Genomic DNA, 57,671 nt, shown 5'->3' on the forward strand with positions numbered 1-57,671 from the left:
GGCTTTGCGCACTTTGTCTTCGGTCTTTTTGCTGACGGATGCACCGGGCGTAAACACCCGGCTGACCGCCGATTGGCTGACACCGGCCAGTTGCGCAACCTGTAGGGATGTGACCTTTTCAGCCATCAGTCCGCCGTCCACCCGCCGTCAATCAGCATCGAGGTGCCGGTCACCAGCGCCGAGGCGTCTGAGGCCAGATAGGTGACCGCCCCCATGATGTCTTCGACTTCGCCCACGCGATCGAGCTTGATCTTCTCCATGATCCAAGCGGCACGTTCGGGGTTATCAAACGTGGATTGTGTCAGTGGCGTGCGAATGAAAGTCGGGCAGACGGTGTTGATGCGGATGCGCTGTTTGCCCCATTCGATAGCCATCGCTTTGACCATGCCCTCAAGCCCGTGTTTGGTGGCGCAATAAAGCGCCCGGTCCACGCCGCCCACATGGCCCATCTGGCTTGAGATATGAATGATCGACCCCGGCCTGTCTGCCGCCAGCAGCGCCTTGGCCGCATAGGACGACAGAAAATAGGCCGAGCGCAGATTGACGCTGGTAACTGCGTCGAAATCTTCAGGCGTGGTCTCCACAGCCGGGCTGTGGCGGGCGGTTCCGGCGGAGTTGACGACCACGTCAAAAGTACGGCCTTCGAACAGCTGTTTCAGCGCCTGCAAGTCACCCTGGTCCACCACCGCAGCCTCGGCCGACCAGCCCTGCGCCTGCAGTGCGGCGACTGTCTCAGCCAGGCGATCCGCCCCGCGCGCAGCACAGACCACATGCGCCCCGGCCTCGGCAAGCGCCACGGCGCAGCCCTGACCGATGCCCGAGGAGGCACCGGTAACCAGCGCGGTTTTACCGTTTAGCGAAAACGAGGGGGTGCGGGGCAGGTCAGTCATCAGCTCATTCCATCCGGTATTTCAATTCGGTCCATATTCCGGGCCTTGTTGAATTCCCGCAGACGGGCGAACACGTCAACTCCCAGTTGGCGATAAGCGTCCAGAAGATCGACCAGAACCCAGTTTTCGCGGATCAGGCCATTCTCGAGCCGCCAGAAATCCAGGCTGCGCATGGTGATCCGCTGGCCCGACGGCGCAATCCCCATCCAACCGTCATGGGTCACCGTCTGGATCATGTTCGGCCAGCCGGTGACGGCGGCGTATTCGCCATCGCCAAAGAAGTGATAGGTGATGTCATCCACATACTGCCCGCGATCCGGCATTCCGTTCAGGAACGGAATCTGGTGCCAGTTGCGAAACCCAGCATAGCCGCGCCCGGTTCCGATCCCGGCGGGGCCGTACCAGTTCATGCGGGGATGCCAGAACTTTTCCATTTCCATCACCTCTGGCCCACCTTCTGATGGGTGTTTCTTGAGGTGATCCAGCATGTCGATGATGTGCTGGCACGTCTGCTGGCCTTTATCGGCATCATATGGCCCCGGCACCAGACCATCCTGCGTCGCGGGGCCCGGAACATGCCATTCATGCCCAAGACTGGGGGCCATGGGCCAGGCGTTGGCCTGCATCATCACTTCGGGGATGTCCCACAGCGCCTGCATCTCGACGATCTTGCCGTCGCGGAAGCGATAGAATTCATGGAACCGCATTGTCACCTGATGGCCGGTCGGCGGGATATCCAGCCAAGGCCCGGTGAAGGTGCCGGTATAATAGCCGCCGCAACCGACCCAATCCGCGCCGTGTTCATCCGGCCCGGCCATGACGATGTAGTCGCGCCGCTCCAAATCAAGCCATGCGTCCAGCAGACCCTTAAAGGCGGTGTCATAGAAGGCATCGCTGCCGGTGCTGTCGCCAAACGGATGGCACAACCGAAACAGGGCGTCCGGGGCGCTGACCCTGGCCAGCGCCTGCCGTACACCCGTTTCGGTAAAGTCATACATAGCCGCCCTGACCGGCGCGATCAGGGCTTTATGCTGCGCATGAATATCACTCATTCGGCGGCGTCCCGATAGGGGGCCGCCTCGCCATAGGGCACGTTGATCCCGCCATAGCGGCGGACGCGGACGTTGCATTGCTCGGCATGACCCACGAAGCCTTCCAGCATACACAGGCGCGAGCCATATTCGCCGATCAGCGTCGCCGCCTCATCAGTCAGAACCTTCTGATAACTGTGTGTTTTCAGGTATTTACCCACCCAAAGTCCGCCAGTATAGCGCCCTGCCTTTTTGGTGGGTAGCGTGTGGTTGGTGCCAATCACCTTGTCACCGTTCGACACATTGGTGCGCGGCCCAAGGAACAGCGCGCCGTAGCAGGTCATGTTCTCAAGGAACCAGTCATCGCGGTCGGTCATCACCTGAACATGCTCAGAGGCGATATCATCGGCGACCTGCAGCATCTCGTCATAGGAGTCACAGACGATCACCTCGCCATATTCTTCCCACGACACTTTCGCGGTGTCTGCGGTGGGCAGGATACCCAGCAGGCGGTAGACTTCGGCCAAAGTATCCTCGGCCAGCTTGCGCGAATTGGTCAGCAACACGCAGGGGCTGTTATAGCCATGCTCGGCCTGACCCAGCAGGTCGGTGGCGCAAAGCTCTGCATCCGCTGCAGTCTCATCGGCGATCACCATGGTCTCGGTCGGGCCGGCGAACAGGTCAATCCCCACGCGGCCAAAGAGCTGGCGCTTGGCTTCGGCCACAAAGGCATTGCCGGGGCCGACCAGCATGTGCACGGGATCAATGGTTTCGGTTCCCAGCGCCATGGCGCCAATGGCCTGAATGCCGCCCATGACGTAAATCTCATGCGCGCCGCCCAGATGCATGGCTGCGATCACTGCCGGGTTCGGTTTACCCTGAAACGGAGGTGTGCAGGCGATGATCCTTGGCACACCCGCCACGCTGGCCGTCGCCACCGACATATGGGCCGAGGCCACCATCGGGAACTTACCGCCGGGCACATAGCAGCCCACGGACTGCACCGGGATGTTCTTGTGGCCCAGAATGACGCCGGGCAGGGTTTCAACCTCGATATCTAGCATCGAGTCGCGCTGCGCCTGCGCAAAGTTGCGCACCTGTTCCTGCGCGAATTTGATATCGTTCAGCTCGCGCTCGGTCAGTTGGCCGATCAGCTCGTCGATCTGATCTGGCGACAGGCGAAACGAGGCGGGGGAATAGTTGTCGAACTTCTCGCTCAACTCGCGCACGGCGGCATCACCCCGGGTTTCGATGTCCTTCAGCGTGGCCTCGACCACGGCGCGGGTCTTGGCGTCATCCTCGGCCCGGTCAGCGTCGGACTTACCGCGTTTGAGATACTCGATAGCCATAATCCTGATCCTTACTTGTCGGGGCGAGGGGCGGTTTTCTCACCTCGGTCATAGGCTTCCCAGCCCTCGCCGTTGAACAGATCCACACCCAGCTGCGCGGCCACATGGGCGAAATCCACGTTCACCCAGTTGTCGACGATCTTGCCATCGACCACTTTCCAGAAATCCATGTAACGGATTTCAACCCGTTTGCCGGTGGGGGCGATTCCGAGGAATTCGCCGGAATGGGTGGCCTCTTGCCGGCCAAAGGCGGCGGCCCATTCGCCCATGTAAAGACGCGCTTCGTCAATGCAGGTCTTGTCGGAAAACGCCGCCTGGAAGGGGCGCTGCCAGTTGTCCTGAAACTCTTTCAGGCCAGTTTTGGTGCCACAGCCCTGATTACCCAACCAGCGGAATCCTTGCGAGAAGAACTCGCCGATATCATCAATGCGGTGGTCATTCAGACCATCGACCATCGTCTCGATCACACGTCGCGTTTCATCCGTTTTGGACATGTCCGTATCACGGGTCAGAACGGCTTGTTCCGGGCGGGAACCCTTCATTTCTTTATCCTTTTACTGCGCCAGCGGTCAGGCCACTGACGATTTGGCGTTGGAAGATCATCACAAGGAAGAACAGCGGAGCGATGATCGACACAGCAGCTGCCACGGCAACCACCTGATCGGTCGTCGTTGTCTCGCGGTTGAACATGCCCGCAATGGCAGGGACCATCGTCTGGTTCTGCGCATCAAGCAGCAGCGAGGTCACCAGAAAGTCGTTATAGGCCAGCAGGAAGCTGAACAGCCCGGTAGTAATCACCCCCGGCCACATCACCGGCATGATCACCCGGCGGAAGGCCTGAAAGTGGTTGCAGCCATCGACCCGCGCGGCCTCGTCCAATTCGGCAGGGATGTTCTGAAAGAACGAGCGCAGCATCCAGATCGTGAACGGCTGGTTGATCGCCACCAGCACCGCGATCACGGCGAAAGGTTTGCCATAAAGCGTCGGTGCATTCTCACCCAGAATAGGCGCCAGCCATTCGGCTGAATTGATGAAGACTGGCAGATAGCCTGCCACCAGAACCGAATGTGGCAGCGCGCGAAAGATCAGCGCGATCAGCAAAATCCAGAAAGCCAGCGTCGAGCCCGACCGCGCCAGCCCATAGCCCGCCAGCGTGCCTACGGTAAGCGACACGGTCACCACTCCGGCGGTAACGATCAGCGAGTTCTTGAAGTTGTTGGAAAAGCCCCGGTCGACCCAAACGGTTTTATAGTGCTCGGTCGTCATGCCCAGCACGTCACGACCCAAGGGGCCAAACAGCGGGTTCAGCACATTCAGAACCGACGGCAGAACCACAAAGAATACCAGCAGGAAGGCGATCAGGGCGACAAGCACTCCGACCACCCAACCGAACCATTCCTGGCCCGGTGACGTGTATTCCTTGATCTTCGCGGGCAGCACTTTGGTCACGACCATGGCCGCGCCCCAGATCACTGCGATGCCAAGGATGATATCCAGAACCGACAACCCGTTGCCTGTAGCCAGCGTCGCGGGGCCAAAGATCACGTTCAGCGCGTTGCTGTCATAGGCATCCACAGGGGATTTGACGCTCATGATCGCGATCCAGACAATCGGGAAGGCGGCGACAAGACACCAGAACGCGAGGAAGATGTTCGAGGTCAGCCGCAGGCTGAGAGGTTGGCGAAGCGCGCGCGAGGACATATCAGTGGCCTCCTTTATGGTCGCGCCAGGTGCGGCGCAGCGGCAGGATCAGAAGAAGGACGATCCCGATCATTGTCAGCATCGCGCTGGCCGAGGCCCGGCTGATCGACCGGTTGCCCGCCTGATCCGGCACGAGGAAGTCGAAGGTCAGCCATTGCAGCGAGATGACATAAGCTTGGCTCGAGAAACCGACGATCTCTTCGAACACCCGGTAGGCGTCCATCAGGTGGATCATCGACACGAAGATGATCAGCGGCATCAGATGCGGGATGACGATGTATTTCATGCGTTGCCAACGAGTCGCCCCATCGATCACGGCGCTTTCGAGACTGTCCTGGTTGACGGTCTGCAACCCGGCATAGAACACAACGGCCGCAAACGGGGCCACGTGCCAGACGCGGTAGAACATCATCAGGATTTCAATGGTCCACGCCTGCGCAAACAAGGCAATATCGCGGTTCAGCCACCACTCCAGCAGCGCGGTCAGGATGCCGTCCCCACGGAACAACCAGTTGATAGACAGTGCGCCGATCACCGGCGTGATGATGAAGGGCAATAGCGAAATAAAGATCACCGGTCCGCGGATTGACCCCGCGGCGTTGTTGATCAGAACCGCAATACCCAGCCCGAACCCGATGACCAGTGGCAGCGTGATCAGCGTGAATGTCAGTGTGAAACGCAACGCCTTCCAGAAATTGATGGTGGACAGGACCGACCAATTGCCCTCAGTGATCGCGCGCCAGGCCCGCTCGGGCTCCAGCACGTTGCGATAGCTTTGCAGGCCAACATATTCCGTCCGGGTGATCACCTCACCATGTTCATCCAGCTTGGGCTGCGATTTCAGCTCGGTCACGCAGGTCTGGGTCAGGAAGCCGGGTGTGCAGGTTTCGACCTCGACCGTCTCATAGACGGGTTGGGTGATATAAAAGCTCTGCTTGAACACGCTAACCAGCGGGAACGCGATAAAGAGAAGCATCATAAAGACAGAGGGGCCAACAAAGGCGGCAAATGTCCGGAAATTCATGGCTCTGCCTTTCTCATGGTTCTCGGGTGGGAAAAGAGGGAGGGCACGGGGCCCTCCCCAGAGAGGATCAGTTGCTGATCAGACCGGCCTCTTTCGCGGCGGTGATGTAATCCGCCTCGATATCGGCCAGCGCGGTTTGCGCATCTTTGGCACCGGTCAGGTAATCGGCCAGACCATTGCCCAGCGACGTGTGCATGATGCCCATGGGACCAGATGCAGGATATGGTTTGGCACCACCTTCTGCCGAGGCCGCAGCGCCCGCAGCCAGCTCACCCGGTGTGTACGCCGTGCTCAGCCAGACAGCGGTGTCATTGTTTGCGCCAACCATCTCGGCATCGATACCTTCCATCACCAGACGGAAGGCCGCGTCTGCTTCTTCATCGCTCATGTTCGAGGCCAGGACGATGCCGTCCCACCAAACGGTCGTGGCCGGAACCGAGGACCCCATCGGCGCTGAGGCCATCGTGACCTTGCCGACAACTTGGCTTTCAGCCTCATCATTCATGGCAGCGGCCCGGCTGGCCCACAGGTTGGCCATGGCAATTTTGCCCTGTTGGAATTGCTGCTGGACATAGGTGGAGTCCGAGACGAGGTATTCCGGGTCCATATAGTCCGTCATCGCTTTCAGCGTTTCCAGCGCAGCTACGCCTTGCGCATTGTTGATTGCGGGCATGTTGCCGTCACCAAAGAATGCGCCACCTTCGCCCAGATACATGTTGACGAATTCCTGGCCAAGGTTCCAACCGGTCTTAAAAGTGCCCCCGATCGGATAATCCATTACACCGGCTTCTTTGATCTTGGCCGCTGCGTCTATTATCTCGCCATATGTCTTTGGTTCTTCGATGCCCAGATCAGCCAAAACATCATTGCGATACATCAGGTGCTGCGCATTGACCATGAAAGCAATTGCCATTGTCTTGCCATCGACTTTGATCAGCTGGTTCGGCAGCAGGTTCTGGCCGTATTTTTCGACCAGATCATCCAGAGGCCGGATTGTGCCTGCGTTCAGCAAGGGCACAAGGGTCGCGTTGGAAACGCCGCCGATTTGATAGAGCGACGGGTTGGCAGCAAAGGCTTCGGGCTGCTTCTCGCGGAATTCCTGATCCAGCGATGCGCTGAAATTGCCGCACTCGGCCATCGCATCCGTCACCGCTTTCCAGGCTTCGAACCCCGCTGACAGCGATTTCAGCGGCACTTCGTTTTCATAGGAACAGGCTGCCGATGCACCGCTTGCCGCGATGGCCATGGCTCCTGCCATTAGGATCGTCTTGAGTTTCATGCGTTTCTCCCTGTCAGGATGGGTCCGTCGTCGACGCCCGGACCGCTGTTATGCCCCGAAGGGCTGTTGGCGGGGTTACTCCCCGATCCGCGCACCGCTTCCAGCTTCGAAGAGGTGACAGATTTCTGTAGGCACAGAGAATGAGACATCATCCCCGATCTCGGCGCGGAAAGATTTATCGGCCTTGACCGACACCAAAGCTCCACCGACCCGGACCGAGATCATGGTCGCGTCGCCCAGCAGCTCCAGCGTGTAGATCGGAGCGGTGATCTGGCCTGCGCCTTCAGCAAGGCTGGCATCCTCGGCCCGGAACCCCAGAGTCATAGGGCCATCAGGCGCGCTGACCGGAATTTCAACATGTTCAGCTCGGAATACGCCGCCTGTGACCTCTCCTTCCATCAGGTTCATGGCCGGCGAGCCGATGAAGCTGGCCACGAAAGTATTCGCGGGACGGTCATAGATTTCGGTCGGACTGCCGACCTGTTGCACCACGCCCTGTTTCATCACCACAACACGGTCGGCCAGAGTCATCGCCTCGATCTGGTCGTGGGTCACATAGATCGTCGTCACCGCCAACTCATGACTGAGGTTCTTGATCTGCGCCCGGGTCGAGACCCGCAGCTTGGCATCGAGGTTCGACAGAGGCTCGTCCATCAGGAAGACATTCGGTTCCCGCACGATGGCGCGGGCCAGCGCCACACGCTGCCGCTGACCGCCCGACAGTTCGGCCGGTTTGCGATGCAGAAAATCGTCAAGCTCGACCATAGCGCTGGCGCGGCGCACCTTGTCGTCATGGGTCGCTGGATCGATGCCACGCACTTTCAGCGGAAAGCGGATGTTTTCATAGACGTTCATGTTCGGGTACAAGGCATAGCTTTGGAACACCATCGCCACGTCACGGTCCTTGGGTTCCAGATCATTAACGACCTTGCCGTCAATCAGAATCTCGCCCTCGGTCACGTCCTCAAGCCCGGCGATCATCCGCATCGTGGTGGTCTTACCACAGCCCGACGGGCCCAGCAGCACCAGAAACTCGCGATCTGCAATGGTCAGGTCGAAATTGTGAACCCCAATGAACGAGCCCCATCGCTTACCCACGTTGCGTAACTGAATTTCCGCCATGGTGCCCCCACAAAGATTCGCTTGCATACGTTTGCAAAACTGTAATTCGCATATATCAAATCAGGCAAGACATTTTTGCATACGTATGCAAGAATATTGGAAAAAACGCCCGATCAAAAGATTCGCGCGCCTCGCAACACTCTGACAGTAATGGGAAAAATCGTGAGCTTTCAGACCCAGAAAAAACTTGTCTATGCGTTTCAAACGGCCATGGATACCGCAACAGAGCATGACATCCCAAAGGTGATGAGCCAATTCAGTACGACGGATTTGAAGTGGCGTGGTTTTCATCCCTTCAACGAAATCACCGGTGCTGACCAGGTTGCCCGGCAGTTCTGGCAACCTTTGAGGTCCAGCCTCGCCCACATGCAGAACCGTGTCGATATCCTGTTCGCGGGGCACAACTCACTACATGACCCAGACGACGTATGGGTCGTTTCCATGGGGCATTTGATGGGGTTGTTCGACAAACCGTGGCTGGGTATCCGCGCGACCGGCAAGATGGCGTTCCTGCGGTATTGCGCATTCTACAAAGTCTCAGGCGACCGGATTGTCGAAACAGCGATGTATTTCGACATTCCGCATTTGATGGTGCAGGCCGGGCAAAATCCGTTTCCGCCGCAAACAGCAGCGCATTTGGTCCAACCCGGGCCGTTGACCCATGACGGCCTGCTGTGGAACGAGCAACCCATTGAAGAAGGCAATAAGACACTGGCGCTCATCAATGCTATGATCTCGGATCTCGGGCAGTGGAACAGCGGAATGACATTGCAAGAGGAATTGGCCCGAACCTGGCACCAGGACATGATCTGGTGGGGGCCCGAGGGTATTGGCGCGACCTACACAATAGACCGTTATGCCAAACAACATTCCGGGCCCTTTCGTGCAGGTTTCACAGAACGCTCAAAGACAGAACATGTCTGTCGGCTGGCCGAAGGAAACTACGGCGGCTTCTTTGGCTGGCCAAACTTCACTGCAATACCGTCAGGAGGGTTCATGGGCATGCCATCCACTGGCAAGCCGGGCGAGTTTAGGGTGATCGACATTTATCGGCGCGCCGATGATAAACTGGCCGAAAACTGGGTGTTCATTGATTTGCTGCATTTTTGGAAACAGCAAGGGGTGGACGTTCTTACTCGGACAACGGGGATCAAACAAACCGGAGGATGAATGTGGACTTGCGCCATCTCAACCCCATAGAAACGGTGTAGAAAACAAGCATTTCCGGAAGTCGCGCACAAAGCGTGTATGGGTTTACCAACAAAACATCGGTCTGCTATGCCGGCTGGATGCATTCGATATTGCTTTGAAGCTGCGGGCGAGGTCGCCAGCCAAGTGAGTGATCCGCACTAGACTTTTCAATCCCCTATCGTACTGTTGCCGCATTGTTTGGTCGGGGTATCCGTGTGTCGGTCAGGGTCGTATCACTCGTCTTACTGGCGTGGAGTTGGCTGTTTTGCGCGATCTCAGCTGCTTCTGGGGAAACTCTGTCTCATTGGGTGCAACTTGGACCGGATCGCGAAATAGTTGTCCGTGTTATCTCGGCGTCGCCAAAATGTCCTTTGCTACAAGTCGAAGGCCGTTCTGTCGCCATGCAGAAAAGGGCAACACCATCGGCCCAGTTCCCGGGCCACGTTTGCGAGCATCGGGCTCAGGAAACCCTTGGTCGGATATCTGTGGACACAAAGGTGCTTCCAACGCTCAGCCCAACCGTAGAACGTATCGCTGTCATTGGTGATACCGGCTGCCGCATTCGCGGAAACAGGGCCCAGGCCTGCAATGATCCGAGTGCCTGGCCCCTGACGAAAATTGCAGAGGAAGTCGCGTCCAGATCGCCGGATTTGATCATTCATGTCGGCGATTATCTGTACCGGTCTTCGGAATGCCCGGACGCGGAAAAATGCGGCGGCTCACCCTTCGGAGACACGTTTCAGGCCTGGTCTGCCGACTGGCTAACCCCGGCGGAACAGCTGTTCCAGGCCGCGCCGTTTCTTTTCCTCAGGGGAAATCACGAAAATTGCGGACGTGGAGACAAAGGGTGGTTTCGGTATTTCGCAGACGGCCCGGTGCCGTCAGATTGCCCAGCAGTTTCCCAGCCATGGATCACATCTTTCGATGGGTTGGATCTGATCGTATTTGATTCCTCCGCCGGTCCCGCGCCCCATAGCAGCCCCGACTTGCTACCGGAATATTCGCAAATGGCGCGCGATCTCATCGCAAGAACCAATGGCGAAGGCTGGCTTCTGACACATCGCCCGCTTTGGGCGAACATGCGCGCATTTGGGGAGCTGATTAACGGGGATGACACCCAGCGCGCAGCCTTTGGCGGTACCATGCCCCAGGCCGTCACCCTCATCCTGTCGGGTCATATTCATGCGTTTCAAGCCATCGACCTGTCGGACGGTCCGGTTCAAAGCATCGTCGGCAACAGTGGCACGCAGCTTGATCCAATGCCCACAGGCGTTGCAAGGGATATCGAAATCGCCGGACACTTGGCAGACCTTGTGGTCAACAATGGCGAATTCGGTTTCTTGATGTTGACCAAGGGCACTGACAATACATGGCTGATGGAGGCCATTGGGGACACCGGGCAGGTTCAAATTCGGTGCCAGTTGGCCGAAAGCAGGCTCACCTGCATTTAACAGGCAGTCACTCTATGGCCTTGTTGGAAACCCACAGGAGTTACTGAATCAGCCCACGAAAACGTGCCAGCAGGATAGGCGTCAGATACATCGGGATTTGGTAACACCCCACAAAAATCAACAATGGGGCCGCTGCCTCTTCCGGCAAAACGATCAGGAACAGGGCAATATTGCGATTGCCCGCGTAGATCGCCGTTGGAATGGACATGTCCAACCGTGCCCAGTTTGAAACCAACAATGCCCCGCTGACGAGGACGAAATTGATGGCAAGCGCTGCCATGAGCCAAAGAAGCAGAGCCAGAGGTTCGGTTTGCAAAAGCGGGCCTATCGCGCTCATCAACCCGACCACGACGACGCCCAGCAACAGGGCGGAACACCCGTCCAAGGCACCCTGTTCCCTTGGCTGCCCCATAACGGGCAACAGATGACGAATGGCAAATCCGATCCCGACCGAAACAAGGATCGCTGCAAGAAGGCCAAGGGACAAGCTGATTCCACTCAAAACCCCTCCACCAGCAGGGTCGAGGATAAGGAACACCGGAAGGGCCGTGATCGGAAACAACGCCGTTCCGATGACCAAAATCCGCATTCCCGGTGCCGGGTCCTGACCCATCATGATCGCGAAATTCGGAGCACCCGTCAGTGAAGGCGCAGCCAGCATCAAGGAAACCGCCATGGCCAAGGGGAAGTGCAATAGGTCCAGCGCCGCCAAGGTTACAATCACGATCAGCGGCAACACCGCTTGCAGAGCCACGATGCGCAGCACTGTCGCAGTCAAATCACTTTGGACACCCAACGCCTGTTTGGCGCCTACACGAATGCCGGTGACCAGCAGCAGCAAAACCACTAGAACCCCGATCCACGGACGCAGAAACTCGGCAAGGCCTGGGGCCAGCAATCCTGCAATTAGCCCGGCAATCAGGCAGTAGCGGCCTTGCTGCCCCAGCCAACCAAGCGCTGAAACCACCTGTCAGGGCGCCTGTCGCATGGTTTCAGGCAACCACATGGCAACATCCGGGAACCAGATCAGAACAAAGCACATCAGCACCATGATCATGAACATCGGAAACGCGGCACGGGTGATATAGCCCATCTCATGCTCTGTCATACCCTGCAAAACAAACAGGTTGAAGCCGATCGGCGGCGTGATCTGCGCCATCTCGACCACGACGACGACGAAGATACCAAACCAGATCAGGTCGATCCCCGCCTCGCGCACCATTGGCTCGACCACGGCCATCGTCAGAACAACCGAAGATATTCCGTCCAGAAACATGCCCAGCACGATGTAGAACACCATCAGGATCATCAGCAACTCGAAGCGCGATAGCTCCATCGCGGCGATGCCGTCCGCCAAGGCGCGCGGCAGGCCGGTAAAACCCATTGCCAGCTTCAAAAACGCAGCGCCCGCAAGGATCAGCGCAATCATGGCCGAGGTCCGCGTCGCCCCCATCAAACTTTCCGTAAAGGTGTTCCAATTCAGCGACTTCTGACTGGCCGCAAGAACCAAGGACCCTATGACCCCGATGGCTGCAGCTTCGGTCGCGGTGGCGTAGCCCGCATACATCGACCCGATCACCACAAAGATCAGACACATGACCGGGATCAGAAAACGAGAGTTCTTCAGCTTTTCACCAAAGCTCATGAACGTTTCCTGTTTCGGGTTCCAGGCACCCGAGAACCACGAATACAGCGCCACATATCCCATGAACATCAGCGCCAGACACAGACCCGGAAACACCCCGGCAAAGAACAGTTGCGTGATGCTCTCATTCACGGTGACGCCATAGACGATCAAAGCCAGCGAAGGAGGGATCATCAGACCCAGCGTCGCAGCACCCGCCAATGTCCCAATTACGATCCGCTCGGGGTAGTTGCGCGCCCGCAGTTCCGGGATGGACATCTTACCAACCGTGGTCAGCGTCGCGGCAGAGGACCCTGACACAGCCGCAAAGACCGTACACCCCACAATATTGGTATGCACCAATCCTCCGGGCAGCCGCGCCATCCAGGGCGACAAACCGCGGAACATGTCTTCGGACAGTCGCGTTCGGAACAGGATCTCTCCCATCCAGATAAACAGCGGCAGCGCTGTCAGGGTCCAACTTGAGGATGATGCCCAGATTGTGGTGATCATCGTGTCGCCTACCGGGCGGGTCGTGAACAGCTCCATCCCGACCCAGGCCACACCCATCAGCGCCAGGCCAACCCAGACGCCTGTGCCCAGAAGAAGAAACAGGACGAACAGGAATAGAGAGATTGCATAGATTTCTTCCATCGCCCTACTCTCCGAAACTCTGATCGACGAGATCACGCTGAATCCGGTGATCGCCCCGGAAAATGACGTGTACGAGGTGATCGGTCAGCGAGATGGCGAGAATGCCGCCCCCGACGACCATGACAGATTGCGGAATCCATAATGGCGTCGCATCCTGTGCCTGGCTGACTTCGTTGAATTTCCAAGACCAGTACGTGAACCAATAGGCGTAATACACAAAGTACCACATCACCGCTGCCGCAATGGTGAAGCACCAGATTTCCAGCACCCGACGAAACGCCTGCGGGACAGCGTTCAACAGGATCGAAACCCGGATATGCGCGCCCCGGTTCAACGCATTGGCAAAGGCAAAAAAGCTGGCCGCTGCCATCGCATAGCCCGCGTAGTTCGCCGCGCCGGGAAAGATTTCACCCGTCCAGCGCGCCACCATCTGCGCAACGATCAGCAACAGGATCGCAATCAGGCATAGCGCAGCCAGCACACCGGCCGCAAAATAGAGAAAATCGAGAAAGCGGCGCAGGCCGCGCAAGGCACCCGTCATAGGTCGGTCTCCGGGGCAGAAAAGGCCCGGACCAGTGCAGAGGTCCGGGCGAAGGTACTTATTGCGCTGCGTTATAAGCGTCCAGAATGGCCGCACCGGTATCTCCCGCCGCTTCCAGCCATTCGGCGGCCATGGTTTCACCCACGCCCCGCAGATCGGACATCAACTGGTCACCCGCCGGAGCAACCGTCATGCCGCCTTCGGCCAGACCTGCCAGGGTGAAGCCGGTATATTCCTTGGCGCGCCATGTCCCCGCGTATTCGGCCAACTCGGCACAGGCCTTGATCACGTTCTTGTTCTGATCAGAAACGCCGTTCCAAACGTCGTTATTGATCAGCATGTAGTTGCGCGGCAACCACGCGTCGACGGAATAGAAATGGCTGAGGCTTTCCCAAACCTTCCGGTCATAACCCGTAGCCCCAGACGACACCATCGACTCGGCCACGCCTGTCGCGAAGGCTTGACTGATCTCAGCCGCTTCGATGGACACGGGCAGCATCTTGGTCAACTCGGCCATGCGGGCTGTTGCATTGTTGTACGAACGGAACTTCAACCCTTCCATATCCGCGATGGAATTCACTTCCTTGTTAAAATATAGCCCCTGCGGCGGCCACGGTACAGAATAGAGCATCGTCATGTTCTGCTCGGCTAGCAAATCCTGCACGTGCGGCAGCGCCACTTCGTACAGCTTCTCATGCTCGTCAAACGAGGACACGAGGAAAGGAACCGAATCCCAACCGAAGATGGCACTTTCATTCTGATGTCCGGACAGCAGACGCTCACCAATCGGCACCTGGCCAGTTTGAACCGCGCGTTTGATATCGGCCCCTGCATAAAGCGACCCGGAAGGGTGCGTGGTAATCTCGATCTCACCGCCGGTTCCGGTGGTCACACATTTGGCAAATTCCGCACCGGTTACTGAATGAAAGTTCGAGCCCGAATACGCCATGGGCAGATCCCACTTTTCCTGTGCAGCAGCGGGAAGCCCCAACACGGTCGCCGTGGCAATGGTTGCACAAGTTGTCGTAATTTTTGTCATTTTAGTCTCCCTGATAGTCAAAACTTCGCGGCTTCATGCAAAACGCATGGGATCAAATGCACCGATGTCGGTGTTGACTGGTTGGCCCGCGACAAGACCTGCGACGATCCTTCCCGTTTTCGGGGCACCGGTCAATCCAATGTGGTGATGGCCAAAAGCGGTAAACACCCCGGTTTCTCGCACCTCTCCAATCAGAGGCAAGCTGTCCGAGGGGGCCGGACGATGTCCAAGCCAGGGCACCTCTGCCTTGTATGTCAGGTTTGGAAAGGCCGCCTTGGCCTTACGACGCAGCAGGTTCAGGGCTGCGTCATTGGGGCCTGCGTCCAATCCGCCGAACTCGACCACTCCGGCGCAGCGCAAGCCCGCAGCCATTGGCGTTGCCACAAATTTCCCGCTGGCAACCATGATGGGATGGGACGGGCCACTTTCGGCGTCTTCGAATATGATGTGATAGCCACGCTCGGTCTCAAGTGGAATGTCCAAGCCCAGTTTCTGCATCAATGGCTTCGACCAAACACCTGTCGCTATTATTAGCTGATCGCAAGGATGCGGTCCTGCCGATGTCAAAACAGCGGACACCTTATCGTCCGTCGTCTCGACATCCTTGATCTCGGCCTGCTGAATTGTACCGCCCGCAGATTGGAACACGTCTGCCAGAGCTTTTACATATCCACCGGGGTCCCGGACATAGCCATGATCGGCCATCGTTGCCAACAAACCGACCGAGGGCGCAAGGTTTGGCTCAAAATCTCGCAGCGCACTTCCTTCGCGAATGATCGGTTCAAATCCCGCATCCCGGCGCAGACCCCAAGTGTAGCTGTCCGCCTCGAAGGCCGCCCGGTCGGCATAGGCAAAGGAATAATCACTCTCCTGCACCCAATCCGAGGCGGTTGTACCCGCGACCAGAGACTTGTGTTGCTCGACACTGTCGGCGACGATTGTGGTCAACCCGCTGGATATGCGGCGGGTGTCGCTGTCATTTGCGGTGCCCAGATACTTGATCAGCCATGGCAGCAATTTCGGAAAGTATCCCCAGCGCATAAACAGCGGAAAGTCCGGGTTCATCAGCATCTTAGGCGCTTTTCGCACCAATCCCGGTGCCGTCACCGGCGCAACCGAACAGGCGGCGATCACGCCTGCATTGCCATGAGACGTGCCCTCGCCCGGCGGAAGCCGATCTATGATCGTCACGTCTGCATCAGAAAAGCGGCGTAGCCAGATACCTGTCGATACGCCGACAATTCCCGCACCTGCTATGATGATCCGTTTTGGAATGGTCTCGCCCTCTTTCTGTATACAGATCAATGCACAGTATTGCCTTCAAAGCAAGCCTTGCGTATTTTAGCTGCAAATCTCAGGGAAAACGGTTGTGACACTCGCAGTTTCCAATACCGAAGACACAGTCAGCACAGTTTATGCGCAGCTGCGATCCATGGCCGCCTCTTTTGCGTTCAAACCGGGCGAGCGGATCAACGAATCCGCACTGTCCCGCGACCTTGGAGCCAGCCGCACCCCCTTGCGCGAGGCTTTGAACAGGCTGGTGGCCGAAGGGTTCGTCGATTTTCATGCCGGGCGTGGATTTTTCTGCCGGGCCCTGACCGATGAGCGGATTACCCATCTGTACCAGGCGCGCATGGCCATAGAGTGTGAAACAGCACGCCAAGCAGCACTACGCGCCGAGTCCGACGCCCTAGACGACATCAACGCCTCGCTGGACAGTACAGCAGACGAATATGCCACGTGCTCGGATCCCTTGCGGTTGTTGGAGCTGGACGAGGCGTTTCATATGAGCCTTGCGCGATTGGCGGATAATCCCGAACTGACGCGGCTGCTGACAACGATTTATGACAAGATCCGATTTGTGCGCGCGGCAGACCTGCGCAGCTTGCAGGCCGCTGGGCGGACCACAACCGAAAGGCATCGCATCATACTGGATCTGGTCCGGAATGGGGACGCAGAGGGCGCAGCGAAAGCGATGCGCCAACATATCGAAAACCGTGCGCAGCATGCGTCAGCCGCCGTGCGCCTTGCCTTCGCAGATCTTTATGCCCCGCAGGATACACCCTGATGACAACATTTGGCGGTAAAACCGTATACGGAGCATCGGTCGGCATCCTGATGCTAAACACCCGATTTCCCCGCATTCCGGGCGATATCGGCAACGCCGGCACCTGGCCCTTCCCGGTGCAATACAAGATTGTCTCACCGGCCACGCCAGACAATGTGGTCCGCGGCGATGCAACTCCTCTATTGGGTGCATTCGTGGAGGCCGGACAAGAACTGGTGGATATGGGCTGCGATGGCATTGCCACAAATTGCGGCTTCCTCGTCCCGTTCCAGACTGAACTTTCGCGCGCGCTTGGGGTGCCTGTTGCATCATCCTCGCTGCTTCAGGCCCCGCTGATCCGTCAATCCCTGCCCGCCGATCAGGAGCTGGGTATCCTGACGATCTCGTCCGAAACGTTGACCACCGCCCATCTTGATGCCGCCGGCATCCCCGAGGGAACTCCGGTCGCCGGCACGGGTGCCGGGTCTCATTTCACCACGCACGTGTTGGGCGATGCTGCAGAGATCGACTTTGAACAGGCGCGCATGGACAATGTTCGCGCAGCCCAAAAGCTGGTCTCGGACCACCCCAATATCGGCGCGATCCTTCTTGAATGCACCAATATGGTCCCCTACGCCGCCGATATCCGCCGGGCGACGGGGCGTCCCGTTTTTTCCATCTACACCTACCTGCTTTGGTTCCAGTCTGGCTTGCTGCCACGGCGGTTCCCACCGCATCTTGACGATATCCCGCAGGACCAGCCATGAGCGACCATCGCATCATCGACCTGCGTGTCCATTGCGTTCACATCCCGGCGCAGGCCGTCCACTCCCACGGTTCGGGCGATGTGGGCGGTATAAACGCAGCCCTGTGCGAATTAACCACAGATAACGGCCTGACCGGATGGGGTGAGGCTTCACCCTGGCCCGTCTTTACTGGCACGCTAGAGGCCGCCGCCGCCGCGCTGCATGTGCATCTGCGACCGCACGTCGTTGGTCAGGATCCATGCCAAGTAGAGCCGACCATGACGCAGGCGGATCGCGTGCTGGTTGGTCATCCCGAAGCCAAAGCCGCTCTTGAGTCGGCGCTCCTGGACCTGACCGGTCAGATCACCGGGTTGCCTATTGCCGAATTGGTCGGCGGTAGGCATCGCGGGGAAATACCGTTGAGCTTTTCGGTTGCGAATCCCGATTTCGGGGCCGACCTCGAAGATATTGCCCGCTTGTGGGGCGATGGGGTGCGCCTGTTCAAACTCAAGACCGGGTTCGCCGATCATGCTTTCGACCTCATGCGGCTGGAACACCTGCGTAACACATATGGCGAGGCAATACGCCTGCGGATCGACTATAATCAGGGGCTTCTGGCCTATGACGCCATCCGCCATATTCGCGACCTTGAAGCCTTCCGCCCGGATTTCGTCGAACAGCCGGTCCGGATGCATGAACGCGAAGCGTTGGCCCAGATCACACGCGCCGTCGATGTCCCCATCATGGCGGACGAGGCCGTGTTCAACGTGCATCAGGCGCTTCAGGGCGCCGGTGATCGCATTGCAAACATCTTTTCTTTGAAGACCGCCAAATCAGGCGGCATCCGGCGCTGTATCGAGATCGCCGCGATCGCCCGCGCGGCGGGGATTGATGTCTACGGAGGCTGCATGTTCGAAACCTCGATCGCACACATGGCAGGCGCCCATCTTATGGCGGCCATCCCCGACCTGACGCTGGGGTGTGAGTTCTACATGTCCACTTACTATGCCCAGGCCGACATTGCGCAGTCGCCCTTCCCCGTCCGGAACGGTCATGTGCAGGTTCCCAAAACGCCGGGGCTGGGCATCGCCCCGGACCCCGACATGTTGGGGCGGTATCGCACCCAGCTTTTGAAGGACACATGATGGCCGAATTAATACGAATGAACGGCGCGCAGGCTTTGTTGCGGATGCTTGAGCTGCACGATGTGACCCATGTGTTCGGCTTGCCCGGCGAGACAACCATTGGTTGGTACAAGGAATGGCGCGCCAATTCGGACATTGAATTCATCCTCACCCGCGACGAACGCACAGCCTCATACGCGGCCGAAGCCTATGCCAAGATCACCGGCAAACCCGCCGTGCTCGAAGCACCAAGCCCCGGCGTCACCCATTGCAGCCCCGGCATCACCGAAGCGTTTCTCAGCTCGGTGCCGGTGATTTTCTTCTCGTCCGATATCCCGATCAATCAGGACAAAAGGCACGGGCTGACCGGGGTCGATCAAACAGCACTGTACGATAGCATCTGCAAGGAATCCTTCACGGTCACGAACGTCCGAGAAATTCCGTTTCTGCTGCGCCGAGCGTTTCGCGTCGCGACCTCGGGCCGCCCTGCCCCTGTTCATATCCGCATCCCGATCAACATCTTCGGTGAAGAGGCCGACCTGAACGACCTTTATGCCGAACCGGAATACGCAGCCTATCCGGCGCACCGGCCCGTGGCCGATCACGGCAAGTTGCGGGGCGCCATCGACGCGTTGCTTTCGGCCAAGAAACCCGCGATTGTCTGCGGCCAGGGTGGGCTGATCTCGAAGGCAGGTGACGTCATTTTGGAACTGGCCGAGCTTCTGCAAATTCCGGTCGGCACGACCACACCTGGCAAGGGTACTATACCCGAAGATCACCCCCTGGCCTTACGGGTCATCGGTGCGCGTGGTGGTATGGAGTATTCCAACCAATATGTGCACGACGCCGATCTGATCTTTTTCATCGGGTCCAACACCGACAGCGCCGCGACCGATCATTGGAAACTGTATGGCGACCCACAGAACAAGACCTTTCTGCATCTCGACATCGCCGAGGCCCATATCGGCAATAACTTCCCGGTCAAGATAGGCCTTGCCGGTGATGCCCGTGCCAGCCTGGCCTATATGCTGGAAATCCTGAAATCCGAGCATCCGGGCTTGACCCGTCCCCGTATTGATCTGACCCAGACAAAGCGCACTGCGCTAGACAAGGTGTTCAACGCGAATATCCCGATGCCAGAGGGAACGATATCGCCCGTGAAGCTGTCGCAAGTGTTGGACAGGATCATGCCTGCCGACGCAATCGTCACCTCCGAACCCGGCGTCAGCGCTATTTACCCTTCTGCCCTGCTGACCTTCCGAGAGGCCGGCCGTCGCTATATCACCAATTATTCGATGGGCGCGTTGGGCTATGCCATTCCTGCGGGTCTTGGCGCGTCTTACGCCACCGAAGGTCCTATCATCTCACTAACGGGGGATGGGTCGATCGGGTTTGTTCTGGGAGACATGGAAACCATAAAGCGGTCAGGCAAGAATGTGACCATCATCCTGAACCGCAACGACAGTTTCGGTTGGATCCGCGGCGAGGCCATCTTGCTGGATGACGTCGACGCACCCTGGACAACCGATTTCGGCGCCGTGGACTATCTGAAAGTGGCTGAAGGCTTCGGCTTTGAGACTGCCCGCATCACATCCGAAGACGAGATCGAGCCGATCCTGACACAGGCGATATCAAATCCTGGCGCGAATTTTATCGAAATCATGGTCCCAACGCAGGACAAGATCATCCCCTTTGTCCCGAATTGGGTCCGCGTGGCCCGAACGAAAAATCTGCCTCATTTCTATTGATGGCCCGGGACAGCTACAAAAACTGCTCCTTGTGAATCGCCCCAGCCTTCCAGAGGGGCGGCCAGCAGATCATCCTCGAGAAGGTGTTGTCAATTCCACGGCAGGCCCACAAGCTGCATGTCGGAAGGTAGCCCATGCGTCATTGCACAGCGCCGGACACAAAGAGGCCAAGTTTCTGATCTAAGTGAAGATTAAGGCCATTCTGGCCACTGGTGCATTGTTGCGACAAAACTGTTCTATGAGTTAGGTTATCTGGCATGACATCCTTACAGAGTGACCTGATACAAGCCATCTACGACACCGTTGTCGCCCCCGAGGGCTGGCAGGACGTGTTGGACCGGGTGGCTGAGGCGGTGGACGCACGCGGCTGCATCATGTTCGACCTCGTCGAAGATCCTTATGGGAAACAACAGCTTGTCGCCCCTTTCATGTCGTCGCGATATGATCCGGCGGCAGTCGCGGGCTATGCCGAGGCATTCGCCAAATGGGAAATTGAAGACCAACGGCTTTTTGCTCGTCATTCCTCGATGGGTGACCATATAGACGTCATTGGTGAGGAAGTATTGGCCGAAACGCCCGAGGCCGTCGCCCGCCGTCCCAATGCTCAGGCAATGGCCGAATTCGGCATCATGCATCGTGGCGGCGCGTTGCTCAGCCGTGACCAACCGATGCGCGATCGGTTTTCCGTCCAGTTTTCGCGCCGCCACGGCCCATTGGGACAATCGGACAGAGCAATTTTATCAACCCTTCTGCCCCATATGGCAAAGGCCTGCGAATTGGCGCGACCCGTTCGACAATTAAGGTTGAGGTCTCAGGTTCTGGTTGACGCAATCGACCAGTTGAGGATCGGGATTTGTCTGGTACGCGCGAATGGAACGGTGCTGGTCCACAATCAGGAGTTTCGGCGCCAGCTGGAAGAGGTCCGGCTATTCCGCGTGACGCCCGAAGGCCGGTTGGAACCCCAGGCCGAAAAACACGGCGACTGGTTTCGTCGCATGACCCGTTCCGCAGGAAAACATGGCCGATTTGGTGCCCGACCCCGGAAAGAAGCCTTGGCTGCCGAAGATGAAACCGGACCTGTTCTGGCGGTTGAGATCGTGCCGCTTGCGTCGGATCGTGTTCTTGGCGAGCCTATTGAAAATACATTCATGGTTTGCAGTCTCGATACAAGCAGCGGCTTGGAACTCAACCAAGAGATGATCGGCAAAGTACTTAAGCTGACCCCGTCGGAAAGCGCTTTGGTTACGCTTCTGGCTGAGGGCATGACAAACCGCCAGATCGCTGAACGCCGAGACCGTTCTACTGACACCGTCAATGCACAGGTTAAGACGCTCCTGTCTAAGACGAGTTGCTCTAACAGAACACAGCTTATACGGCGCGTTTCCAGTATTGGCGGGCAATTTTTGACCAGCCGTTAACCCATTTGGGCGATGCGCCCGATAGAAATTAGCGGCCAAATGAATTGGACTAGGTTGGAGGAGCAATTACCATGTCTATTTCACTAGTTAATTATTTTCAGGGACCAATACTAACCGCTGTGAGTGTAACGGTTGCTACTTCTCTGGCTTCTCCGACCTGGTCACAATCAACTCTGCCGAAAATCGCAACATCGTGCTCACAAGGGGATGCGATGTGCCTTGATCAGGGCTGGAGTGATGAGCGCCGCCAATGGTGGTACACGACATCGCAGGGATCTCGCCTGTTGCCGCTGGACTGGGCCTTGGCGCTAAAGTCGGCAAGTGGCGAAGATGAACTGTACAGCTCGGAAAGCCTTGGCGCATTCGGGTACCTCCCCAACCCGTATTCGCAGGACAACCCGTATGGATTGCCAGTCGGCTTTGCCGTGGACCATGACTCATCTGAAGATGCCGACCTGATGTGCGACCGTTTTCCAACAATGTGTAGCGCTGGCACAATGCGCGCACCTTGGGTTGGAATGAACTGTTCGGCCTGTCACACGACGGAAATCACCTTTGACGGGCAGCGCGTTCGCGTTGAAGGCGCGCCCACGCTGGCGCGGTTCGACGATCTGGTCAACAGCACGCAGAGCGCGCTTGAAGCGACGATTGCCGACCCAGATCGGATGCATGAATTCGCGCGCTTGGTGCTGCACGGCCCGGTGAATGACCAGACCAAAGCCGGTCTGGCAACTCAGTTGCAGGAACAAATCGACTGGATGGCGGCGCTACACGACATCAATCATTCCGATGTCACAGCCGGGCCCGGCCGTTTGGATGCCCAGGGTCACATCCTGACAAAAGTGTCGATGGTCATCGGCGCAGAGACGCCGTCAAATGCGTTCTCTGCCGATGCACCGGCCAGCTATCCGTTTATCTGGAACACACATCAGCAAGCCAAGTTGCAATGGAATGGAATTGCCGAAGCCAGTGAGCCGATCCAGGTTTGGGGACGTGACACCGAGCTGACAGCACTTGTCAGGAACGTTTCCGAGGTTATTGGCGTGTTTGCTCATATTGAGGCCGATGACGGCTGGGCGATACGCGGCTATGACAGCAGCGTGCGCGTGCGCAACATGGTTGGATTGGAACGCCTGTTGTCGCAGATGACATCCCCCGTTTGGCCCCAGGACGTGCTTGGTGAGATTGATGCGCCCTTGGCGGCAAGGGGCAAAGACCTGTTCGAGGCTAATTGTAGGGGTTGTCATGCGCATCTCGATCCCACAGATCTGGAATCGTCCGCGCAGATCGAGATGTTTGGCCTTGATGAGGCGGGGACAGATGTTTTCCTAGCTTGCAATACCTATCTTCGCACAACCGACGCAGGGAACACTGCCGGGCAACGCAGCATTCCTCTGAAGGGCGAGTGGATCGAAGAAACGGACGCGATCCACAAGATGCTGACCAATGCCGCCAGCGGGGCCATTGTCGGCAAGCTGGGTGAACTGGCCGATGCGGTATTTTCGCAGGTTGAACCAGAGGATGGGCGGGTCGGTTTCAGCGGCACGGGTGACAGTCCAATCTTGCCCGGTGTTGCGGACGAGGAAAAACGAGCCCAGGCAAAGGAATGTCTGAACACTGATCACCAGCTACTGGCTTACAAGGCGCGCCCTCTCAACGGGATTTGGGCCACTGCCCCCTATCTGCACAACGGATCGGTTCCCACACTTTATGATTTGCTTTTGCCTGCCGTGGCCCGCAACGTCGGTGAAGAGGTGACCGTCGCCGGTCCAGTACGCCCGGAAGAATTCGGTATCGGCTCTCGCGAGTTCGATCCCGTTAAGGTAGGCTATGTCAGTGATGTGCAAAATGCACCCTGGGTGTATCGCGTGCGCGATTCCGCCGGAAATATTATTCCGGGAAATTCAAACGCCGGTCACGATTACAACAATTCTGATCTGACCGACGACGAACGTTGGGCTATCGTGGAATATCTCAAAGGGCTGTAGGTGCCCATGAAGCTCCACGATCCTGACCAAGATCAAGGGAGAGATGGCATGTTGCATAGAATAACTCGCGCGTGTTCATTGGGACTTGTTCTAAGCGCAGTAGCGACCTGTGCTCTGGCCGAGATGCAAGACCAAGAAGTCTTCTGGACTGCACCAGCGGCAACCGGAGTTGAAGCTCAGCGCGCGCAGGAAGACCTTTATCTGAATCTGTTCAACACGGGCCGGCTTCGCTTCAAGTTGGTCCCCATGGGGGACCATAAGCGTCTTGAAGACGTGATGCGGGATCAGGGTGCTTGGGTCGGACCGATGACTGAGCCGGTAGCCGCGATGCTTTGCGCGGTCAACGGATCAGGTTGCAATCTGACCACGGCGCCAGTTGCCCAGGCACAGATAACCGACCACGGTGCGCATGTAGCCGGAATAGTAGGCGTCGGTCAGAACTGGACAGTCGGGAAGAACGATCTTGTCTGGATTCCCGATGTTGAAATCGTGCAGGTTTCGACCCCTGCCCCGGCCGAAAATGACGCTCGAGTCGAGATCAGGGGATTAAACGTCCAAAACCGGTGCCTGAGTGCAGATTATTGCGTCAATGACTACCAGCCCGATATACCTGGTTGGAATGTCAAAGGTCGCCTGCGCGAAGTCGTGGTGGCCACCCGCGACGCCGAAGGTCAGGGGCGCGCTCTGAAACTGATACCAGAGTTGAACGCACGTATTGAGCTGAGCGAAGACCCGTTACCCGACTACCAGTCAATCAAGTCTCAGAACAGCCTGCCCTACGATTTCCGCGACCCCTCTTTTCTGAAACTGGATGCTGGAATTGGGGCGGGCATTGTCGGTACCTTCTCAATCGAATCCCAAAGCACAACGTCGGATTCAAACGTCCACGCCCTGAGCGGCTACCAGCGTGAGCCGCTATCTGAGCACAGCCAAAAACTGTTTGATCATTTCTGCAACACGCAGCTGCACGGTAGCTGCCCGGATTTGTCCGACAAAAACCTGGACGGCCTTGTTATCGGTGTGATGGATCAGACACCGGAACATCGCCATTGCGATCTTGATATCAATGCCAAGGTTCTGGTCGACAACGAATTCGTTCCAACGCAAGCCTCCGGAGAAGCAGACGATGATGCGGCATCAACTGACACAGCCGTCGGGTGCGATACCATGCGACTGGCCGGGCAGGTGCAGGGCATTGACCACGGAACTCATGTCCTAGGCATCATTGCAGCACCCCAAAACCAACGGGGCATAAGTGGGCTGCTGGGTGGGTTTGAGGACCTTTCTTATCTTCTCATACCGTTCAGTGAAACCGATGGCGTGCTCATCGACGAAGCCAAGGCACGCCAATTGGCCGATGCAATCGACAGTGCCGGATCCCTAAACGTCAGCGTCATCAATCTGAGCTTTTCCTACAACCTTAGGAACATATGGCGCGCAGATAAGATTGGGGAAGCGATCAAGAAATGGCACCCCAGCATTCTGTTCGTTGTCGCCGCCGGCAAGGGCGGAAACCTGTTCACAGCGCCACCGGTCTCGTTCGGACAACCAGACGAGCTGCCGCCCTGTCTAAGCCCGCCAGCTTGCTATGCCAGTCACGTCGAGAACATCATCGGCGTGGTTGGATTGGAAGCGGATCAGGACAATCTGAAGTTGCTCCACAATCTAAGCGACCCAACACAGTTTCGAACAAACTACGGGGCTTCTGTTTTTGACATCGGTGCGCCGGCTCGGGATATCCTGTCGACCGTTGGTGTGGATGGATTCGGGCCGCTGTCGGGAACCTCGCAAGCGGCACCGCAAGTGACGGCAGCCGCCGCGCTTTTGAAGAAAATCTCAGGCGCGAACCCGATCCAGGTCCGCCAACGGCTGACCTATACAGCGCGTATGTCGATGGATTCCATCGACAAAATCAACGGCGGTGCCTTGGACGCCACCGCTGCATTGCGCATTGACAAGGACTGGTTGCACATGGCCGACAACTGCAAGGTTGCGGGCGAATTCATCACGCTTGTCCGTGTCCTTGACGGAACGCCGCAAGAGGGCAGTTTCGATATCGTCCCCAACGACCAAGGCCCGTGGAGATATGTTCCGAAATTCGACATGCGCCGCATCCACTGGAATGCCGACGAAAACAAGGGCGTGTTTTTCTTTCGCGACGGACGCAATTTTACACGAATGGTCGCCTCGTACCTGTCTGCGCAAGGAAAGCAACATTTCTTGCGGATGCGAGTCGACCGGGCGTCCGAGGATTGCGCCGACAGCGTCAAGCCAGGTAGTGTGGCAGAGTTTCAATTATCACAAGTCGTAGACTATATTTCTCAGATGGACTGATGAGAGTGCGAGTCGCCTTCATAGCAGCTGTCCTGGGCGTTCTGGGCTACGAAGTCGCCGCCCAACCTTATGTAGGCAGCATAGTTGAAGACATCTCGACACCACTCGCCTTTCCGCCTGATCAAGACGGGCTGACCTGCACAGGGTTGGTGTGGAACTTTCGCGTGGACGCGCCCGTACTTCCGGGCAACATCAAGCAACCCGAAATGAGGGTCCATCTGAACAATTTGGTTTTGCCCGAAAACGACGCGTTTCACATCGAAATCGCAGACACATCGGGCAATGTCGTCGAAACGCTGGATCGGGCCGTTTTGGCGGGTCGCTCTGATATCTGGACCCTTTCAATCTCAAGCATTGCCGCAGAGGTATCGGTATTTGGTTGTGACGCCCTGACAGGGTTGGCTTTCGAGATCGACCAAATTGCATTTCCCTTTGAGGACTTGGAGCTGGAATCCCTTTACGGAACCAGCGATCTGATCGAAACGAACAGCTATACCGGCGCCGACAGCGATCTTGTTACCGAAAGCGCTAGCTCCGTCGCGCGCCTGTCGGTTATCAAAGACCGGACGGAAACCTATTGCACGGCGTTCCGGATAGGTCCTGATTTGGTGCAGACCTCAAGTCATTGCATTTCAGATGAAACGGACTTTTGCGAAACCACTCAGATCTGGTTTGACTATCACAAAAACGAATTTGGCCTACCCATTACTGGCCAAAAGGTCCGATGTCTTGAAATCGTCGACAGTGCCGCCCCCACCCAGGCGGATACGACCATTCTGCGAGTTCATCCCGAGCCGCATGCGACCTACAAAATTGCCAGTTTCACGCCCGATTCACCGCAAGAAGGAGACCCACTGTTTGTGCCGCAACACCCCGGAGGGCTTCCCCAGAAGCTTTCAATCGTCGACTGCGTTCGCCAGGAAGATATGCGCACTCAGGCACATCCCAACGCCTACGGCCACACTTGCGATACACTGCGAGGATCGTCAGGTGCCCCCGTTTTCAATCTGGCCGGAGAAGTCGTTGGCCAACACCGCGCGGGCCACACTAACCCCGAGGTCACAAATTGCCTGAACCTTGCGACACTTCCCCATTTGCTCGACCTGTCCACTGGCGTAACCGGGCAGACCACGACAGCAAGCGCAGAGGCCTGTTGATGCCTAGACCAAACACTCCAACCGACGTATTGCTGTCGCTTGTGCTTGTCGCAGTATGGATTGCCTTTCCCGGCCCAACGGTGGCGCAACCCGTCACCAAAGAAAACCCCAACGCAGATCAGCAAGCGATGGTCGATCACTGGACACGGCAGGCTCTGTCTGACGCAGTGAACGCCGGATTGCCTGTCCCGCAAGCCAACTATGAGGATCTTCTGCTGGCAGAGCCGCATCCGAGAGAAGCGTCTCAGTTGCTCGATGGACGGTTCACTGGCGAGACCGATCAGATCGCTCCGCAGGATGTCAATATCGCAGACCCGAAATCGGTTGCGTCCGTGCAAGAGGAAGCCGCGGGCATTGCCTCGGACGGTGCGTTTTTCTCTAGTTCTCGTCTTGTCCCGATGGATGCCAGGTTTCACTATCCCTACAGATTGAACGGTAAGTTGTACTTCACCAAATTCGACGGCAAGAATGAGGTCTGTTCAGCAGCGGTTCTACGCCCGAGACTGCTCTTGACCGCAGGGCATTGTGTGCATTTCGGGCGCAATAAAAGCTCGGGGTTCTACAAGAATTTCAAATTCGTACCTGCGTATCACGAAGGCCACGCGCCCTATGGTGAATGGTATTGGACCTGGGTTGGCACAACCCAAAGCTGGTCAGGATCCCGTCGAAAATTTCCCAACAGCGCCGATTTCGCAATCATCGAAGTAGCCGATCAGAACGTCAACGGACGGATGATGCGGATCGGTGACATCGTGGGATGGGCGGGGTTTCGTACTTTCGCGCTTTCGCCCAATCACACTAAACAAGTAGGCTACCCGCAGAACCATGACAGCGGTGAGATCATGCATCAGGTCGATAGCGCATGGCATGCCGACGGTCAGGAAGGTGTTTCATTCTATGGGTCAGACATGCGCAATGCGTCTTCCGGCGCTGCCTGGTATGAGAATTTCGGTGTACAGGCGACAGGCCAGGTTGGAGCTCTTTTCGCCAGCCCAAACCGCATCGTAGGAGTGACTTCCTTTGGTTTTGCAGAACAGGGAAAAATGATTCAGGCGAGCTCGCAACTCAACGATGAATTTCTGGACCTGCTATCCGTAGCCTGCCAACGCAAGATCGGAAATTGCTGACGATCCCTTTTCAAAGCCACTCTTGTGACCTGTTGATTTGCGAGTTGCCGATGGAACACCATCATACGGTCCATCATTTCTAACTTGTCATATTTGAGACCGGTGAATAGACATTCGGCCCATGACAACAGCCAAGCTCGCAAAAATTGATCACCAGCCCGCCACTCTGCGCGATATGGTGCAAGACAGGATGCGCGAGGCCATTGTCGAAGGTGTGTTTCAACCGGGCGAGCGGCTAGTCGAACGCCCGCTATGCGAACAGCTTGGAGTGAGCCGGACAGTCATTCGGGAAACGATCCGCTATCTTGAAGCCGAAGGGCTGGTTGAGATCTTGCCCGGTCACGGGCCTATTGTCGCCTCCATGAGCTGGGATGACGCCCGTCAGATTTATGATATTCGTCGCCTGCTTGAAACGGCTGCGGCCGAGCAATGCGCGCGCAATATCGACGAAGACATCACCCGCAAGCTGGGGGCTGCGCTGAAGCGATTGCAAAAGGAATCCAAGGGCAAGACGCGGGGGGCTTTGTTCCGGGCAACTTCGGATTTCTACCAAGTGGTCTTTCATGGCGCAGGACATCACATTGCCTGGGAAGTCGTGCAACGTTTGAACGGTCGCATCAGCCGGCTTCGTATGTTGACGCTGACCTCGGCTGACCGTACCCGACCCGGCATTTCTTATATGGAAGACATTTTTTCCGCGGTCGTATCAGGCGATCCCGCCGCAGCGCGACTTGCCATTCAGCATCATCTGGACGAGGCGACTTCGGTCGCGGAACGTGTGTTTGCATCGCAGGATAATGGGCAATGACAGATCGGCCAAAAGGCTATTGGATCGCCAATGTCACCGTGTCAAACGCTGAGGCCTATTCCGACTATCAAGCGCTTGCACCGGAAGCCTTTGAAAAATACGGCGGCCGGTTTTTGGCACGGGGCGCGGCGGAAACGCTAGAGGGCCAAGACTGGCAACGGCGCGTCATTATCGAATTTGACAGCGTTGAACAGGCTCGGGCTTGCTACAATTCGCCAGAATATCGCCTTGCACGCGAAAAACGGGCCCATGCTTGTCAGGCGGATATCGCTCTGATCGAGGGGTTGAACGGCGGCTGAGTTGCCTGGCCAAGCGCCATGAAGGCTCGAACACCTTGTATTCGCCGCAGGCGTATCGGGGCGAGTTTGGAATCAAGACGCGTCGCCGCATGGTTCAAGTCCATAAAACTCCAAACTCATCAATGTCTCGCCGTTATACTGAGCGGTATCTAACCTTATTCCGCTTTCCAAACTTCATAACCTGACTTTTCACACGCCGCGGAGACGCCCGGCCAAGGTGTTTTCAGGATTGACATCTTGGTCGATGGTATACCATCTTACCTTATAAAACCGCGACCTGCGATGGAGCCACAGCAATGCCTGCTGAAATTCGAAAAACACTGCTGCATGTCGAAGAGACGCTGATCGAAGGTGGCAAAACCACCGAGACCCCGCTGAAGATGATCGCGGCGATTGCAGTGATCAGGAACCCCTGGGCCGGTCAGGGCTTTGTCGAAGACCTGCGCCCTGCGATTCATGATTGCGCACCAGGGCTGGGCGAGTTGCTAACCAGGATGATCCTGGATGCATCCGGCGGCGGCGACAAGGTCGAAGGTTATGGTAAATCCGCCATCGTCGGCGTGAATGGCGAGGTCGAGCATGCCTCGGCCCTGATCCACACGCTGCGGTTCGGCAACCACTATCGTGAAGCAGTGGGCGCGAAGTCCTATCTGGCCTTCACCAACACCCGTGGTCCCGCGAGCGCGCCGCTGCAAATCCCGCTGATGGACAAGAATGACGGCGGCAGACGCAGCCACTACCTGACCATTCAGCTTTCAGTCGCCGATGCGCCCGCGCCGGATGAGATCGTAGTTGCTCTTGGGGCATCGATTGGTGGACGTCCGCATCACCGTATCGGTGACCGCTATCAGGACCTCAAGGAATTGGGCCATGACGTTGACAACCCTGCGGCTGTCTAAGCCTTTCGGGCGCGTTACCTATTGCGAGGCGGGGCGAGGTGCCCCGCTGGTCTTGATTCATGGCGTGGGCATGCAGTCGGCTGCATGGCAGCCGCAGATTGAGGCGTTCTCGACGCAATACCATGTCATGGCGCTGGATATGCCGGGACATGGGGGCAGCGACGCGTTGGGCGGCACGCCAAAGTTACCCGACTATGTGGCTTGGTTGCACGCGGTTGTCGCCGCTCTGGATTTGGGGCCGGTCTGTTTGGCCGGGCACTCGATGGGCGCTCTGATCTCGGGCGGGTATGCCGTAACTCACCCGCAGAGGGTGGCGCGTGTTGCTTTGCTGAATGGCGTTTTTCGCCGCACGCAGGCTGCCCGAGATGCAGTAACAGCCCGCGCGCTTGAGATCCGCAAGGGCAGTTTTGATCTGGAAACGCCGCTAAAACGGTGGTTCGGTGACGCCCCGGCTGAACAGGTCGCCAGCGCCAAAGTGGCTGGTTGGCTGTCTTCGGTGAACCTTAAGGGCTACGCTGATGCCTATGGGGCCTTTGCGGATGGGGATGAGGAATATGCGGACGGGTTTGCCAAAATCCCTTGCCCATTGCTGGCGCTAACCGGCGCGCTGGACCCAAATTCGACGCCTGAAATGGCGCAGGCCATGGCAGATGCAGCTCCGCTGGGGCGCGCCGCCACCATCGAAGGTGAGCGCCACATGGTCAATCTGACAGCGCCCGAACAGGTCAATGCGATACTGGCCGACTGGTTGCAGACCCCGATGGACGAAAGGGAAACCGCATGACGAGTTTTGATCCACGCGCGCTGAGGAACGCGTTTGGGGCATTCATGACCGGCGTCACGGTTGTGACGACCCATGATGAAGACGGCAACCCGCTGGGCTTTACCGCGAACTCGTTCAGCTCGGTGTCGCTGGATCCGGCACTGGTGTCGGTCTGTCTGGCCAACAGCTCGCGGAACTATGAGGCGTTTGCCAATTCCAAGGGCTTTGCCGTCAACATCCTGTCGGAATCGCAAAAGGATGTGTCCAACACCTTTGCCCGCCCGGTCGAAGATCGCTTTGCCGCCGTGGACTGGCACCCCGGTCCTGTGGGGTCGCCCGTGTTCGTTGGCGTCTCGGCCTGGTTTGACTGCTCGACTTTCAAAACGGTCGAGGCCGGGGATCACCTGATCCTGATCGGCAAGGTCGAAGCCTTTGACACCTCGACCGCACCGGGGCTGGGCTATGCCCGTGGCGCCTATGTCACCCCGGCCGCCGAAGCCGAAGCGCTGAGCCAGAGTACAAACCTGATCGTCTCGGCCCTGATCGAGCGTGAGGGCAAGGTACTGCTGATCGGAAATGATCAGGGTCGTCTGACGTTGCCCGAAACCAAGACCGGAAAGAACGGGGCCTCAGCCGCCCTGAGTCGTCTGATCGAGCAATGCGGTGTCCGCGCCGAGCCGGGGTTTATCTATTCCGTCTACGAAGACGAAGCGCGCGAACAACAGCACATCTCGTTCTTGTGCCAGGCGGTCGAGGGGGAACCCACCCAAGGCACCTTTACCGAACTGACTCAAACCACTCTGATGGACATTGCCGATGCCGCGATGTGCACCATGTTGGAGCGGTTCGCTCAGGAAAACCGCATGGGCAATTTCGGGGTCTATTTTGGCAATCAGGTCTGCGGCAAAATCCGCCCGATCTCATCTGAAAAAGAGTGACACAATGAAGTTTTCGCTTTTTGCACATATGGAGCGCATCGATCCGAAGGATGATCAAAAACAGCTGTATGATGAGTTCGTTCAGCTGTGTCAGATCGCGGATGAGGCCGGGTTCAACTCGGTTTGGACGGGTGAACATCATGGGATGAACTTCACTATCGCCCCGAACCCCTTCATCAATCTGGTGGACCTGGCCAACAAGACCAAGAATGTGCGTCTGGGCACGGGCACAATTATCGCACCCTTCTGGCATCCGATCCGTCTGGCCGGTGAGGCCGCGATGACCGATCTGATCACCGATGGCCGGCTGGAACTGGGCATCGCGCGCGGGGCTTACTCGTTCGAATATGAACGCATGATGCCCGGTATGGACGCGTGGGAGGCTGGCCTGCGCATGCGCGAACAGGTTCCGGCGATCAAAAAGCTCTGGGCCGGGGACTATGCGCATGACGGCGAATTCTGGCAGTTTCCGAAAACCACCTCTGCCCCGCAGCCGGTGCAGAAAGACGGTCCGCCGATCTGGATCGCCGCGCGCGACCCCAACAGCCATGAATTCGCCGTGTCAAACGGTTGCAATGTGCAGGTGACGCCGCTGTGGAATGGAGACCCCGAGATTGAATCACTGATGGGCAAGTTCAACGACGCCTGCGCCAAATTCCCTGATCAGCCGCGCCCCAGCATCATGCTGCTGCTGCACACCTACGTTGCCAGCGACGCGGACGATGCGAAACAGGCCGCAGTCGAGTTAAACCGGTTCTACAACTATTTCGGCGCCTGGTTCATGAACAAGCGCGAGATTAATCAGGGTCTGATCGATCCGCTGTCAGACGACGACATCGCCGCACATCCGTTCTATACGCCGGAAGCGATTCAGCGCGATTTGGCCATCGGAACCGCCAAAGAGCTGGTGGAACGGCTGAAGAAATACGAGGCCCTAGGATATGACGAGTATTCTTTCTGGATCGACAGCTCAATGCCGTTCGAGCGCAAGAAAGCCTCGCTTGAACGGTTCATCTCGGATGTGATGCCAGCCTTTCAGTAAGGACAGAATATGCAACAGTTTCAGCAGTATATCGACGGTGCTTTCTCGGACGGAGCCGCACAGTTCGAAAGCAAGGACCCGGCAACCGGCCAGCCCTGGGCCTTGATGCCCGAGGCCCGCGCCGAAGATGTGAACCGGGCCGTTAATGCTGCTGAGCGGGCATTTTTGGATCCCGAATGGACCAATATGACTGCAACGCAGCGGGGCAAGCTTTTGCTGCGTTTGTCGGATTTGATCGCGGAAAATGCACCGCGTCTGGCCGAGTTTGAGACCCGCGATACCGGTAAGATCATTCGCGAGACGTCCGCCCAGATCGCCTATGTGGCCGAATACTACCGCTACTACGCCGGTCTGGCTGACAAGATCGAAGGGGCTTTTCTGCCCATCGACAAGCCGGACATGCAGGTCTGGTTGCGGCGTGAGCCTGTGGGCGTCGTGGCGGCGGTGGTTCCCTGGAACTCGCAACTGTTCCTGTCGGCGGTCAAGATCGGCCCGGCTTTGGCGGCGGGGTGCACGGTCGTGCTGAAAGCCAGCGAGGAAGGCCCCGCGCCGATGCTGGAATTTGCTCGAATCTTCGATCAGGCGGGTTTTCCCAAGGGCGTTCTGAACATCATCACCGGATTCGGGCCTGATTGCGGATCGGTCCTGACCAGCCATCCGAAAGTGGCCCATGTGGCCTTTACAGGCGGCCCCGAAACCGCGCGCCATATCGTGCGCAATTCTGCCAACAATCTGGCCTCAACCTCGCTGGAACTGGGCGGAAAATCTCCGTTCATCGTGTTTGAAGATGCCGATCTCGACAGCGCCGTGAATGCGCAGGTGTCGGGGATTTTCGCGGCCACCGGGCAAAGCTGCGTGGCCGGATCGCGCCTTGTGATCCAACGTTCGATCAAGGACGAATTTCTGGCACGCTTGAAAGAAAAGGCCGGAAATGTGGTGATCGGATCACCTCAGGACATGGCGACCGAGGTTGGACCGCTGTGCACCCTGCGTCAGCGCGACCGGGCTCTTGACCTGATTGACCGGTCCGTTGCGCAGGGCGCGCGACTAGTCATTGGCGGGCAGGTGCCCGAGGGTGCGGGGTATTTCTTCCCCCCGACCATTCTGGATTGCACCGACGCGCCCGATGCGCCCTGCGTGACCAATGAATTCTTTGGCCCTGTTCTGTCGGTCCTCAGTTTTGAGACCGAGGCCGAGGCGCTGGCCATCGCCAATGACACGCAGTTCGGTCTAGCCTCGGGCCTGTTCACCCGCGACCTGACCCGCGCGCACCGCATGATGCGGGGCATTCGTGCGGGCATCGTCTGGGTAAACACCTATCGCGCCGTCAGCCCGATTGTGCCGTTTGGTGGCTTTGGCTTGTCAGGGCACGGGCGCGAGGGAGGCGTTGAGGCAGCGCTTGAATACACCAAAACCAAAGCAGTGTGGCTGCGCACCAGCGATGACCCGATCCCGGACCCGTTTGTGATGCGGTAGCTGCGGCAATTCGCGTGCCCGACAGCTGCGAGTTTGTGCATAAAACCATGAAAAGCCTGACCAGGACGACAAAGAGGCGCCAGCCTTAACGCTGTTGAAAATTCCTCATTGGGATTGAATGCTTTTTGAGGGGCGTTCACAGTAAACCCTGATTGGAATGTTGGATTTCAACCCCGACGGCACAACCAAGCAGAATTGGAGCGCCAGCATGGCTTGGCCCAGCAACCGCAGGACAACCGAAGAGGATCGCCAGCGATGGCGTGACATATATGCCGAAAGTGACGCTGCCGCAGGTATCGAAACCACAGAAGATTTCGAGCCCTTCAAACAGCGCAACGATATGTTCACCCGCGCATTCTGGGACGATACGGTGCGGTCGAAACATACGGATGGCTTCTTTCAAAGCTACCGAATGAAGGCAAACTATCGCAACGGCGACGGGTTTCGGCAAAAGGATTTTGCCCTTCGCAATGCCAGTTGGCTTATCTCCGATATCATCAGCAATCGCTCGGCTGATCAGGGGCGGCGTGAAGGCTTTCAGGCACCGATCTCGGAAGACACGCCCGTCGCCGAAACCAAGGTTGAGATCGATAATCCAATGGCCATGGCGGCAGAGATCAAGCGTATTGCCCGGTTCTTTGGCGCAGATCTGGTTGGGCTTACCGATTTCGATGACCGTTGGATCTATTCCAGTCGCGTGGACACGCGGGATTTCTCGGACGCCGAAAATACGTTGCCCGTGGGGCTGACCAGCGTGATCGTATTGGGCCACAAAATGGATCAGGAACTGGTGGCAACCTATCCTTCGGCTTTGGCCGGAGCAGCCACTGGGCGCGAATACAGCCACGAGGCCGCAATCGTCATACAGTTGGCTGCCTATATCCGCAATTTGGGATATCAGGCGGTACCCTCAATGAATGATACCGGGCTGGTCATTCCCTATGCAATCAAAGCCGGGCTGGGCGAATACGCCCGCAACCAAATGGTCATCACCCCGGAATTTGGCCCTCGGTTGCGGTTCTCCAAGATTTTCACCAACCTGCCTTTGAGCCATGACGCTCCGCGCCCGCTGGGGGTTCGGGCGTTTTGCGACATTTGCACCGAATGCGCTGATGCCTGTCCGGCAAAGGCCCTGCCCTATGGCCCACCCGAAGTCAGCGCGGCATCCGAGGCATCAGCCATCCAAGGTGTGCGCAAATGGACATCGGACGCCAAAGCCTGTTTCCAGTATTGGGCCAAACTGCAAAGCGATTGCGCGATTTGTATGCGCGTCTGCCCATTCAATCGCGACTTTGACAAATTGACCGACCGGCTTTGGCGAAAACTTGCACTTGGCCGCTGGCGCAAACTGGCCTTGTGGCTGGACAAACGCAGCAACCGAGCCAAACGCCTGAAGCCCAAGGATTGGTGGGACGGCGCATGACGGCAACGCGGTTTGCGCAATCTTATCGCCAGTGAGGTGGATAGGCCGCTTCGTACCCAGGAATAGCCTCTATTCGCCGCGCCCAGTCAGCAAGGTTCGGATAGTGTTCGTCCAGGGGCAGCACCTGAAGATCCAGCCCATCAGCGCCATCATAGTTAGCCCCGCGCAAAAGCTGCATCACGGCCGGAAAGACGATTAAATCGGCGGCCGAAATATCGGACCCGCAGACGAAATGCCGATTGGCAAGGTTCGCCTCCAGAGCTGACAGTTCCTGATACACAGGCTCGATTGCCGTCATGATCTCGTCGGCCTTTTCCGCTGAACGTTTGCGGAAAATTGGCCGGACCAAATTGCCAATCGGCGCTCTGAGGCGATCTCCGGCTTCACAGACGGTCTGCCATATTTCCGCAGTCTGCACCTTGTCGGTTCCGAACAGTGGCGGCTCTGGATAGGCCGCATCCAGATAGGCCAAAATCGCGTTGGTCTCTCGCACCGTTACGTCGCCATCCACAAGCACGGGAACATTTCCACGGGGATTGATCGCTAGAAACTCCGCACTCTTCTGCTCACCTGCCGAGTTGCTCAGGCGTCGCGCGTCGTAAGACAATCCTTTGACAGCCAGAGCGAGCATAATGCTCCAACAAGGCGGGCTTCCGCTTATGAAATAGCACGCGCGATCTGTCATGATGTCCTCCGATGCGTATGGCTAACCCGCCGCGGAGCATCTTGGCAATATGTCTGGCGATCAACGGTTTGTGGGCTTTAGAACATACCTTTGGGCAATAACACGGATAGCCGGGAGCGGAGTATCAAGCTGGGATTCGAGCAACGCAAGCCGTAAGAGAACGTCGCGAAGTTGCGTTAAAAAAGGCCTTATTCCACATATTGCCCTATCATTTCTGCATCCAAAGTAGAACCAAATTCGCAAAATTCCGAATCTAATTTATGATAATTTCGGATACGCCAGTTTGTCGTCTCTGACACTTGATGGGCGGCACACCGGCGTGTTTCAATTTTCTGGCCACCCGGCGCAGATGGCCTTTGGCCGCAAACCAAGGAAAGGTCAGCTTTCCCAAAAACCTAAAAGGGCGAAACGACCCTGCTAATACTCATAACAACACCAACAGAAAAACGACCAACGTGGAGAAATCAGATGAAGAAACTTACAACGCTTTTGGGGGGCGCATCCGTGGTGATCGCCGGACCGGCAATGGCCGCAGATATTGTTATCGGCGTTCCAAACTGGGCGTCAGTCAATGCCACAGCCCATATCCTTGAGGTTGTTATCGAAGAAAACCTCGGTCTGGATGTTGAACTGCAAAACGGCACCAACCCTATCGTATTTGAGGCGATGGACAGCGGATCGATGCACGTCCATCCCGAAGTCTGGATGCCGAACCAGCAAAACCTGCACGACACCTATGTCAAAGACAATGGAACTGTCGTGATGAACCAGAACCCCGTGCAGGCTGAACAGGGCATGTGTGTGCCCACCGCCACCGCCGAAAAATATGACATCAAGTCCATCGACGACCTCAGTGATCCGGACAAGATGGCCATCTTTGACACGGATGGAAACGGAACCCCCGAGGTGTGGATCGGTGCGCCGGGCTGGGCTTCGACCGTGGTCGAGAAAATCCGGGCCAAGTCTTATGGCTATGACCAGATTTTCGATCTGACCGAATATGAAGAAACCATCGCTTATGCCAATCTGGCAAACGCGGCGAAGGCAGGCGATCCGTGGATCGGGTTCTGCTACAGCCCGCACTATATCTTTGTCACGCAGGATCTGACTGTTCTGGAAGAGCCCGCGCATGATCCGGCAACCTGGACCATCGTGCAGCCGACAGACGACCCGGATTGGCTGGAAAAATCCGAGGCATCCTCGGCCTGGAACGGGGCCACACTGCATCTGCACTATGCCAAGGAGCTGGAAGAGATCTTTCCTGAGGTGGCAGCTCTATTCAACAATTATCAGATGAGTGGCGATGACCTGAGCGCAATGGGCAAGGCACTGGCCGTTGACAATATCGAAGCCGCAGAATTTGCCCGTCAGTGGGTAAACGACAACGAAGACACCGTCATCGGGTGGCTGACAAACTAAGTCGCAGATATCCGGGCCGCCGAGATCTTCCCGGCGGCCCTTTGCATATCTGCGGGCGAAACTTCGCCGCACGAGGGACATATGGACGAACCTGTCGTAAAACTAGAAAATGTCTGGAAAATATTCGGCGCGCGCGCCGAGGAAGCCATGGCTGCTGTTAGGGCGGAAGGAATTGGAAAACCCGAAGTTCTGGAAAGATTTAATTGCGTGGTCGGCGTCCAAGGTGCGACGTTCGAAGTCCCCAGAGGAGAGATTTTCTGCATTATGGGCCTGTCCGGCTCGGGTAAGTCGACGCTGGTGCGCCATGTCAATCGGCTGATAGAGCCGACCGCCGGGAAGATCGAAATTCTAGGGCAGGACGTTTCGAAGATTTCCGAGTCCGAGCTGCGCCGTATCAGGGCACAGCAGATCGGAATGGTGTTCCAGCACATGGCGCTGATGCCGCACAGGTCCGTGCGCGATAACGTCGCCTACCCGCTTGAGATCAGAAAAATATCTAAATCCAAACGCTGGGCAGTATCGGACCATGCGCTCGGCCTTGTGAACCTCACCGGTTACGAGGATCGTTTGCCCAAAGAGCTGTCTGGCGGGATGCAACAGCGGGTGGGTATTGCCCGGGCGTTGGCCTCGGACCCCGAGATCCTGCTGATGGATGAACCCTTCTCGGCGCTGGATCCATTGATCCGGCTACAATTGCAAGACCAGTTCAAGGCGCTTGTGGCGCAGTTGCAAAAGACCACCCTGTTCATCACCCACGATCTGGACGAAGCCATCCGCATCGGCCACCGGATTGCGATCATGAAGGATGGTGTGATCGTTCAGATCGGCACTCCGGAAGACATCGTGATGAACCCCGCCGACGATTATGTGCGTGAGTTCGTTCAGGGCATTTCGAAACTCAAACTGGTCAAGGCGCACTCGATCATGGAGCCGATCGACAGCTATGCCGGGCCACTTGATGGCGCCCCGCGCGCGGATGAAGGCTCGGATCTGGATCAGTTGATTGATCTGGCAGTGGGAACTGATTTGCCCGTCGTCATCACGGATGCGGGCAATGACATCGGTGTCGTGACCAAGCCGCGCCTGCTGCGCGGCATTCAGGGGGGCAAAAATGACTGATGCAACCGCCGAGGTAAAAGTAACAGCAGCCTCCGACATCGAAGTCGACCGCGAAGCTTTGGACAAGTCCATTCAGGAATTTGCCGGCCCGAACGGAGATTATTATGTAAACGCGTTCCACAAAATTCACGACGCGACCAGCGCAATGCCCAATACCTTCAACAAATGGGCGGCAGCGCTGGGTCCGCTCTGGTCAGCCTCCCGCGCGATCTGGGGGATGTTCTGGGCGTTTTTGATCCTTGAGATCATCGCATGGGTCCAGATCGGGCGCGGCGCATGGGGCAATCCGGGGGCCGAGTTTTCGGACCGGGCAGCCGGACAGTTGGACCGTGCCGCCGAGTTGTTGGAACGCGCAGCAAACGCAACCGAGCAGTCGGATATCGATCGGTTCACGCGTTTGGCTGAAAACATCCAGAAGGCAGCAGATACCAGTCTGGAACGGGCGGCAGCTGCTCAGGCCGAAGCGACGGGAATCCTGCTCACCGGTCTGGTCATGCTCGTTGTATTCAAGCTGATACAGGGCCTTTACGCTGATCGCATCTATGAAAAACAGTATTCCAGATGGCGCATTGATCCCGACAGTACGGAAAGCGGCCGGTCCACGCGCAACACAGTTCTGGGCGCAGTGCTTGTAGCAGCGATCGCGCCGCTGATCGTCTATAAGTTCACTGTCAATGCGTCGATTGCGATGCTGGACGCATTCCCGGAAAAAGAGGTCTCGGCACTGTTTTTGGGTGAAGATGGCGGCACGTTGTTCTCAAGCCTTGCCAGTTGGATGGAGGCCAAGATCGACGCCGCAGCCCTTGCGGGCGGGGATGTGTTCGACGGGATTGTTGCCGGGGTCCGCTCTGTCCTGGATGCGCTGACGGTGGCGTTGATCGGATCGCCGTGGCCGGTGGTGATGTTAGTGATTTGCGTCACCGCGTGGCGTGCGGCGGGGCCGCGCGTGGCGATCTTTACTGCCGCGTCTTTGGCTTACATCGCACTTCTGGGTTACTGGGATGTCGCGATGGAGACTGTGGCCCTGGTTGGTGCTGCCGTGTTGCTTTGCGTGGTAATCGGCATTCCGTTGGGTATCTGGTTTGGCAAATCAGCACGGGCCTACCGTGCGGCTGAACCGGTGCTGGACCTGATGCAAACGCTGCCCGCATTCGTCTATTTGATACCAATCATCGCCTTCTTTGGCACTGGCAATCCGCCGGGCATTCTGGCCACGATCATCTTTGGCATGCCGCCGGTGATCCGCCTAACGGCGCTGGGGATGCGAGGCGTGCCCGACAGCATCAAAGAGGCTGCCGTGGCCTTCGGTGCCTCGAAATGGCAGTTGCTCAAGGATGTTGAGATTCCGCTGGCGCTGCCCTCGATCATGACCGGGGTGAACCAGACCATCCTGATGTGCCTGTCGATGGTGGTGATCATTTCGCTGATTGGCGGCGGCGGTCTGGGCAAGGAAATCCTTGAGGCGCTGCAATATGCGGCCAAGGGTCCGGGTCTGCTGGGCGGCTTTGCCATCCTGTTCTGTGCCATGGTCATCGACCGGATCGTGCAGGGGGCCTTCCGGCGAGAAGACGAGAAAATCTAAACACAAAACGCCCCCGCCAGCCGGGGGCGTTTTCCTTTTAAGGGGACGCAGATGACCGACCGCTATGAACAGTCGATGATGGATAACCTCTATTGGTGGGGCGTACCGACCCTGTTTCGCTGTCCCAATACAGGGGCCGAGGGTCAGGACATCGCCTTGGTCGGCGTCCCCCATTCCACCGGCAACGGCACGACTGAGCGGGATCAGCACCTTGGTCCCCGCGCGTTGCGCCATGTCTCGGCCGTGCAACGCCGGGTGCATTCGCTATTCGAAATTGACCCGTGGAGCAGCGCAAAGATCGCAGATGTGGGCGACGTGCCCTTTCCGCGCGCGAATGACAACGAGGACTGCATCGAGCGTATCACGGCATTTTTCAAGGACATCGACGCAGCAGGCGCGCGGCCCGTATCAGTGGGCGGAGACCACTCGATCACCGGCGGCATCGTGCAGGCGTTGGGGCGTGGTCAACTGGCTAAAGGTGAGCCGATCAGCTTCCTGCATCTGGACGCACATACGGATGTATTTACCAAGGTCGATCACTTTTTGGGCGCAAAGAAATCGGCCGCCCATTGGGGCGCTTACCTGGCCGATCAGGGGCAAGTTGATCCAACGCGGTCTATGCAGATCGGTCTGCGAGGTCACCCGCGCAGTCTAGACTGGCTGCAACCGTCTTATGACTATGGCTACAACATCGTCACCATGCGCGAATTCCGCCAGCGCGGGCTGGAGGACGTGGTGGCGCAGACGCGCGAAGTGTTGGGCGACCGTCCGGTCTATATCACCTTCGATCTGGATTGCCTCGACCCGACCGTCGCGCCCGCGGTGTCCAATCTGGAACCCGGCGAGAAGGGCTTCGACATTGACGAAGCCGTGGGGATTTTGCGGGCCGCGCGCGGGCTGAATATCGTCGGCGGAGACGTCGTCTGCATGATGCCCACCAAGGACAGCCCCAACAACATCACTGCTTTAACGGCAGCGGCAGTGATGTTCGAGATGATCTCGATGATCGCCGAAAATGTCCGCTAGCGGCGGGCGTCCACGGCTTGCGCCAGAACACAGAGCAGTTCGAACATCAATGATATCCCCAGCCACGCGGTGCTGCCCGAAGCGTCGAAGGGTGGAGAAACTTCAACCAAATCGGCCCCTACGAGGTTGATCCCAGACATTTCCCGAATAACCTGCTGGGCCTGAAAGCTGTTTGGGCCGCCGATCTCGGGCGTTCCGGTGCCGGGGGCAAAGGTGGGGTCGACGAAGTCGATATCATAGGTGCAATAGGTCGGCGCATCACCGACAATACTGCGCACCTCGGCCATCACATCGCCGATGCCGCGGTCGAACAGTTCTTCGATACGGATGATGCGGATACCCTGCCCCTCTCCCCACTCGATATCCTCGGTGTTATAGGCGGTGCCACGAATGCCAACCTGGACAAAGCGTTTGGGGTCCACCAACCCTTCTTCAACCGCGCGCCGGAAGGGGGTGCCATGGGTGAACTTGTGCCCACCGAAATAGGTGTCGAACAGGTCCGTGTGGCTGTCAAACTGGATAAGACCCAGCGGACCAGACCCGGCTAGTGCGCGCAGCACCGGCAAGGTGGTCAAGTGATCGCCCCCGGCCGTCAACGGAGTAATGCCGCGCGCGTGCAAGTCGCCGTAAAACATCGTGACGCGGTTCAGCGTATCCTCAATATCCACTGGGTTTGGCGCGACATCCCCCAGATCAGCACAATTGACCAGCGAGAATGGCGCAACACCTGTCACCGGGTTCATTGCGCGGATCATCGTCGAATAGTCGCGCAATTGACGAGGCCCATGCCGTGCACCCGGGCGGTTGGTGGTGCCACCGTCCCACGGGATGCCAATCAGGCCCAGTTCGACCTCGGCGATGCGTTCGTGATCCAACGTCATGCCCGGCAAGCGCATGAACGTCGGAATCCCTGCAAACCGGGCCAGATCCATCGCCGAAACCGGCTGAAAAAAAGAGTTGGTCATGTGGTGCCTCTACCCTGTCATACTGCGACCCTAGCCGCTGACATCAGACTTGGGAATGGCCGGAACGGTTCAGATCAGAATATCAAAGCGCCCTCGGATTTCGGCGTCTTGCTGAGGTGTGAGATATTCAGGATGATGGGTATCCAATATGCCTTTGGCCTTTTCCCGCGCAGCAGCCCAGGCGTCTGTTGCGCCTTCTTCTTGCCAGGTGCGGGGTTCATTCCGGTCGGCCAGCGACGGATAGAAATAATCGCGCTCCATCGCTGCATAAGTCTCGGCGCTGCCCAGAAAATGGCCGTCCCCAAGCACAGATTGGCATATCGCCTCGAAACCCAGATTTTCTTCGGTTACTTCGATTCCGCGTAAAGCCCTGTATGTGTGGGAATGCATTTCATCATCCAGTACAAAACCCTCGAAGCTGGCCCCCAGCAGGGATGCCGTCATGCCCGAACTTTCATAGATCAAGTTCCCTCCCGCCAAAGCGGCGGCCAAAGACGTCATCGCTTTTTCAACACCGTATTGCGCGTCAATGGCCTTGGCGTCGGTCATTGACGCCGCCACCCCGGATGGCAAGCCTAGCCAGTTGGTGATTTGCGCGGAAGCAGCATTCAAAATCGCCGTCTCGCCACTGCCCCCGGCAAACGCTCCGGTGCGCAGATCTACGACAAAGGGCCAGTTCGAGAACACCATCGGAAAACCGGGACGGATTGTATTGACCATCACCAGACTAGCCAATGTTTCGGCCAGTGACTGGGCCAGAAACCCTGCAAGCGTTGCCGGTGCCGTTGCCCCCGCTTGGGCGGCTGTAATACAGGACATCGGGATGTTATGGGCGACGCACTCATAGACTACGTCCACCGCATCCTCGCCGTAGCGCAGCGGTGAGATCACCGGACTGATATGGGCCTTCAGAAAAGGCCGTTTGGAAAATTCGCCTGGCCCACCAGCCGCAATGTCCAGCATTTGAACAATAGGAGCTACGTTTTCGGCCAGCGTGAAAGAGGTCGCCACAGGTTTAGTCGTGTTGCGCAGCAGCGCATAGGCCGTGTTGATGTCCAGATCGCGCACGTCTGGCACATCCGTGGCCACGCAACAGCGCGTAAACCAGCTGACATTGGAAAGCATGTCTTGCAGACGCGTAAAGTCATGCAGATCGGCCAGGGTTGATGGGCGATACAACCCGGTCTCCAAATCCAGCGTCTGGACGGCTGCGCCACCAGTGCCGAAATACACGCTATCACCGCCTACTTCGATCGAGCGCACCTTGTCGCGGCCATGAAAGGTAAATGTCTTGGCGGCCGTCTGAATCGACCGCTGCACCATGGCGCGTGGAAAGACCAGCCTCTCTCGATCTCTCGGCTGGGCACCGGCTGCACGCAAATCCGCGGCAAGACGATCGGGCACATTGCCCATGCCAAGCGTCTCCAGAAGACGCAAAGCTGTCTCAAAGATCTGGTCCAATTCTATCGGTGACAGAGGTTTGAACGCCCCGCCCCTCTGGCCGGGTGGACAGGGGTCGATAACCGGCCTGGCCGCGCGCTGCGCGTGCCGGGCTTTTCGACCGCTTCGCTTACCGCTTTCTGCTGGCATCGTACCTCTTGCTGCCTATCTTTCGGCCAGCCTAATCGGCAATCACAGCCATTCGCAAAAGCGAACTGCGAATATCAATATCCTCAATCGCCGTTTCGATTTTTCCACACTGACAACACCTCTGTTGTCGCGCTGCTTCGTTCTTACGCAAAACTGGCTTTGTACCAAAAGGAGCATTGCCGATGAAGTCTCGCACCAAAGCTGTTGTGATCGGCGGCGGGATCGCCGGGTGTTCAACACTTTACCATTTGACACAGGAAGGATGGACCGACGTTGTTCTGGTAGAACGGAATGAGCTGACATCAGGCACAACATGGCATTCGGCAGCCCAGGTGACGAACTTTGGCATGAACCAGACGATGGTAGGGCTTAAGTCACACTCGATCCGGCTGTACAAGGAGTTGGCCGAAGACCCCGACTATCCGATCAACTACCACCACGGCGATGGCGGCATCCGTTTGGCCAATACCGAGGCGCAGATGCAGGGTTATCGCCACTTTGCCTCGATGGCGCGCGGGATGGATGTGCATTTTGAGGTGATCGATGCACAGGAATGCGCGCGGCGGCATCCGCTGATCTCGACCGAAAACCTGATCGGCGGACTTTGGGACCCGCTTGATGGCGATATCGACCCGGCGCAGCTGTGTCAGGCCTTGGCCCGTCGCGCCCGAAAAGCAGGGGCCGAGGTCTATCGCAACACACCCGTCACTGCCCTGACCCAGCACAGCGACGACACGTGGACTGTACACACAGAACATGGCGACATTGACTGCGATGTTGTCGTCAATGCCTGCGGATACCGCGTGAATGAAGTCGGTGCGATGATGGGTGTGCATCATCCCGTCGCCTCGATGGAGCATCAGTATTTTCTGACCGAAGAGATCCCCGCCATCCGTGATGCGGGGCACCGCATGCCCCTGCTGCGCTGTCCGATCAGCGACTATTATTGTCGGCAGGAAAAGAACGGGCTGTTGCTGGGGTTCTATGAACAAAACTGCAAGACGTGGGGCATGGACGGGATCGACCCGAATTTCGTCAATGCGCTCTGCCCCGATGATCTGGACCGGGTGACCGACGTGTTGGAGGGCGCTTTTGCCCGCATGCCAGCCCTGATGGAGGCTGGGGTTCACACCGTGGTCAACGGCCCGATCACCTATACCATCGACGGCGCGCCTCTGGTCGGGCCGATCCCCGGCAAGCGCAACGCATTCTGCATCATCGGCCTGCGGGCAGGTCTGGGCGAAGGCGGCGGCCACGGTTGGCTGTTGGCGCAGCAGATCGTGCATGGTGAGGCATGCTATGACACATGGTGCCTCGATCCGCGCCGGTTTACCGGGCATGCGAATGTGGAACTGACCGCTCTGAAAGCCATTGAAGACTACCAGAATGAGTTTCGCTTTCACTTCCCCCACGAACACCGCCCCGCCGGACGACCGGCGAAGACGACGCCATTGACACCGGTGCTAGCGGCCGAAGGGGCTGAGTTCACGGTGATCAACGGATGGGAAAGGGTGGACTATATCAAGCCATCTCCTGAATTCACCCACGCCCTCAGTTTCGATTTTGACGAAACCTTTGATCTGGTCGCCGCCGAGGTTGCCAGCGTGCAGGCCGGCGTCGGGCTGGCCGAGGTTAACGGTTTCAACCGAATTGAAATCACCGGCGCTGACCGGCACAGTTTCCTGGATCGGATGCTATGCGGCACTGTCACGCGGAAGACTGGCCGGGTCGGTTTGGGCTATCTTCTGAACCACCATGGCATGATCAAGGCCGAGGCCACAGTTGCCAACCTGCCCGCCAGTGACCGCGGGCCCGAGAGGGTCTGGTACGGGTCAGCAGCGGCCAGTGAGTTCCATGACATGGATTGGCTGACCCGCCATATCCGGGCCGGTGAAGACGTGCAGCTGCGAAGCCTGACCAACGACCAGACTATTCTGATCCTTGCAGGCCCTAAGTCGCGCGATGTTCTGTCGACCTGCGCGCGGGGCGACTGGTCAGCGCAGGCCTTCCCGTGGCTCAGCCTGCGCGAATGTTATGTTGGGTTCGCCCCGGCCACCGTGATGGCGGTTAGCTTTTCCGGTGAACTGGCCTATGAAATTCACGTCCCCAACGCTTCGCTCTATGCAGCCTATCTGGCGCTACGGCAGGCGGGTGAAGCGCACGGGCTGAACTTGTTTGGCGCCCGCGCGGTTGAATCCATGCGGATGGAGAAAAGCTTTCTGCATTGGAAGGCCGATCTGATCACAGAGTTCGATCCTTTTGAAACCGGTCTGGAGCGCTTTGTGAAACTGGACAAAAGCGACTTCATCGGCCGTGATGCACTGCTGAAACGACAATCTGACGGCCCGCGCAAAAAATTAGTCGCCTTGCAGCTTCAGGCTACTGACCAGCCTGCGCATCCGGGCGCGTCACTGATACAAGACGGTCAGGTCGTCGGCACTGTCACTTCGGGCGCATGGGGGCATCGGGTTGGCCTGAACCTCGCACATGCGTTTGTGAACCCAGCGCTAGCCGAAGTCGGAACCGAGATCGATCTGGATTCCTGCGGACAGATCGTGCGCGCCACGATCATTCCGCCATCCCCATACGATCCGGGGTTTGACCGGGTGAAGGCCTGATTTCATCCTCTCTGGCGAATTTCCCGTTGCCGTGGGTCGAAAACTTTGCTTGGCTTTGTTTCGAGGAAATCGAAACAACGGGTGTTACACGTGTCCAAAGCTCTAAGCCTGCGCTGGTTGGAAGTGTTCCGTCTGGTCGCCAAGTCGGGGTCGATCCAACAGGCTGCGTCCGAGACCGGCTTGTCGATCAGCACTGTCTCCAACCACCTGCGCAGCCTTGAAGCCGCGCTGGGGGTTGAGCTGGTCGACCATGGTCGGCGACCAATGGGCCTGACCCCAGCTGGTGAGGTCTTTGCCCGCTATGTGCGCGACGGACTGACCGTGCTGAAACGGGGTGAAGCCGAAATTCGATCCGGTAACTGGAAACACGCAACCGATCTGCGCCTAGCTCTGATTGACGATTTCGACAATCAGATCGCGCCGGATTTGTTCCGCTTTCTGGCGCAGGCGCTACCTCGTTGCAGTTTTCGCCACTACACTCGCCCCAGTCACGAGATTCTCGCTAACCTTCAGGAACACAAATTGGACGCCGGGGTGGCCACGCGGCCGTCGGAACGGACCGAGGGGCTGATCGAATACCCTCTGATGCGCGATCCATTCATCGTGATTTTACCAATGTCCTATCAGGGTGCGCCCGAAAACCTGCTGAAGCCGGACGCGGAATTGCCCCTGCTGCGCTATTCTCGGGACTACATGATCGGCAAGCAGATCGAGATTCAGCTAACCCGCAGCAAATACAACCTGCCCAACCGGTTCGAGATGGAGTGTAATCATTCAATCATCGGGCTGGTCGCCGAAGGCAGCGGCTGGGCAATCACGACGGCCGCATGTTTTCACCGGGCTCAACGGTTCCATGACAGCGTAAAAGCGCTTCCGTTTCCGGGTCGGAACTTTGTGCGGACGGTCTCACTGTTCACGACGGAAGTGTACCCTGAAACAACTTCGAAACTGATCCAGAAGGTCATGACTCAACTGATCCGCCAACACTTTACCGAGCCGATGGCGGGAAGCCATGGCTGGCTAAAGAACGACTTCCGGACGATGGAAGGCGAGGCAGCCTAGCCTTTCGCCGGTGGGCCCAACGACTGACGTTCGACAATATGCGTATCCAGCCTTGATCCGGTTCCGTCTGACTGTTGTTCCAACATCGAAACCAGTTCCATAGCCGCCCTGCGCCCCATTTCCCGATGCGGGACGTGAACGGTCGTCAAAGCCGGTGAGACGATGCGGGCCAGTTCAATGTCATCGAACCCGGTGATGGACACATCGCGCGGCACGTTCAAACCCATTTCCCGGGCCCGATGCAGGGCACCAACAGCCAGAACATCGTTTCCACATAGTACTGCGGTGGGCCGAACGCTCTGCGACATCAACCTATCGAACGCCGCGGCGCCATTTTCGATTTCATAAGATGTTTCAATGATCGTCAGGTCCGAATGTGAAATACCATGCCGGGTTGCCGCCTGTTCTATTCCTTCGATCCGAAGTCGCGCCCTGTCATTGCCGGACCGAATGCCCGAAATCACGCCAATCCGCCTGTGACCCAGACCGATCACCCGGTCGGCCAGTTCGGCCATGGCGGCGCGGTTGTCAAATCCAACCGACGGCAATTGTGCGTCCGGCAGAAAAGACCACGCAATCAGGGCCGGGATTTTGCGGCGCTCCAGCTCTGTGTAAATCTGCGGCGCACGATCATGCCCGATCAACAACAACGCATCCGCCCCCCGCGCGATAAGGGTGCGGATCTGCTCCTCTTCAATTTCGGGTTTGTAGGCCGAGCTTGAGACCAGCAGTGTATAGCCGTGTGTGTGCAGCTCTTCCTGAAAGGCCTGCAGACCCCGCGCAAAAATCGCGTTCTCCATCGTCGGAATGATGGCCCCGACGGTCAGGCTGCGCTTCGCTGCCATGACCCTTGCCGCAAAGTTAGGCATGTAACCCAGCGCATCAACGGCCGATTGCACCCGTTCGCGCGTCGCCTTGACCACCCGGTCGGGGGTATTGAGACAGCGCGAAACGGTTGCGGTCGAAACTCCGGCCATTTTGGCGACATCGTCCAGTGTCGGTGCCGTTCGAAGTTTTGACATTCCCAATCCTGCCATTTGTCTTTGCCAATAAGTCTAGACGCAACGGCCGCCGTAGGAAAGCAATTATGTAAGCGCTTGCAATTTACATGTAAGCGCTTACAAATGATGTTGAACCGAATCTCGAGAAAGCCCAAGACATGTTCCTGACCGCATCCGTTATCGTCTTCGTGATCTACTTTGCGAACGTCGCAATGGGCGCTTTTGCGGGTGGCGCATTTCTCGGCGACGTCGGAGAGATGATGGTTCTGTTCGCGGCGTCGATCCTGTTCGTTGTCGCAATTCTGAAAAAGGAGGCTGATCGCAACGCAGAACGCGACGGCTGACTTTTTTGCTTGGGAGGGCAAACAATGAACAAGGATAAACTGGAACTGGCGTCGGCCGAGCGCCGCAATTTCCTGAAGCTCAGCGCCACGGGGGCATTCACGGCAGCCCTGGTCGCCGGGGCCGGTGGAGTGTTGTGGTCATCCGAGGCCGCCGCGCAGACCGCAAAGGAAGAACGCGAGCGTGAAAACGCGGCCGATCACGTGATGACCATCGCCACGGCCTATGTGCTGGGTGCGTCGCGCAGCTATCCAATCATGCAGCTGGACCTGAAGGAAAACATCCAGAACGCCACAAACGGCAAGGTCTATGTCAAGCTGGCCCCCGGCGGGCAATTGGGTGCGGGCGGATCGCTGGTGCAGAAGGTTCAGGGCGGTACAATTCAGGCCGCGCAGCACTCGCTGTCGAACTTTGCACCGTTTGCCTCGACCGTAGACCTGATCAACATGCCTTATCTGTGCGGCTCGAACCAGAAATTCACCAACCTCGTGACCTCGGATACTTGGAAGAACGAGGTGCATCCCAAGGTCGAGGCCGCCGGCTTCAAGGCTCTGTTCTACGTTGTGATCGACCCGCGCGTGGTTGCGGTGCGTCAGGGTGGCAATGCAATCATCACGCCGGGCGACATGAGCGGTGTGAAGTTCCGCGTTCCGGGCTCGAAGATGCTGCAGCAATATTACCGTATGGCGGGCGCAAACCCGACGCCGGTTGCCTGGGGTGAGACCCCCTCGGCCATCAAGCAAGGCGTGGCGGATGCGCTGGACCCGTCAGTGGGCGCACTGTTCGTGTTCGGCTTCAAGGATATCCTCAGCCATGTGACCTTCACGCAGGCGGTGCCGGACAGTCAGGTCTATTCCTGTAATCTGGAGTGGTTCAACTCGATGCCGCCTGACGTACAGGAGGGCATCATGTGGGGTGCCGAAATGACCGCGCATCAGAACCTGGCCAAAGTGCCCTCGGCCCGCGCCTACGCCATGGCCGAGCTGAACAAGGCGGGGGTCGAGTTCCACTCGCTCAGTTCCGATCAACTGGCCGAATGGGAAAGCGTCGGCGGCTATCAGAACGCCGAATGGGATCCGTTTAAGACCGAGCTTGCCGGGTCGATGGACGCGTTCGAAAAGCTGGTCGAGGCCGCTGGCACGCAGGGCAAATACTACGTCCACGACGCTTAACAGACAGGCGGCGGGCGCCGCGAGTGAGCCCGCGATCTTCCAAAGCAGCCGGACCTGAAGCAGGCCCGCCACAGAAGGCTATGGCCCGGTTGCTCTTTTGCCGAGGGAACAGATGACCCTACTTCAAAACATAGACCGCAACGCCGAGCGCTGGCTGCTGCTGGTGTTCTACGTGATGCTGGTCATCACCATGGCCATCGAGGTTCTTCGGCGTGAGATTTTCGCTTTCTCGTCGATCTGGGGCGAAGAGATCGTCCGCTATTCTTTCATCTACCTTGCCTGGATCGGTGCAGCAGCAGCCGTAAAGGAACGCGCCCATATCCGCATCGACGTGATCATGCACTACCTCGGGCCGCGTCCCAAGGCGCTGCTGTATATCTTTGGCGATCTGGTTATGTTCGGCGTGGCGGTCATCGCGCTCTACTGGTCGTATGAGGCGGTGCATGTTTCGGCCAAGTTCGGGTCGGTGACGGACGGGCTGCGGGTATCGAAGGTGTGGTTCCTGATGGCCGTACCTACCGGTTTTGGGTTGATGATCTGGCGGCTGATCCAGTCGCTGATGCGCGACATTAAATGCCTGAGGGACGGCACGCCCGTCTTCGAAGGCGACAAGCTGTTTGACTGAGGGGACACGTAATGCTTTGGGGTTCTCTTAATCAAACCGTTGAACTTGGATGGGATTTCTACCTGCCTGTGATCCTGTTCGTTGGTCTGATTGCCTTGGCTGTGCCCGTCTGGGCGGCCATCGGCACTGCCGCCATCGTGATGCTGGTCATGTCCGGCGACCTGCCGTTGAGCCTTGTGGGCGAAAGTCTGTTCACTGGCATCGACGCCTTTGCTCTGACCGCCGTACCGCTGTTCATCCTAACCGGGGACGTGCTGGTACGCACGGGGTTGTCGCGAAAGTTTCTGGACGTGGCCGAGGCGTTGACTTGCTTCGCCAAGGGTGGTTTTGGCTCGGCCACTGTTCTGGTCTGCGGCATGTTCGCGGCGATCTCGGGCTCGGACGCGGCGGGCGCTGCTGCGGTGGGCCGAATGACGATCAATCGGCTGGTCGAAAGCGGTTATCCCCGCCCCTATGCCTGTGCGCTGGTCGCGGCTGGGGCCTGTACCGGCATCCTGATCCCGCCCTCGATCGCCTATATCATCATCGGTCTTGTGCTGGGTATTTCGGCCTCGACCCTGTTTCTGGCCGCCCTCATCCCCGGATTGGCCATTCTTGTCTCGATCCTTGTAACCAACATCATCATGAACCGCATCTACGCCTATGAGGGCGGCGGCATGATGACCATGGGTGAATGGCTGGCCAATCTGGGCAAGGCGCTGAAATCCGGCTGGTACGCGTTCATTGTGCCGGGGATCATCTTCTACGGCATCTTCTCGGGCCGCCTGACGCCCACCGAGGCCGGTGCGACCGCTGTCGTCGTCACCATCATCATGGGCTTCATCCTGCGGACGCTGACGTTGGCTGATTTCCCGTCGATGCTGGTCAGTTCCGCCAAGGTGAACGGGGTGATCCTGCCGATCATCGCCTTCTCGGCTCCACTGGCCGAGGCACTGGCGATCATGGGCGTACCGCAGGGGTTCGTGACGGCCGTCACCTCGCTGACCGATGACCCCTATCTGCTGATCCTGCTGATGATCGGTATCCTCATCGCGGCAGGCTGCGTGATGGAGACGACGCCGAATATCGTGATCCTCGCCCCGATCCTGAAACCTCTGGCAGACAATATCGGGATGAACGAGATTCAGTTCTGCATCATGATGATCACCGCATTGGGCGTGGGCTTTATCACCCCGCCGTTGGGTCTGAACCTGTTCGTTGTTTCCGGGATAACCGGAGAATCAATTCTAAAAATCGCGGCGCGCGCCGTGCCCTTTGTTTTGACCATGCTGATCGTGGTAATCCTGATCGCCTATGTACCGGCGGTGTCGACGACATTGCTTCCTGCCATCTACCAATAGGACCTGCTGACCATGCCCCGTGACTATCTGAAAAAGGCGACATTGACGGCGCAATCTTATGCGTCCGAAGTGCACGACACGGTCAAGACGATCCTTGCCGAAATCGAGGCGGGTGGTGATGCCAAGGCGCTGGAATACGCCGCCAAGTTCGACAAGTTCGAAGGCAATGTGCTGATGACACCGGCCGAGATTGACGCCGCCATTGCATTGGTGCCCGAGAAGCTGAAGGCCGACATCCGCTTCGCCCATGACAACGTGCGCCGATTTGCCGAGGCCCAGAAAGCGACCGTGTCGGACGTCGAGGTTGAGATCGTACCAGGCGTGACCGCAGGCCAAAAGGCGATCCCGGTGGACGCGGCAGGCTGCTACGTCCCCGGCGGGCGCTACAGCCACATCGCCAGCGCAATCATGACCGTGACCACAGCCAAGGTGGCTGGATGTCGTCATATCACTGCTTGTTCGCCCCCGCGTCCCGGTGAAGGTGTGGCCCCAGCCATTGTCTATGCCGCCCATATCTGCGGTGCCGACAGCATCTTGGCCATGGGCGGGGTACAGGGCGTGGCCGCGATGACCTATGGCCTGTTCGGCCTGCCGCGCGCGAATATCCTTGTGGGCCCGGGCAATCAGTTCGTAGCCGAGGCCAAGCGCATCCTCTATGGCAAGGTCGGCATCGACATGATCGCCGGTCCCACAGACAGTCTGATCCTTGCCGACAGCAGCGCCGACGCGCATGTGGTGGCAACCGATTTGGTCAGTCAAGCCGAGCACGGCTACAACTCACCCGTTTGGCTGGTGACGGATGACCGGGCTTTGGCGGAAAAGGTGATGGAGCTGGTGCCCGCCCTGATCGAAGACCTACCCGAGTTGAACCGAGAGAATGCCTCGGCCGCGTGGCGCGACTATGCCGAGGTGATCCTGTGCGGCGACCGAGAGGAAATGGCCGCCTGTTCCGACTCTTACGCGCCCGAACACCTGACCGTGCAGGCCGAGGATCTGGAGTGGTGGCTGGATCGGCTGACTTGCTACGGCTCGTTGTTTTTGGGTGAGGAAACGACAGTGTCCTATGGCGACAAGGCCACCGGCACCAATCACGTCCTGCCGACTTCCGGCGCGGCCAGCTATACCGGAGGGCTGAGCGTTCACAAATACATGAAGATCGTCACATGGCAGCGGGCCACCCGCGAAGGGTCGAAGCCCATCGCCATTGCGACTGCGCGGATTTCAAGACTGGAAGGCATGGAAGGCCACGCCCGCGCTGCCGATGTTCGGCTGGCGAAATACTTCCCCGATGAACAGTTCGACCTGTCCGCAGATGGATGACCCGCGCGCGCTTTTTGACCTGACCGGTCGGGTTGCGTGTGTCACCGGCGCCAGTTCCGGCCTTGGGCGGCAAGCGGCCAAGGTTCTGGCAGCCGCCGGAGCAAGGGTCGTGGCTGTAGCCCGTCGACACGATGCTTTGGCCGGGCTGGTCGCCGAGATTGGTAACAGCGCGGCCATGGTCGCCGCCGACATCGCGGATAGGGACCAGATCGAAGCGGTGGCGCAAGATATCTCGGACCCTTTCGGACCGCCGGATATTCTGATTCACGCCGCTGGAATCAACACCCGCGAAGCGGCAGATGACGTGACCGGCCAGGGTTGGGATGCAACGCTGGCCCTGAATCTGAGTGCACCGTTTTTCCTGAGCCAAGCGCTGGTGCCTGCCATGAAAGACAAGGGCTGGGGTCGCATCGTCACCTTCGCGTCTCTGCAAACCACCCGCGCCTTTCCCGGCGGCATCGCGTATGGTGCGACCAAGGCCGGGATCGGCCAGTTGACCCGCGCTATGGCCGAGGCCTGGTCGCCCCACGGTATCACCGCCAACGCCATCGGGCCGGGATTTTTTCCGACCGAATTGACACAAGCCGTGTTCGACGACGCCAAACGGGCCGAGCGCAACGCCGCCCAGACCTGTATCGGGCGCAACGGACGGATGGAGGATATCAACGGGCCGATCCTTTTCTTATGCTCAAAGGCCTCGGACTATGTCGCCGGACAGGTCCTGATGGTTGACGGGGGGTTCACCGCAAAATGAAAGCACTGGTGTATGAAGGCGTGGAACACGTGGCCTATCGGGATATGCCCGACGCGGCGCCGCAGGATGCCGAACATCTGATCCGGGTCGAGGCGGTGGGTATCTGCGGCTCGGACATGCACGCCTATCTGGGGCACGATGCGCGACGTCCTGCGCCGCTGATCCTGGGGCACGAAGCCGCCGGGGTAATCGTGGGCGGCCCACGCGATGGGGACAGGGTGACTATCAACCCTCTGGTCCACTGCGGCACCTGCACGGCATGCCAATCGGGCCGGGTCAATATCTGCCCCAACCGCCAGATCATCTCGATGCCCCCCCGCGAAGGGGCCTTTGCGCAATACATCGCCATGCCGGACCGCAATCTGGTGACGGTGCCTGACGACGTGCCGCTGGCCAAAGCAGCATTGGCCGAACCGCTGGCAGTAAGCTGGCACACGGCCCGGCTAGGGCTGGAGGCGCTGCATCCCGCGATGGATCGGCGCGCCTTGGTCATCGGCGGTGGCGCCATCGGGTTGGCCGCAGCGCTGGCGCTGAAGGCAATGGGTGTCAGCGATGTCACCATCACGGAACCCAACGACGCCAGACGCACCTATGTGGCGAGTATTTGCCCCTTTAACCTGCGAGCAGAAACAACCGAGACATTCCCACTGGTCATCGACGCGGTAGGCTTCGCAGCGACGCGCCAGGCTGCCTCGGCCCTGGTCGAACCGGGGGGTGTGATCGCTCATGTCGGCCTGGGCGACGGGGGCGGCGGGTTGGACATACGCCGTATGACCTTGCAGGAAATCACATTTATCGGCACCTATACCTATACGGTCGAGGATTTCCGCCAAACCGCAAGTGCCATTTTTGATGGCAGGCTGGGCGCACTGGACTGGATCGAAATGCGGCCCCTGTCCGAAGGTGCCGATGCGTTCCGTCAGTTGCGCAACGGATCGGTGGCCGTGCCCAAGATCATCCTCACGCCGTGGGAATAGGCCCGGCAGAAACGGAGGCATTCATGTATCAGAAAATTCTTGTGCCCATGGCGCTGGATCACGACATTTCACCCCACACCTTGCAGGTGGCCCGCGCATTGGCCGCCGATGGCTGCGAGATCGTGGCCTTGCATGTCTATGAGATGCCGCAGGGTTCGGTCAGCGCGTATCTGGACAAGGATGTGGTAGATGAAGGCTTTCGCGCCGCGCTGAATTTGCTGCGCGACAAGGTCTCGGGGCTCGAGGGCGTGAGGCCGGAAATCATCAAAGGCCACACCGCGCGTACCATCATTGATTTCGCCAATGAACACAGCTTTGACTGCATTGTCATCGGATCGCACAAACCGGGGCTTAGCGACTATTTCCTTGGCTCAACGGCGTCACGAGTCGTGCGCCATGCAGGCTGTGCAGTGCATGTGCATCGCCGAACCTAAACAGCTCATCGCGCTGGCAAAGCGCCCAATACAGGACGGACACACAAGATATGAACATAGACAAGAAGATCACGGATGACCTGGTGGCCAACGATATCTCGTTCGTCACCACCGTTCCGTGCAAGCAACTGGCCGGAGTTATTGCCGAGATTGACGCCCATGACAGCATCTACCACATCCCTTCTAACAAGGAAGATGAGGGCATGGGCCTGTGCGCGGGCGCATGGATGGGTGGCAAGCGTCCTGCGATCATCATGCAGAACACCGCGATCGGGGTAACGATCAATACGCTGGCCACGCTAATCCAGTACTACCGGATGCCCTTGCCCATGCTGATCTCGTACCGGGGCGAGCTGCGCGAACCCATCGCCTGTCAGGTGGAAATGGCCGTGCACACCAAGGCGCTGCTGGCACAGTTGAATATCCCGACCTATCACTTTCACAATCAGGCGGATGTCGAGGAACTGGATGCGATCCTGAAATACACCTTCATGTGCAACAAACCGGTCGCCATTCTGACCGACGCCAATTTCTGGGGAGGCTACGGCGACCAATGATCCGTTCTGACGTTTTGAAAGAAATCGCTCCGATCCTGCGTGATCAGCTTGTGGTCTGCAATATCGGTATTCCCAGTCAGGAATTGCACGCCATCGACGATCAACCCAGCAATTTCTATATGCTGGGGACAATGGGTCTGGCCTCAAGCATCGGCCTGGGCCTGGCGTTGTCTCAGCCCAAACCGGTGATAGTCATCGACGGTGATGGCTCGGTCCTGACCAATCTGGGCACTTTGCCGACCATCGCCAACAACGTAGCCGACAATTACATCCTGGTGATCGTCGACAACGGCTCTTACGGCTCGACCGGCGATCAACCGACCTACGCGGGACAGAAAACCTCGCTAACGAAAATGGCCGAGGCGGCAGGCTGCGAGCGCGTGATCGAGTGTCAGGCCGAAGACACCGGCCGGGTGCTGCAAGAGGCGCTGGATGCCAAACAGATGACCATCATCGTGTGTAAATGCGAAAGCGGAAACGCCAAGATGCCGCCGATCTCGATGGACCCAGTCGTCATCCGCGACCGCTTTATGAAAGCCGTGATGGCCTGATGCTAGCCACCATCCACAGTGCCGAAGATGCCCGTCGTCTGGCGCGGCGGCGCCTTCCGTGGATGGTGTTCGACTACATAGATGGCGCAGCCGGTACCGGACAAGGTGCGATACGCAATCGCGCGGCACTGGACGCCATGACCCTGTGTCCACGGGTATTGCGAGATGTCAGCGAGCGGACGTTGGAAACGCGACTTTTTGGCAAGCCCGCGCAGCGCCCCTTTGGCATTGCACCGATGGGCATGTGCAACCTGTCCGCGCCCGGTGCCGATCTGATGCTGGCACGGTTGGCGGCGCGT

At 58.0% G+C, this 57,671-nt stretch carries 54 protein-coding genes (2 of these 54 running past the window's edge); 36 read left to right on the top strand and 18 right to left on the bottom strand.

The genetic code is table 11. The features are described 5' to 3' along the window. The 9 genes from GOV79_RS07275 to GOV79_RS07315 all read right to left on the bottom strand — a co-directional run. Nucleotides 1–126, bottom strand: partial view of a LacI family DNA-binding transcriptional regulator gene (locus tag GOV79_RS07275; RefSeq protein WP_214648116.1) — the 5' end (the start) only. The gene continues 918 nt to the left of window position 1, outside the view; only the first 126 of its 1,044 coding nucleotides appear in the window; it begins with the start codon at nt 124–126; the stop codon falls past the left edge of the window. Continuing rightward, nucleotides 126–890: an SDR family NAD(P)-dependent oxidoreductase gene (locus GOV79_RS07280; protein WP_170789255.1), complete on the bottom strand. Its 765-nt coding sequence runs from the start codon at nt 888–890 to the stop codon at nt 126–128. Before GOV79_RS07280 ends, GOV79_RS07275 begins: the two co-directional genes overlap by 1 nt. Continuing rightward, nucleotides 890–1,942 (bottom strand): ester cyclase, encoded by a 1,053-nt coding sequence (locus GOV79_RS07285; protein ID WP_170789256.1) that lies wholly within the window; start codon nt 1,940–1,942, stop codon nt 890–892. Before GOV79_RS07285 ends, GOV79_RS07280 begins: the two co-directional genes overlap by 1 nt. Next, entirely contained in the window at nt 1,939–3,270 is a 1,332-nt protein-coding gene (gene hisD, locus GOV79_RS07290) for a histidinol dehydrogenase (RefSeq protein WP_170789257.1), read from the bottom strand. The genes GOV79_RS07285 and hisD (GOV79_RS07290) overlap by 4 nt, the downstream gene beginning before the upstream one ends. An 11-nt stretch (nt 3,271–3,281) precedes the next feature. Then, nucleotides 3,282–3,812 (bottom strand): ester cyclase, encoded by a 531-nt coding sequence (locus GOV79_RS07295; protein ID WP_170755243.1) that lies wholly within the window; start codon nt 3,810–3,812, stop codon nt 3,282–3,284. A gap of 4 nt (nt 3,813–3,816) precedes the next feature. Further along, a complete protein-coding gene (locus GOV79_RS07300) occupies nt 3,817–4,971 on the bottom strand; it encodes a carbohydrate ABC transporter permease (protein ID WP_170789258.1) in 1,155 nt (384 codons plus the stop codon). Between the two features lies 1 nt (nt 4,972). Then, entirely contained in the window at nt 4,973–5,995 is a 1,023-nt protein-coding gene (locus GOV79_RS07305; RefSeq protein WP_170772004.1) for a carbohydrate ABC transporter permease, read from the bottom strand. Nucleotides 5,996–6,062: 67 nt separating this feature from the next. After that, complete coding sequence (locus tag GOV79_RS07310; protein WP_170772002.1) at nt 6,063–7,274, bottom strand: ABC transporter substrate-binding protein; 1,212 nt, start codon at nt 7,272–7,274, stop codon at nt 6,063–6,065. Between the two features lie 75 nt (nt 7,275–7,349). Continuing rightward, the gene (locus tag GOV79_RS07315; RefSeq protein ID WP_170783343.1) at nt 7,350–8,396 is read right to left on the bottom strand and encodes an ABC transporter ATP-binding protein; all 1,047 of its coding nucleotides are present in this window, start codon (nt 8,394–8,396) and stop codon (nt 7,350–7,352) included. Nucleotides 8,397–8,558: 162 nt separating this feature from the next. Between GOV79_RS07315 and GOV79_RS07320 the strand changes: the two genes are divergently transcribed. Together GOV79_RS07320 and GOV79_RS07325 are read left to right on the top strand one after the other, a co-directional pair. Then, nucleotides 8,559–9,566, top strand: coding sequence for a nuclear transport factor 2 family protein (locus GOV79_RS07320; protein WP_408015512.1), 1,008 nt, complete (start codon nt 8,559–8,561; stop codon nt 9,564–9,566). 422 nt (nt 9,567–9,988) lie between these two features. Further along, on the top strand, nt 9,989–11,038 hold the full coding sequence (locus GOV79_RS07325) for a metallophosphoesterase family protein (RefSeq protein WP_237217964.1): 1,050 nt from the start codon (nt 9,989–9,991) through the stop codon (nt 11,036–11,038). A 40-nt stretch (nt 11,039–11,078) separates the two neighbouring features. Here GOV79_RS07325 and GOV79_RS07330 read toward each other — a convergent pair whose 3' ends face one another. Genes GOV79_RS07330 through GOV79_RS07350 form a run of 5 tightly spaced genes read right to left on the bottom strand, consistent with a single transcriptional unit; the run spans nt 11,079 to nt 16,171 of the window. Then, nucleotides 11,079–12,005 (bottom strand): hypothetical protein, encoded by a 927-nt coding sequence (locus tag GOV79_RS07330; protein ID WP_170789261.1) that lies wholly within the window; start codon nt 12,003–12,005, stop codon nt 11,079–11,081. Nucleotides 12,006–12,008: 3 nt separating this feature from the next. Further along, on the bottom strand, nt 12,009–13,316 hold the full coding sequence (locus GOV79_RS07335; protein WP_170789262.1) for a TRAP transporter large permease: 1,308 nt from the start codon (nt 13,314–13,316) through the stop codon (nt 12,009–12,011). A 4-nt stretch (nt 13,317–13,320) separates the two neighbouring features. Further along, nucleotides 13,321–13,857 carry a TRAP transporter small permease gene (locus GOV79_RS07340; RefSeq protein WP_170771993.1) on the bottom strand — a complete coding sequence of 179 codons (537 nt, stop codon included), beginning with the start codon at nt 13,855–13,857 and terminating at the stop codon, nt 13,321–13,323. Between the two features lie 58 nt (nt 13,858–13,915). Continuing rightward, the gene (locus GOV79_RS07345; protein ID WP_170771991.1) at nt 13,916–14,896 is read right to left on the bottom strand and encodes a TRAP transporter substrate-binding protein; all 981 of its coding nucleotides are present in this window, start codon (nt 14,894–14,896) and stop codon (nt 13,916–13,918) included. A gap of 33 nt (nt 14,897–14,929) precedes the next feature. Beyond that, nucleotides 14,930–16,171: an NAD(P)/FAD-dependent oxidoreductase gene (locus GOV79_RS07350; RefSeq protein WP_170789446.1), complete on the bottom strand. Its 1,242-nt coding sequence runs from the start codon at nt 16,169–16,171 to the stop codon at nt 14,930–14,932. Nucleotides 16,172–16,265: 94 nt separating this feature from the next. Here GOV79_RS07350 and GOV79_RS07355 point away from each other — a divergent pair, with 94 nt between their 5' ends. The 17 genes from GOV79_RS07355 (at nt 16,266) to GOV79_RS07435 (ending at nt 36,233) form a co-directional block, all read left to right on the top strand. Continuing rightward, nucleotides 16,266–16,964, top strand: a complete 699-nt coding sequence (locus tag GOV79_RS07355; RefSeq protein ID WP_331252410.1) for a GntR family transcriptional regulator — start codon at nt 16,266–16,268, stop codon at nt 16,962–16,964. Beyond that, entirely contained in the window at nt 16,964–17,710 is a 747-nt protein-coding gene (locus tag GOV79_RS07360; protein ID WP_170789263.1) for an aspartate/glutamate racemase family protein, read from the top strand. Before GOV79_RS07355 ends, GOV79_RS07360 begins: the two co-directional genes overlap by 1 nt. Next, a complete protein-coding gene (locus tag GOV79_RS07365; RefSeq protein ID WP_170789264.1) occupies nt 17,707–18,834 on the top strand; it encodes an enolase C-terminal domain-like protein in 1,128 nt (375 codons plus the stop codon). Before GOV79_RS07360 ends, GOV79_RS07365 begins: the two co-directional genes overlap by 4 nt. Then, nucleotides 18,834–20,561 carry a thiamine pyrophosphate-binding protein gene (locus GOV79_RS07370; protein ID WP_170789265.1) on the top strand — a complete coding sequence of 576 codons (1,728 nt, stop codon included), beginning with the start codon at nt 18,834–18,836 and terminating at the stop codon, nt 20,559–20,561. The genes GOV79_RS07365 and GOV79_RS07370 overlap by 1 nt, the downstream gene beginning before the upstream one ends. Nucleotides 20,562–20,818: 257 nt before the next feature. Continuing rightward, complete coding sequence (locus GOV79_RS07375) at nt 20,819–21,979, top strand: helix-turn-helix transcriptional regulator (RefSeq protein ID WP_170789266.1); 1,161 nt, start codon at nt 20,819–20,821, stop codon at nt 21,977–21,979. Nucleotides 21,980–22,191: 212 nt separating this feature from the next. Continuing rightward, complete coding sequence (locus tag GOV79_RS07380) at nt 22,192–23,967, top strand: di-heme-cytochrome C peroxidase (RefSeq protein WP_170789267.1); 1,776 nt, start codon at nt 22,192–22,194, stop codon at nt 23,965–23,967. Between the two features lie 48 nt (nt 23,968–24,015). After that, nucleotides 24,016–26,301 (top strand): S8 family serine peptidase, encoded by a 2,286-nt coding sequence (locus GOV79_RS07385; protein WP_170789268.1) that lies wholly within the window; start codon nt 24,016–24,018, stop codon nt 26,299–26,301. After that, nucleotides 26,301–27,458 (top strand): trypsin-like serine peptidase, encoded by a 1,158-nt coding sequence (locus GOV79_RS07390; RefSeq protein WP_170789269.1) that lies wholly within the window; start codon nt 26,301–26,303, stop codon nt 27,456–27,458. Before GOV79_RS07385 ends, GOV79_RS07390 begins: the two co-directional genes overlap by 1 nt. Then, nucleotides 27,458–28,585 (top strand): trypsin-like serine peptidase, encoded by a 1,128-nt coding sequence (locus tag GOV79_RS07395; protein WP_170789270.1) that lies wholly within the window; start codon nt 27,458–27,460, stop codon nt 28,583–28,585. The genes GOV79_RS07390 and GOV79_RS07395 overlap by 1 nt, the downstream gene beginning before the upstream one ends. A 121-nt stretch (nt 28,586–28,706) precedes the next feature. Continuing rightward, nucleotides 28,707–29,393: a GntR family transcriptional regulator gene (locus tag GOV79_RS07400; RefSeq protein WP_170771973.1), complete on the top strand. Its 687-nt coding sequence runs from the start codon at nt 28,707–28,709 to the stop codon at nt 29,391–29,393. After that, a complete protein-coding gene (locus GOV79_RS07405; RefSeq protein ID WP_170789271.1) occupies nt 29,390–29,692 on the top strand; it encodes a DUF1330 domain-containing protein in 303 nt (100 codons plus the stop codon). Before GOV79_RS07400 ends, GOV79_RS07405 begins: the two co-directional genes overlap by 4 nt. Before the next feature lie 296 nt (nt 29,693–29,988). Further along, entirely contained in the window at nt 29,989–30,591 is a 603-nt protein-coding gene (locus tag GOV79_RS07410) for an amino acid synthesis family protein (protein WP_170789272.1), read from the top strand. Continuing rightward, entirely contained in the window at nt 30,563–31,375 is an 813-nt protein-coding gene (locus tag GOV79_RS07415; RefSeq protein WP_170771967.1) for an alpha/beta fold hydrolase, read from the top strand. Before GOV79_RS07410 ends, GOV79_RS07415 begins: the two co-directional genes overlap by 29 nt. After that, nucleotides 31,372–32,292 (top strand): flavin reductase, encoded by a 921-nt coding sequence (locus GOV79_RS07420; protein ID WP_170789273.1) that lies wholly within the window; start codon nt 31,372–31,374, stop codon nt 32,290–32,292. The genes GOV79_RS07415 and GOV79_RS07420 overlap by 4 nt, the downstream gene beginning before the upstream one ends. A 4-nt stretch (nt 32,293–32,296) precedes the next feature. Then, a complete protein-coding gene (locus GOV79_RS07425; RefSeq protein ID WP_170789274.1) occupies nt 32,297–33,334 on the top strand; it encodes an LLM class flavin-dependent oxidoreductase in 1,038 nt (345 codons plus the stop codon). Between the two features lie 9 nt (nt 33,335–33,343). Continuing rightward, a complete protein-coding gene (locus tag GOV79_RS07430; protein ID WP_170789275.1) occupies nt 33,344–34,810 on the top strand; it encodes an aldehyde dehydrogenase in 1,467 nt (488 codons plus the stop codon). A 208-nt stretch (nt 34,811–35,018) separates the two neighbouring features. Beyond that, nucleotides 35,019–36,233, top strand: coding sequence for a 4Fe-4S double cluster binding domain-containing protein (locus GOV79_RS07435; RefSeq protein ID WP_170789276.1), 1,215 nt, complete (start codon nt 35,019–35,021; stop codon nt 36,231–36,233). Nucleotides 36,234–36,255: 22 nt separating this feature from the next. On the opposite strand, the gene GOV79_RS07440 is transcribed toward GOV79_RS07435, so the two are convergent. Further along, nucleotides 36,256–36,918 (bottom strand): glutathione S-transferase family protein, encoded by a 663-nt coding sequence (locus GOV79_RS07440; RefSeq protein ID WP_170789277.1) that lies wholly within the window; start codon nt 36,916–36,918, stop codon nt 36,256–36,258. Between the two features lie 468 nt (nt 36,919–37,386). Here GOV79_RS07440 and GOV79_RS07445 point away from each other — a divergent pair, with 468 nt between their 5' ends. The 4 genes from GOV79_RS07445 to GOV79_RS07460 all read left to right on the top strand — a co-directional run bounded on the left by GOV79_RS07445 (nt 37,387) and on the right by GOV79_RS07460 (nt 42,064). Beyond that, on the top strand, nt 37,387–38,337 hold the full coding sequence (locus GOV79_RS07445) for an ABC transporter substrate-binding protein (protein ID WP_170789278.1): 951 nt from the start codon (nt 37,387–37,389) through the stop codon (nt 38,335–38,337). Nucleotides 38,338–38,418: 81 nt separating this feature from the next. Continuing rightward, complete coding sequence (locus GOV79_RS07450; protein ID WP_170771952.1) at nt 38,419–39,456, top strand: quaternary amine ABC transporter ATP-binding protein; 1,038 nt, start codon at nt 38,419–38,421, stop codon at nt 39,454–39,456. Then, complete coding sequence (locus GOV79_RS07455) at nt 39,449–41,038, top strand: ABC transporter permease (RefSeq protein WP_170771950.1); 1,590 nt, start codon at nt 39,449–39,451, stop codon at nt 41,036–41,038. Before GOV79_RS07450 ends, GOV79_RS07455 begins: the two co-directional genes overlap by 8 nt. Nucleotides 41,039–41,089: 51 nt before the next feature. Next, a complete protein-coding gene (locus tag GOV79_RS07460; RefSeq protein ID WP_170789279.1) occupies nt 41,090–42,064 on the top strand; it encodes an arginase family protein in 975 nt (324 codons plus the stop codon). Here GOV79_RS07460 and GOV79_RS07465 read toward each other — a convergent pair. Continuing rightward, nucleotides 42,061–43,029 (bottom strand): agmatinase, encoded by a 969-nt coding sequence (locus GOV79_RS07465; RefSeq protein ID WP_170789280.1) that lies wholly within the window; start codon nt 43,027–43,029, stop codon nt 42,061–42,063. The two genes, GOV79_RS07460 and GOV79_RS07465, sit on opposite strands and share 4 nt — an antisense overlap. Before the next feature lie 69 nt (nt 43,030–43,098). Further along, nucleotides 43,099–44,619 (bottom strand): trimethylamine methyltransferase family protein, encoded by a 1,521-nt coding sequence (locus GOV79_RS07470; RefSeq protein WP_170789281.1) that lies wholly within the window; start codon nt 44,617–44,619, stop codon nt 43,099–43,101. Nucleotides 44,620–44,801: 182 nt separating this feature from the next. Between GOV79_RS07470 and GOV79_RS07475 the strand changes: the two genes are divergently transcribed. Together GOV79_RS07475 and GOV79_RS07480 are read left to right on the top strand one after the other, a co-directional pair. Then, nucleotides 44,802–47,237, top strand: coding sequence for a GcvT family protein (locus tag GOV79_RS07475; RefSeq protein WP_170789282.1), 2,436 nt, complete (start codon nt 44,802–44,804; stop codon nt 47,235–47,237). Between the two features lie 90 nt (nt 47,238–47,327). Then, nucleotides 47,328–48,299: a LysR family transcriptional regulator gene (locus GOV79_RS07480; protein ID WP_170771940.1), complete on the top strand. Its 972-nt coding sequence runs from the start codon at nt 47,328–47,330 to the stop codon at nt 48,297–48,299. Here the strand turns inward: GOV79_RS07480 and GOV79_RS07485 are convergent. Beyond that, nucleotides 48,296–49,321 (bottom strand): LacI family DNA-binding transcriptional regulator, encoded by a 1,026-nt coding sequence (locus GOV79_RS07485; protein WP_170789283.1) that lies wholly within the window; start codon nt 49,319–49,321, stop codon nt 48,296–48,298. The two genes, GOV79_RS07480 and GOV79_RS07485, sit on opposite strands and share 4 nt — an antisense overlap. Nucleotides 49,322–49,458: 137 nt before the next feature. Between GOV79_RS07485 and GOV79_RS07490 the strand changes: the two genes are divergently transcribed. The 11 genes from GOV79_RS07490 to GOV79_RS07540 all read left to right on the top strand — a co-directional run. Beyond that, nucleotides 49,459–49,644 (top strand): hypothetical protein, encoded by a 186-nt coding sequence (locus GOV79_RS07490; RefSeq protein WP_170789284.1) that lies wholly within the window; start codon nt 49,459–49,461, stop codon nt 49,642–49,644. 24 nt (nt 49,645–49,668) lie between these two features. Then, nucleotides 49,669–50,814, top strand: a complete 1,146-nt coding sequence (locus GOV79_RS07495) for a TRAP transporter substrate-binding protein (RefSeq protein ID WP_170789285.1) — start codon at nt 49,669–49,671, stop codon at nt 50,812–50,814. Between the two features lie 112 nt (nt 50,815–50,926). Continuing rightward, nucleotides 50,927–51,439, top strand: coding sequence for a TRAP transporter small permease (locus GOV79_RS07500; RefSeq protein WP_170771932.1), 513 nt, complete (start codon nt 50,927–50,929; stop codon nt 51,437–51,439). Between the two features lie 11 nt (nt 51,440–51,450). Then, a complete protein-coding gene (locus GOV79_RS07505) occupies nt 51,451–52,779 on the top strand; it encodes a TRAP transporter large permease (protein WP_170771930.1) in 1,329 nt (442 codons plus the stop codon). A gap of 12 nt (nt 52,780–52,791) precedes the next feature. Then, a complete protein-coding gene (gene hisD / locus GOV79_RS07510; RefSeq protein ID WP_170789286.1) occupies nt 52,792–54,099 on the top strand; it encodes a histidinol dehydrogenase in 1,308 nt (435 codons plus the stop codon). Further along, on the top strand, nt 54,092–54,853 hold the full coding sequence (locus GOV79_RS07515; RefSeq protein WP_170789448.1) for an SDR family NAD(P)-dependent oxidoreductase: 762 nt from the start codon (nt 54,092–54,094) through the stop codon (nt 54,851–54,853). Before hisD (GOV79_RS07510) ends, GOV79_RS07515 begins: the two co-directional genes overlap by 8 nt. After that, nucleotides 54,850–55,830, top strand: a complete 981-nt coding sequence (locus GOV79_RS07520) for an alcohol dehydrogenase catalytic domain-containing protein (RefSeq protein ID WP_170789287.1) — start codon at nt 54,850–54,852, stop codon at nt 55,828–55,830. The genes GOV79_RS07515 and GOV79_RS07520 overlap by 4 nt, the downstream gene beginning before the upstream one ends. A 23-nt stretch (nt 55,831–55,853) precedes the next feature. Continuing rightward, nucleotides 55,854–56,264, top strand: a complete 411-nt coding sequence (locus GOV79_RS07525; RefSeq protein WP_170789288.1) for a universal stress protein — start codon at nt 55,854–55,856, stop codon at nt 56,262–56,264. 50 nt (nt 56,265–56,314) lie between these two features. Further along, nucleotides 56,315–56,821, top strand: a complete 507-nt coding sequence (comD, locus tag GOV79_RS07530; RefSeq protein WP_170771920.1) for a sulfopyruvate decarboxylase subunit alpha — start codon at nt 56,315–56,317, stop codon at nt 56,819–56,821. Next, nucleotides 56,818–57,372, top strand: coding sequence for a sulfopyruvate decarboxylase subunit beta (gene comE, locus GOV79_RS07535; RefSeq protein ID WP_170789289.1), 555 nt, complete (start codon nt 56,818–56,820; stop codon nt 57,370–57,372). The genes comD and comE overlap by 4 nt, the downstream gene beginning before the upstream one ends. Further along, nucleotides 57,372–57,671, top strand: the 5' end (the start) of a protein-coding gene (locus GOV79_RS07540; protein WP_170789290.1) for an alpha-hydroxy acid oxidase. 798 nt of this gene lie beyond the right edge of the window; 300 of the gene's 1,098 nt are visible here — the first part of the coding sequence; it begins with the start codon at nt 57,372–57,374; its stop codon lies off the right edge, out of view. Before comE ends, GOV79_RS07540 begins: the two co-directional genes overlap by 1 nt.

The organism is Ruegeria lacuscaerulensis (assembly GCF_013034745.1).
GTDB classification, from domain to species: Bacteria; Pseudomonadota; Alphaproteobacteria; order Rhodobacterales; family Rhodobacteraceae; genus Ruegeria; species Ruegeria lacuscaerulensis_B.

What these genes read in the sequence shown, in the direction of transcription:
- GOV79_RS07280 (WP_170789255.1), bottom strand. Translation starts at nt 890, where the DNA reads ATGACTGACCTGCCCCGCACCCCCTCGTTTTCGCTAAACGGTAAAACC.
- GOV79_RS07285 (WP_170789256.1), bottom strand. Translation starts at nt 1,942, where the DNA reads ATGAGTGATATTCATGCGCAGCATAAAGCCCTGATCGCGCCGGTCAGG.
- hisD (WP_170789257.1), bottom strand. Translation starts at nt 3,270, where the DNA reads ATGGCTATCGAGTATCTCAAACGCGGTAAGTCCGACGCTGACCGGGCC.
- GOV79_RS07295 (WP_170755243.1), bottom strand. Translation starts at nt 3,812, where the DNA reads ATGAAGGGTTCCCGCCCGGAACAAGCCGTTCTGACCCGTGATACGGAC.
- GOV79_RS07300 (WP_170789258.1), bottom strand. Translation starts at nt 4,971, where the DNA reads ATGTCCTCGCGCGCGCTTCGCCAACCTCTCAGCCTGCGGCTGACCTCG.
- GOV79_RS07305 (WP_170772004.1), bottom strand. Translation starts at nt 5,995, where the DNA reads ATGAATTTCCGGACATTTGCCGCCTTTGTTGGCCCCTCTGTCTTTATG.
- GOV79_RS07310 (WP_170772002.1), bottom strand. Translation starts at nt 7,274, where the DNA reads ATGAAACTCAAGACGATCCTAATGGCAGGAGCCATGGCCATCGCGGCA.
- GOV79_RS07315 (WP_170783343.1), bottom strand. Translation starts at nt 8,396, where the DNA reads ATGGCGGAAATTCAGTTACGCAACGTGGGTAAGCGATGGGGCTCGTTC.
- GOV79_RS07325 (WP_237217964.1), top strand. Translation starts at nt 9,989, where the DNA reads ATGCAGAAAAGGGCAACACCATCGGCCCAGTTCCCGGGCCACGTTTGC.
- GOV79_RS07335 (WP_170789262.1), bottom strand. Translation starts at nt 13,316, where the DNA reads ATGGAAGAAATCTATGCAATCTCTCTATTCCTGTTCGTCCTGTTTCTT.
- GOV79_RS07340 (WP_170771993.1), bottom strand. Translation starts at nt 13,857, where the DNA reads ATGACGGGTGCCTTGCGCGGCCTGCGCCGCTTTCTCGATTTTCTCTAT.
- GOV79_RS07345 (WP_170771991.1), bottom strand. Translation starts at nt 14,896, where the DNA reads ATGACAAAAATTACGACAACTTGTGCAACCATTGCCACGGCGACCGTG.
- GOV79_RS07360 (WP_170789263.1), top strand. Translation starts at nt 16,964, where the DNA reads ATGACAACATTTGGCGGTAAAACCGTATACGGAGCATCGGTCGGCATC.
- GOV79_RS07365 (WP_170789264.1), top strand. Translation starts at nt 17,707, where the DNA reads ATGAGCGACCATCGCATCATCGACCTGCGTGTCCATTGCGTTCACATC.
- GOV79_RS07370 (WP_170789265.1), top strand. Translation starts at nt 18,834, where the DNA reads ATGGCCGAATTAATACGAATGAACGGCGCGCAGGCTTTGTTGCGGATG.
- GOV79_RS07375 (WP_170789266.1), top strand. Translation starts at nt 20,819, where the DNA reads ATGACATCCTTACAGAGTGACCTGATACAAGCCATCTACGACACCGTT.
- GOV79_RS07380 (WP_170789267.1), top strand. Translation starts at nt 22,192, where the DNA reads ATGTGCCTTGATCAGGGCTGGAGTGATGAGCGCCGCCAATGGTGGTAC.
- GOV79_RS07385 (WP_170789268.1), top strand. Translation starts at nt 24,016, where the DNA reads ATGTTGCATAGAATAACTCGCGCGTGTTCATTGGGACTTGTTCTAAGC.
- GOV79_RS07390 (WP_170789269.1), top strand. Translation starts at nt 26,301, where the DNA reads ATGAGAGTGCGAGTCGCCTTCATAGCAGCTGTCCTGGGCGTTCTGGGC.
- GOV79_RS07395 (WP_170789270.1), top strand. Translation starts at nt 27,458, where the DNA reads ATGCCTAGACCAAACACTCCAACCGACGTATTGCTGTCGCTTGTGCTT.
- GOV79_RS07400 (WP_170771973.1), top strand. Translation starts at nt 28,707, where the DNA reads ATGACAACAGCCAAGCTCGCAAAAATTGATCACCAGCCCGCCACTCTG.
- GOV79_RS07405 (WP_170789271.1), top strand. Translation starts at nt 29,390, where the DNA reads ATGACAGATCGGCCAAAAGGCTATTGGATCGCCAATGTCACCGTGTCA.
- GOV79_RS07410 (WP_170789272.1), top strand. Translation starts at nt 29,989, where the DNA reads ATGCCTGCTGAAATTCGAAAAACACTGCTGCATGTCGAAGAGACGCTG.
- GOV79_RS07415 (WP_170771967.1), top strand. Translation starts at nt 30,563, where the DNA reads ATGACGTTGACAACCCTGCGGCTGTCTAAGCCTTTCGGGCGCGTTACC.
- GOV79_RS07420 (WP_170789273.1), top strand. Translation starts at nt 31,372, where the DNA reads ATGACGAGTTTTGATCCACGCGCGCTGAGGAACGCGTTTGGGGCATTC.
- GOV79_RS07425 (WP_170789274.1), top strand. Translation starts at nt 32,297, where the DNA reads ATGAAGTTTTCGCTTTTTGCACATATGGAGCGCATCGATCCGAAGGAT.
- GOV79_RS07430 (WP_170789275.1), top strand. Translation starts at nt 33,344, where the DNA reads ATGCAACAGTTTCAGCAGTATATCGACGGTGCTTTCTCGGACGGAGCC.
- GOV79_RS07435 (WP_170789276.1), top strand. Translation starts at nt 35,019, where the DNA reads ATGGCTTGGCCCAGCAACCGCAGGACAACCGAAGAGGATCGCCAGCGA.
- GOV79_RS07440 (WP_170789277.1), bottom strand. Translation starts at nt 36,918, where the DNA reads ATGACAGATCGCGCGTGCTATTTCATAAGCGGAAGCCCGCCTTGTTGG.
- GOV79_RS07445 (WP_170789278.1), top strand. Translation starts at nt 37,387, where the DNA reads ATGAAGAAACTTACAACGCTTTTGGGGGGCGCATCCGTGGTGATCGCC.
- GOV79_RS07450 (WP_170771952.1), top strand. Translation starts at nt 38,419, where the DNA reads ATGGACGAACCTGTCGTAAAACTAGAAAATGTCTGGAAAATATTCGGC.
- GOV79_RS07455 (WP_170771950.1), top strand. Translation starts at nt 39,449, where the DNA reads ATGACTGATGCAACCGCCGAGGTAAAAGTAACAGCAGCCTCCGACATC.
- GOV79_RS07460 (WP_170789279.1), top strand. Translation starts at nt 41,090, where the DNA reads ATGACCGACCGCTATGAACAGTCGATGATGGATAACCTCTATTGGTGG.
- GOV79_RS07465 (WP_170789280.1), bottom strand. Translation starts at nt 43,029, where the DNA reads ATGACCAACTCTTTTTTTCAGCCGGTTTCGGCGATGGATCTGGCCCGG.
- GOV79_RS07470 (WP_170789281.1), bottom strand. Translation starts at nt 44,619, where the DNA reads ATGCCAGCAGAAAGCGGTAAGCGAAGCGGTCGAAAAGCCCGGCACGCG.
- GOV79_RS07475 (WP_170789282.1), top strand. Translation starts at nt 44,802, where the DNA reads ATGAAGTCTCGCACCAAAGCTGTTGTGATCGGCGGCGGGATCGCCGGG.
- GOV79_RS07485 (WP_170789283.1), bottom strand. Translation starts at nt 49,321, where the DNA reads ATGTCAAAACTTCGAACGGCACCGACACTGGACGATGTCGCCAAAATG.
- GOV79_RS07490 (WP_170789284.1), top strand. Translation starts at nt 49,459, where the DNA reads ATGTTCCTGACCGCATCCGTTATCGTCTTCGTGATCTACTTTGCGAAC.
- GOV79_RS07495 (WP_170789285.1), top strand. Translation starts at nt 49,669, where the DNA reads ATGAACAAGGATAAACTGGAACTGGCGTCGGCCGAGCGCCGCAATTTC.
- GOV79_RS07500 (WP_170771932.1), top strand. Translation starts at nt 50,927, where the DNA reads ATGACCCTACTTCAAAACATAGACCGCAACGCCGAGCGCTGGCTGCTG.
- GOV79_RS07505 (WP_170771930.1), top strand. Translation starts at nt 51,451, where the DNA reads ATGCTTTGGGGTTCTCTTAATCAAACCGTTGAACTTGGATGGGATTTC.
- hisD (WP_170789286.1), top strand. Translation starts at nt 52,792, where the DNA reads ATGCCCCGTGACTATCTGAAAAAGGCGACATTGACGGCGCAATCTTAT.
- GOV79_RS07515 (WP_170789448.1), top strand. Translation starts at nt 54,092, where the DNA reads ATGGATGACCCGCGCGCGCTTTTTGACCTGACCGGTCGGGTTGCGTGT.
- GOV79_RS07520 (WP_170789287.1), top strand. Translation starts at nt 54,850, where the DNA reads ATGAAAGCACTGGTGTATGAAGGCGTGGAACACGTGGCCTATCGGGAT.
- GOV79_RS07525 (WP_170789288.1), top strand. Translation starts at nt 55,854, where the DNA reads ATGTATCAGAAAATTCTTGTGCCCATGGCGCTGGATCACGACATTTCA.
- comD (WP_170771920.1), top strand. Translation starts at nt 56,315, where the DNA reads ATGAACATAGACAAGAAGATCACGGATGACCTGGTGGCCAACGATATC.
- comE (WP_170789289.1), top strand. Translation starts at nt 56,818, where the DNA reads ATGATCCGTTCTGACGTTTTGAAAGAAATCGCTCCGATCCTGCGTGAT.